The organism is Agromyces sp. NPDC055658 (genome assembly GCF_053618155.1).
This window is the reverse complement of record NZ_JBSHHD010000008.1, coordinates 57,672-112,441: the sequence shown is the minus strand read 5'-3', so window position 1 is coordinate 112,441 and position 54,770 is coordinate 57,672. Positions and strand designations below refer to the sequence as shown.

Here is a 54,770-nt window from a genome sequence, read left to right as displayed (position 1 = left end):
GACGACGGGCCCGTAGTCGTCGGTGTCGGCCTCGTTGAACATGGCGTTCTCGAGCGAGAAGAGCAGCTCGCTGTCCATCTCGAAGTCCTCGAGCCAGCCGCTCAGCGTCGGGAAGCTCGCCTCGAAGCTCTTGCCGCCGAACGCGTGGATGCCCTCGGCGTCGCCGAGCGCGCCCTCGGGGTCCTCGAGGTCCTTGAGCGGGAACGCGTCGTACGCCCAGTGCGGACGCCACAGGGTGACGGCGATGTTCTCGCCGGCCTTGGTCGCAGCCGTGAGCTCGGAGAGCATCGCAGGCGTCGAGCTCGTGAGGTACTCGACCTTCTCGAGGCCGTAGGTCGGGATGACCTCGTCCTCCGTCACCCGGTTGAGGCCCGACCCCGGCTCGATGCCGACGAGCCGGTTGCCGAACAGGTCGGCGTTCGCGGCGAGCTCGTCGAGCGAATCGATCGGCGCGTCCTCGTTCACCGCGATGGTGAGCTTCGCGTCCTCGTTCCAGGCCCCGAGATCGACGAGGTCGTCGCCGTACTGCTCGATGTAGTCGGCGTGCGTGATCGGCAGCCAGGTGTCGAGGGTGACGTCGTAGTCGTCCGACGTGAGGCCCGAGTAGACGGGAGCCGGGTCGGCGTACTCGAGCGTGACGTCGTAACCCTGCTCGGTGAGCACGGCCTTCCACAGCTCGCTCGCGGCGATGCCCTCGTCCCAGCCGTTGAACACGGCGATCGTGACGTCCTTGCGGTCGCCGTTCTCGAGGGTCTCGGCCGGTGCGCCGGCGGCGCAGCCGCTCAGGGCGAGCGTCGCGACGGCGCCGAGGGCGAGCGCCCCCGTGATGGTGCGGTGCTTCATGGTGCTTCCTTTCCTCCGCGAGCAGGGTCGCGGGTCGGGGTGAGGTCGATGGGAGCGCCGTCGGCCGGGCGGCGCTCGACGCAGGAGGACCTGTGTCGAGACGGCGGCCCGCCTCGATGCGACGCTTCGGTCGCGGCTCGAGCGAGGCCGGTCAGCCGGTCGGGGCGGATGCCTCGGCGCGGGCGCCCGCCGCGACGGGCTCGGGCTGCCCGGGGCCGCGGCCCGCGTCGCCCGACGCGTGCCTCGTCGGCGCCGAGGCATCCCCTCGCTGCCGGCGCGGGCGCCGGGTCCGTGGGGCTCCGAGCGCTCCGGTGATGCGATCGAGGATGATCGCGAGGACCACGACGGAGATGCCCGCCTCGAATCCGAGTCCGACGTCGATGCGCGTGAGCGACTGCACGACGTCGCCGCCGAGTCCGCCCGCGCCGACCATGCCGGCGATGACGACCATCGACAGCGACAGCATGATGACCTGGTTGACGCCGGCCATGATGCTCGGCATCGCGAGCGGGAGCTGGATCTGGCGGAGGATGCGCCACGGCGACGAGCCGAAGGCGTGCCCCGCCTCGACCACCTCGCGGTCGACACCGCGGATGCCGAGCTCGGTGAGGCGCACCCCGGGGGCCATGGCGAAGATGATCGTCGCGACGATGCCCGGCACGACGCCGACGCGGAACAGGATGAGCGCCGGGATCAGGTACACCATCGCGGGCATCGTCTGCATGAAGTCGAGGATCGGCCGGATGACGCGCGACGCCCCGTCGGAACGGGCGGCGAGCACGCCCACCGGGATCGCCACGACGACCGCGATCGCGCTCGCGACGAGCACGAGGGCGAGGGTCGCCATCGCGTTGTCCCACTGGTCGACGCCGACGATCACGACGAGGCCGACGGCGGTGCCGACCGCGAGCTTCCAGCCCTTCGCGAACCAGGCGATCGCCGCGATCGCGAGGATGACGACCCAGAACGGCGGCGTCTGCAGCACGAACTCGACGAGGTCGTAGAAGCCGGCGAAGACATCGCGGACGACGCGGAAGAACCCGCCGAGCACCTCGGTGATGAAATCGATGAACGCGGCGACCCACTCGCCGAGCGGAAGGCGGAACTCGGTCATGCCAGGCTCCCCTCCCCCGCGACCACGACGGGTGATGCGTCGGCCGGCACCGTCTCGACCGGCGGCGCGTCGGCGACCGCCGCCTCCGCACCCGCGGTGCGGTGCAGGGTCTCGGTGATGACGTCGACCGAGATCGTGGCCGGCGTGTCGATGATCACCTGCTCGGCGGTGTCCGTGCTGACGTTGCCGAGCGCGGCGAGCAGGGTCACCCTGGGCACGGCGCCGAGGAGGCGTCCCTCGCCGTCCACGACCGCGAGCGGGAGCTGGCTCTCGACGGCGCTGCCGAGCAGTTCGGCGAGGTGCTCGTCGACGCCCACGACCGGATGGTCGTCGCTGATCGCGAGGCCGAGGTCCCGCTCGCCTCGCTGCACGAGGCGCAGCACGTCGCGGTCGTGCGCGACGCCGAGCAGGCGCCGGCCGTTGCCGACGACGAACACCATGGAGGTCTGCAGGTCGCGCATCGTCCGCAGTGCGGCACGCGGACCGGCCGAGGCGGTCGCGACCGCGCGCGGCGCCTCCATCACGTTGCCCGCGGTGAGCACGCGCGCCCGGTCGACGTCCTGCACGAAGTGGGCGACGTAGTCGTCGGCCGGATCGGTGAGGATCTCCTCGGCGGTGCCGATCTGCACCACCCGGCCGTCGCGCATCATCGCGATGCGGTCGCCGAGGAACATCGCCTCGTTCAGGTCGTGCGTGATGAACACGATGGTCTTGCCGAGCTCCTGCTGGAGTTCGACGAGCTGCTCCTGCATCTCGCGCCGGATGAGCGGGTCGAGCGCCGAGAACGCCTCGTCCATGAGCAGGATGTCCGTGTCGGCGGCGAGGGCGCGGGCGAGGCCGACGCGCTGCTGCATCCCGCCCGAGAGCGCCGAGGGAAGCGTGTCGCTCCAGCCGCCGAGGCCGACGCGCTCGAGGATGCGTTCGGCGCGGGCCCGGCGCTCGGCCGGCGGCACGCCCTGGATCTCGAGGCCGTAGGCGGCGTTCTCGAGCACCGTGCGATGCGGCAGCAGGGCGAAGTGCTGGAAGACCATCGACACCCGGCGGCGGCGCACGGCGCGCAGTCGCTTCGAGGCCACGCCGCTGATCTGCTCCCCCATCACGGTGACGGTGCCGTCGGTCGGCTCGACCAGCCCGTTGAGCATGCGGATGAGCGTCGACTTGCCCGAGCCCGAGAGGCCCATCACGACGAAGATCTCACCTCGCCGCACGTCGAAGTCGGCGTCGATGACCGCGGCGGTGCCGAGCGGCGCGAGTTCGTCGCGCCCGGCGCCCTGCCGCAGTCGCTGCAGTGCTTCGCGTGGCTTCCGGCCGAAGAACTTGGTGAGGTGGCGCACTTCGAGTGCGGTCGTGTCTGACATGGTCTGGCTCCCCGAGGGCGCGCGCCGATCACCGCGAACGCCGGGCGTTTCGCGGTCGAGTCCGGGCGCGCCGAACTCCTGGGTCACGGCCGGGTTGACGGCGAGTCGGAAGCCCGGCACTCAAGCCGGGCGCATCATGGGGGCGCCGGGCGAAACAGGGCTTCGTCGCAGCCGGCCATCGGGGCCGGATGCCTCGCCGCCGAACCATACGTTCCGATGATTCCCGTTCGGGAATATCGAACCGCGGACTGGGCGGACGGTCTTGCAGGACCGCACCCCACCGTAACGAGGTTCGTGGCGGAACCCAAACCGAGCACGGTTTTAACGGGCTCCATCAGGGCTTTCCGTCGTCGCCGCGAGTCGCGTGCAGTCGGCGCAGAGCCCGAACACGTCGACGACGTGCGCGGCCTCGGTGAACCCGTGCTCGGCGGCGATGCCCTTCGCCCAGGCCTCGACCTCGGTGGCTTCGATCTCGACCGTGAGCCCGCAGTTGCGGCAGATGAGGTGGTGATGGTGGCCCGCGGTCGAGCAGGCGCGGTACAGCGCCTCGCCGTCGGGCGACTGCAGCGAGTCGGCCTCGCCGCTCGAGGCGAGGTCGCCGAGCGCGCGATAGACCGTCGCGAGCCCGATCGGCGAACCGCTCGCGTGCAGCGCCGAATGCAGCGCCTGCGCGCTGATGAACCCCTCGGTCGTGTCGAGGGCCTCGCGCACGGCCTCGCGCTGCCAGGTGTTGCGTTTCATCATGCGATCCGTGCGCCCTCCGCGGTCTCGACGGGGATGTCGGTCCGCTTCAACGGTAGCGCGCGGAGCTTGGAGATCCCCAGCGCGAGCAGGAAGAACGCGGTCGCCGCGAGCGCGATCGCCGGGCCGGCCGCGACCGCGAACATGCGGGAGGCGAGGACGCCGATGACGCCCGACGCCGCGCCGATCACGGGCGCCGCCAGGAGCACGCCGCGGAACGAACCGGCCACGAGCCGCGCGGCCGCCGCGGGTGCCGCGATGAGCGCGATCGCGAGGATCGCGCCGACGGCGGGGAGCGAGCTCACGACCGAGGCCGCGGTGAGGCCGAGCACGACGAGCTCGATCGGCCATTCGCGGTAGCCCATCGCGCGGAACCCCGCCGGATCGAAGGTCGAGAACGCGATCTCCTTGCCGATGAGCGCGACCACCGCGATCGCGACCGCTGCCACACATGCCGCGAGCAGAATGTCTCCGTCGCTCACCGTCAGGATCGAGCCGACGAGCAGGCTCTCGGCGCGCACCGGGAGGCCCGGGAGGAGGGCCTGCAGCAGGGCGCCGGCCGCGAAACCGCCGGTGAGCACGATGCCGGCGGCGACTTGGGCACCCTGCCGGCGGACACGGGCGATGCCGGCCATGACCGCCACGAGCACGATCGAGGCCACGGCCGCACCGGCGGGCACGCTCACCCCGAGGGCCGCCGCGGCGACTGCGCCGGGATAGGTGCCGTGGGTGAGGGCCTGCGCGAAGAAGGTGCGCTTGCGCAGCACGACGAGCGCCCCGACGAATCCTGCGCCCACGCCGATGACGATGGCGGCGAGCAGCGCCCGCTCGAAGTAGCCCATCAGCGCTCCTCCCCGGCTCGCCTCGCACGCTCGGCGTGCTCGAGCGGCGCCGCAGGACGGCGCGCCCCTGTCCGCGCTTGCCGAGGAGCATCCGACGCCGGAGGAAGCGGCTCGAAGCCCGACCGCCCGACCCCGCTCCCCCGCACCCGTCCGGCCACTTGCGCGACCGCCAGTACGAGCGCGTACCCGAGCACGAACACGGCGACGATCGTCGCCCCGGCCGGCACGTCGACGCCGGCACCGACCGACACGGCGAATCCGGCCGCCAGCCCGAGCCATGCCGCCACTGCGGCGAAGCCGGCAGCGACGGGGAACAGCCACCACAGTCGCATCGTCACGAGCCGCGCCACCGCCCCCGGCACGATGAGCAGGGCGAGTACGAGCAGCGTGCCGACCGTGCTGGCGGCGGCCACGACCACGAGTGCGATCGCCGCGTTGAGCACGAGGTCGAGCACGAGCGCCGAATCTCCCGCAGCGCGACTCCCCCGGGCGTCGAAGGCCCTGAAGAGCTGCTGCTTGAGCGTGACCACGACCGCGACGAGCGCGACGCCGCTCACCGCGACCAGCGGCAGCACCTGGTCGGGCGGAATCGTGAGCACCCGACCGAACAGCAGCGCCTCGAGCTCACCCGCGTAGTCGCTGCTCTTCGAGACGACGATCACGCCGATGCTGAAGGCGGCCGTCAGCACGATGGCGATCGCGGCGTCCGACGTGACGCCGGCGCGGTCGAGCCAGGTGAGGGCGAGCGCACCGGCGAGGGCGGCGATCGCCGCGCCGGGGATCAGCCCGCTCGCACCGCCGACGGCGAGGCCGATCGCGAGTCCGGGGAAGACGGCGTGAGTCAGTCCGTCGCTGATGAACTCGAGCCCGCGCAGGTTCACGAGCACCCCGACGACGCCCGCGACGACGGCGAGCACGAGCATCACGACGAGGGCGCGCCCCATGAACGGGATCGCGAAGGCCGAGAACAGGGCGTCGACGATGGTCATCGGGCGCCGCTCCCCCGCCGCGACGGCTTATATGCCGATGTCCGCATCAATGTCCTTCGTGCCCGGGCACGACGAGGGTGTGCTCGTCGATCTCGACCTCGACGCCCTCGAAGCACTCCTGCACGTTGCCGAGGGTGAGCACGTCGTCGACCGGGCCGTGCGCGAGCTGAGTGCCGTTGACGAGCACCACCGAGTCGCAGACGAGCCGGGCGAGTTCGAGGTCGTGGGTCGAGACGAGCACGGCGACGCCGTCGGCCTTGAGCTGCCTGAGCGTCTCGACCAGCGCGTCGCGATTGGCCTGGTCGAGCCCGTTGAACGGCTCGTCGAGGAGGAGCAGCGCGGGCTGCGAGGCGAGCGCCCGGGCGAGCAGGCCGCGCTGCCGCTGGCCGCCGGAGAGCTCGCCGAACGGGCGCTTGGCGAGTTGCGCAAGGCCCACCCGGTCGAGCGCCTGTGCGACCGCTGCGCGGTCGGCGCGCCCCGGCCAGCGGAGGAGCCCAAGGCCGCGATACCGCCCCTGCATGACGACCTGCTCGAGGCTGATCGGGAAGTCGGCGTCGAGCTCGGCCGACTGCGGCAGGAACGCGACCATTCCGTTTCGGGAATGCGACGGGCGTTCCGACGCGCGGGCGCCGCCGAGCTCGAGCGTGCCGGCCGTTCGCGGCACCAGCCCGAGGATGCCCTTGAGCAGCGTCGACTTGCCCGCGCCGTTCGGCCCGATGAGCGCCACGGCCTCGCCGCGGCCGATCTCGAGGTCGAGGCCGGCGACGCCGGCGCCGCCCGGATGGGTGAACGCCGCACCGCTCAGCCGCAGCACGGGGGAGTGGGTCATGCCGTCATCCTTGCAGTACCGCCGGCAGCGGGGAAGGCTCGACGCCCCACGACTCGAGGATGAGCCGCGCGTTGTGCACCTGGCTGCCGAGGTAGCTCTCGCCGTCGCTGCCGGCCGCGCCGAGCGAATCGCCGTAGAGCGCGTCGGGTCCGGAGTACACCGTCGCCCCCGACTCGGCCCCGATCGTCTCGGCCGCCTTCGGCGAGATCGACGCCTCCGAGAACACCGCCTTCACACCGGTGTCGCGGATCTTCGCGACGAGGTCGTCGATCTCGGCGGCGCTGGGCTCGGCGTTGTCGTCGAAGCTGGGGATGATGCTGCCGACGAAGGTGATGTCGTACGCGTCGACGAAGTAGGTGAACGCATCGTGGTTCGTCACGAGCAGCCGGTCGGCGACCGGAACCTGTTCGACGTTCTCGGCGATCCACTCGTCGAGCGCGTCGAGCTGCTCGAGATAGGCCGTCTCGTTCGCCTCGACCGCGTCGGCGTCGATGCCGGGCACCTCGGCGAGGCCGTGCGCGATGTTCTCGACCATGTGCTCGGCGAGCTCCGGGTCGGTCCAGATGTGCGGGTTGCCGTCGCTGTGATCGTGGCCGTCGTGATCGGCCGCCGGGTCCTCGGACTCATGCTCGGACGACGACTCGTCGTCGTGCTCGTGGTCGTGCCCCGAGTCATCCGTCTCGTGCTCGTGGTCGTGGTCGTCGGTGCCGTACAGCTCGATGCCCGTGCTGGCGTCGATGAGCACGCCGTCGAAGCCCGAGGCCTCGACCGCGTCGTCGAGCCAGCTCTCGAGGCCGGCGCCGTTGACGACGAGCGCATCGGCATCGCTCAGCGCGAGCAGCTGCGCGGCCGAGGGGTCGAACCCGTGGGCGCTCTGGCCGGGGGAGAGCAGCTGGGTGACCTCTGCCTCGTCGCCGGCGAGCTCGCGCGCGAAGTCGCCGACCTGGGTCGTGGTGGCCACGACCCGCGGCGCGTCGGCGCTCGCGCCGGCCGCCCCGGGCCCTGCGCAGCCCGCGAGCGCCAGTGCGCCGACGGCACCGAGCCCAACGGCGGTCGTGGCGGTGAGCATGCGGCGAGGTCGGGGGAGCGTCGTCATGCCTTCACTCTAGGTATTATTGATAATGATTGTCAAAACCATCTGGCGGCGCGAAGAGTCGAGTGGGAGCCCGGGTGATCTCGAAGCCCCGCGTCGGCCGCCGCGCTGTGGACAACCCTTGGCGTGTGTCGTCGGGTCGTGCAAGAGTGAAGTACGTGGATACGACGACGACACCCGCGCTCACGTTGCATCCGTTCACCGTCGCCGATGCCGAGCGCGTGCTCGCGGGCGAGGTCGATCCGCACGATGGCTGGGAGGGCGCCTACGCCTTCACCGACGAGCCCGAGCTCCTCGCCGAGTACGTGCAGGCGGTCCGTGAGAGCGGCGACCCCGCGCCGTTCGGACCGTACCTCGTGCATCGCGGCGAAGACGGACCGGCCATCGGGGGAGTGAACCTGTTCGGCCCGCCTGGCCCCGACGGGGCCGTCGACTTCGTGTTCGGGCTCGTCCCGGCGGTGCGCGGCCAGGGCCTGGCGCTGCACACGATCCACGCGGCCGTGGAGCTCGCCCGCTCGGCGGGCGCACGCATCGTGCGCGCCGAGGCCGAGGTCTCCAACCTGCCGGCCCGTCGCACGCTCGAGCGCGCCGGCTTCGCCGAGGCCGGCCGCACGCCCGACGCGATCACGTACGAGATCCGCCTGTAGCCGACCTGTTGCGCCCACGCTCCTCGGCCGGTCCGCGGCGCACGATAGCTGCGGCGACGCCGTGGAGCGGGGCGAGCGGCCCACTACTCGAGCAGCAGCGCCGGCTCCTCGATGATCGAGGCGACGTCGGCCACGAAGCGCGAGACGACGTCGCCGTCGACGACGCGGTGGTCGAACGAGCCGCCGATCGTCGTCACGAAGCGCGGGCGCACCTCGCCGTCGACGACCCACGGCTTCTGCTTGATCGTGCCGAGGGCGACGATGCCGACCTCGCCCGGGTTCAGGATCGGCGTGCCGGTGTCCATGCCGAAGACGCCGATGTTCGTGATCGTGATGGTGCCGCCCTGCATCTCGGCGGGCTGGGTCTTGCCCTCGCGGGCGGTGAGCGTCAGCTGCTCGAGGGCAGCCGCGAGCTCGACCATCGACATGTCCTGCGCGTTCTTGACGTTCGGCACGATGAGACCGCGCGGCGTCGCCGCCGCGATGCCGAGGTTCACGTAGTGCTTGACGATGATCTCGTCGTCGGTCCACTGCGCGTTCACGGTGGGATTGCGCCGCACCGCCCAGAGCATCGCCTTCGCCATGATGAGCAGCGGTGAGATCTTGATGCCGGCGTAGTCGGGGGAGGCCTTGAGCCGCTTCAGGTACTCCATGGTGCGCGTGGCGTCGACGTCGACGAAGACCGACACGTGGGGCGCCGAGTACGCGCTCTGCACCATCGCGTTCGCGATCGCCTTGCGCACGCCCTTCACGGGGATGCGGGTCTCGCGGTCGGCCGGCGCCTCGGGCGTCTGGATGTTGCGGAAGACGCTCGCCTGGCTCGCCTCGCGGATGACGTCGTCGCGCGTCACGTCGCCGATCGGCCCCGTCGGTGCGACGCGCGAGAGATCGACGCCGAGATCCTTCGCGAGCTTGCGGATCGGCGGCTTCGCGATCACCGGCACGTGCGGCTCGGGCTTCGCCTCGGCACGGGCTGCGGGGGCGGGATGCGTCGTGGCGGGCGCCGCCGGCGGAGTGGGGGCCGGCACCGCGGGAGCCGCCGGCGGGGCCGGCGCGGGGTGCGGAGCGAGGTTCACGTGGGCGCCGTTCGGCGCCGGGTGGCGGCGACGACGGGTCGCGGCCGGGCCCGACGAACCGTGCCCGACGAGCACGGCGCCGCTGCCCTCCGCCTCGGGCGCGGGCGCAGGTTCGGCGGGAGCCGAGGTCGCACCGGCTTCGGGCGCCCCGGCGGGCGCCGTGCCCGCGGCATCCGTCTGGATCACGAGGATGGGCGTGCCGACGTCGACCGTCGCGCCCTCGTCGACGAGCAGCTCGGAGACGACGCCCTCGAACGCGCTCGGCAGCTCGACGAGCGACTTCGCGGTCTCGATCTCGACGAAGACCTGGTCGAGCGAGATGCGATCGCCCGGCGCGACGCGCCACTGCACGATCTCGGCCTCGGTGAGGCCCTCGCCGACATCGGGAAGGGGGAATCGGATCTCGCTCATCAGTCTTACCCTCGCAGTCGAGTCATGCCGTCAGCGTCATACGAGCCGGGTCAGTACGCCAGGGCGCGATCCACGGCTTCGAGCACCCGGTCGGGGCTCGGGAGGTACTCGGTCTCGAGTGCGGCCGGCGGGAACGGCGTGTCGAAGCCCGACACGCGCAGCACGGGCGCCTCGAGCGAGTAGAACGCCCGCTCGGCGACGGTCGCCGCGATCTCGGAGCCGACCGACACGTTGCCGTAGGCCTCCTGCGCGACGACGAGGCGACCGGTGCGGTGCACCGAGTCGAGCAGCGGGCCGTAGTCGATGGGGGAGAGCGAGCGCAGGTCGACGACCTCGACGCTCGTGCCCTCTTCGGCCGCGATGTCGGCGGCCTGCAGCAGCGTCGAGACCATCGCGCCGTGGCCGACGACGGTGACGTCGGTGCCCTGGCGCATCACTCGGCTCGCGTGCAGCGGCAGTCCCGCGTGATCGAGGTCGACCGGGCCCTTGGGCCAGTACCGGCTCTTCGGCTCGAGGAAGAGCACCGGGTCGTTCGACTCGATCGCCTCGCGCACCATCCAGTAGGCGTCGTGCGGGTTCGACGGGCTCACCACGCGCAGGCCGGGAGTGTGCGCGAAGTACGCCTCGGGGCTCTCCTGGTGGTGCTCGATCGAGCCGATGTGGCCGCCGTACGGCACGCGGATGACGACGGGCATCGTGACGCGGCCCTCGTGTCGCAGCGTCTGCCGCGCGAGCTGCGTCGTGATCTGGTCGAACGCGGGGAAGATGAAGCCGTCGAACTGGATCTCGCACACCGGGCGGTAGCCGCGCATCGCGAGGCCGATCGCCGTGCCGACGATGCCCGACTCGGCGAGCGGCGTGTCGAGCACCCGCTTCTCGCCGAACTCGGCCGACAGCCCCTCGGTGACGCGGAACACGCCGCCGAGCGGTCCGATGTCCTCGCCCATGAGCAGCACCTTCTCGTCGGCGCGCATCGCGTCGGCGAGGCCGGCGTTGATGGCCTTCGCCATCGACATGGTGTGCACGCCGCGCACGGCGTCGGCCGGCGCGGCCGACTCCGTCGCGACATCCATGACGGATGCCTCGGCCGTCGAGTCGCTCGTCACGCGTACCTCCTCGTCGATGCCGCTCACGCCTCGCCTCCCTCGAACGAGGTCTCGAACGCGTCGAGCCAGGCGAGCTGCTCGGTCATGAGCGGGTGCGGCTCGCTGTAGACGTGGGAGAAGATCGTCTCCCGCGTCGGCGCCTCGAGCTCGAGCGTGCGCCGGCGCACGTCGGCCGAGAGGTCGGCGGCCTCCTGGTCGACCTCGTCGAAGAACGCGGCGGAGGCTCCGCGGCCCTCGAGCCACGTGCGGTAGCGGGTGATCGGGTCGCGCTCGGCCCAGTAGGCCACCTCGTCGTCGGTGCGGTACTTCGTCGGGTCGTCGGCCGTCGTGTGCGCACCCATGCGGTAGGTGAGCGCCTCGATGAAGCTCGGGCCCTCGCCGGCGCGCGCCTCCTCGAGCGACTGGCGGGTGACCGCGTAGCTCACGAGGACGTCGTTGCCGTCGATGCGCACGCTCGGCATGCCGAAGCCGGCGCCGCGCAGCGACAGCGGGCTGCGCGACTGCCGCGAGACGGGCACCGAGATCGCCCACTGGTTGTTCTGCACGAAGAACACCTGCGGCGTCTGGTAGCTCGCGGCGAAGACGAGCGCCTCGCTCGCGTCGCCCTGCGAGGTCGAGCCGTCGCCGTAGTAGACGAGCACGGCCGCGTCGGACTCGGGGTCGCCCGTCGCCGTCGCGCCGTCGAACTGCAGGCCCATCGCGTAGCCGGTGGCGTGCAGCGTCTGCGAGGCGAGCACGAGCGTGTAGAGGTGGAAGTTGCCGCTCTCGTCGGGGTTCCACCCGCCCTGGGTCACGCCGCGCAGCAGCGCGAGGATGCCCACCGGGTCGAGCCCGCGGATCATGCCGACGATGTGCTCGCGATACGAGGGGAAGAGGTGGTCCTGCGGGCGCGCGGCATGCGCGGAGCCGACCTGCGCGGCCTCCTGGCCGTGGCTCGGCACCCACAGTGCGAGCTGGCCCTGCCGCTGCAGGTTGGCTCCCGTGAGGTCGAGCCGGCGCGACACCGCCATGTCGCGGTAGAAGCGCTGCAGGGTCGTGTCGTCGAGCGCCTCGACGAGGGGCAGGTACGGCTCGGCCTCGGGGGTCGGTCGCAACTGGCCCTCAGGGGTCAGGAGCTGGACCGTCGGCGCGGTGAAGTCTCTCTCGCGGGCTGCCACCGTTCCACGCTACCCGCTATGCGGGACGCCCTTCTTGTGAGGCCGGTACAAGCTCACTGAGAATCGTGAGGAGGGTTTCGACAGACTCCGGCTCGCCGATCGAGATCCGGATGCCGTCGGGGGCGAACGCCCGCGTCACGAGGCCGGCGTCGAAGAGGCGCTCGGCGACCTCGGTCGTCGCCTCGCCGCTCGGCAGCCAGATGAAGTTGCCCTGCGCCTGCGGAATCGGCCAGCCCTGTGCGATGAGCGCAGCCCGCACCCCGTCGCGGCGCGCGGCGATCACGCCGACCCGGTCGAGCAGCTCGGCCTCGGCCGCAGGCTCGAGCGAGGCGATGGCCGCCGCCGACGAGGCCGCCGTGACGCTCAGGGGGATGACCGTCGCGCGCGCGGCGTCGAGGATCGGCACGGGCCCGATCGCATACCCGACGCGCAGGCCCGCGAGACCGTACGCCTTCGAGAAGGTGCGCAGGATGACGAGGTTCGGGTACCGGCCGAGCAGGGTGCGGCCGTCGACGGCCTCATCGACCGAACCGGGGCCCTCGCGGTCGACGAACTCGATGTACGCCTCGTCGAGCAGCACGAGCAGGTCGGACGGCACCTTCGCCATGAACGCCTCGAACTCGGCGGCCGTGACGACGACACCGGTCGGGTTGTTGGGGGAGCACACGATCGCCACGCGCGTGCGCTCGTTGATCGCGGCGGCCATGGCATCGAGGTCGTGGCCGTGGTCGGGGCGATTCGGCACCTGCACGCTCGTCGCGCCGGACACCGTGACGAGGCCCGGGTACGCCTCGAACGAGCGCCACGAGTAGACGACCTCGTCGCCGGGCGCGGCCGCGGCCTGGATGAAGGCGGCGAGCAGCGCGACCGACCCGGCGCCGACGAGCACCTCGTCGGCGGTCACGCCGAAGCGGGCACCGAGTCGTTCGCGCAGCGCCAGCGCCGTGGCATCGGGATAGCGGTTGACCGTCGCACCGGTCGACGCGACCGCCGAGGCGACCGAGGGCAGCGGATCGAACGGGTTCTCGTTGCTCGACAGCTTGTAGCCGTCGGCCGGGGCAGGGCGGCCCTGCCGGTACGGGGGAAGGGCGGCGATCTCGGGGCGCAGGCGAACGCCTGCGCGCGAAGGCTCCGGTGCGGTCACGCGTTCAACCGTACCGCCTCGCCCCGCGGAACTCCTCGCCCGGCGGGGCTCTTCGCCCGGCGGGCGCGGTCTGACAGAGTGGGGGCATGCGCTTCATCGTCAAGGTCATCGTCATCGCCTTCGCGCTCTGGCTGACGACGCTCATCGTCTCGGGCGTGAACGTGGTGCCGTACGACGACACCGACATGGCACGGGTGCTGACGTACCTGCTCGTCGCGCTCATCTTCGGCCTCGTCAACGCGATCGTCGGCACGTTCATCAGGGTCGTCGCGTTCCCGATCTACGTGATCACGCTCGGCCTCATCTCGTTCATCGTGAACGGGCTGCTCCTGCTCATCGTCGACTGGATCAGCGACCTCATGGGCTTCGGCCTCGTCGTCGACAGCTTCTGGTGGGGCGTGCTCGGCGCGCTCGTGCTCGGACTCATCAGCTGGCTGATCGGGCTCGTCGTGCGACCCTCGAAGGACTGACCGCACGCCTCACTGCCGCCGGGCGACCCACTCGCTCACCGCGCCCTCGCCGCCGCCCGTGAACGCCAGCAGCTCGCGGAACTCCGCGAGCCGCGGGTCGTCGGACTCGTCCATCAGCGCCGCGGTCTGCCGATAGCGCTCGAGCGAGTGCGCCGGCAGGATCTCGCCGTCGTACGACCGGCCGGGTTCGAGCGCGTCGCGTGCGACCACGATGCGCTCGGGCGACGGGTGACCCGCCCCGCCCAGCGCGGGTACGAGGTCTTCGGTGTGCTCGACGGCGACGTTCGGCACGCCCGGCCGCGTCGGCGCCGAGTCGTTCGGCCCGCCGAGGTCGAGCGCCCCGATGACGCCCAGGGACGGGTCGCCCGCGAGCCTCGCCCCGATGATGCCGCCGCCCGAGTGCCCGGCCACGAGCACCGGGTCGTCGGGCGCGATGCCCGCGGCCGACATCGCCTCGCGCACCGCGCGTTCGCCCGCGCCTGATGAGGCACCCGCGCGCCGCAACGCGTCGAGCGGCGAATCGTCGGCGATGCCGTGCAGGTTGTTCACCATGTCGAAGGGCTGCTCGCCCGCGACGACCCCGAGTTCGACGGTGCCGCTGACGTACACCACCCATCGCGGGTCGCCGGGCTCGCCGTAGCGCTCGATGCGGATCTGCGGCCCCTCACCGCCCGGAATGCGGCCTGCGAGGTCGCCGAAGCCGGCCGGCGCCCGCACCGTGCGTTCGGGGCCCTCGGACGGATGGCCGCCGGGCGCCTGGCCGTCGCCCGCCCGGTCGTCGCGATCCGTGCGGCGAACGCGGACGGGTCCGTCGACGAGCGCCGGCGCACGGAGCGCCGCGGCGAGCGCGAGCAGCACCGACGCGCTCTCGGGCGCCCCGACATGCGGCCCGATCAGGGCGGCGAGCTTCTCACCGCCCGGCACGTGCAGGGCGCCGAGCACGAACTCGTCGACCGAGTCGACGGCAGCGCGGACCGCGCGCACGAACAGCGGGTCGGACAGCACGCCCCGGTTGGCCGCGAGCCACTCGTCGAGCGCGGTCGCGCCCCACACCTGCCGGGCCGACGAGTTCGCCCCCGCGGCGAGCGCGACCCCGCCGGCGAGGGCGGCACCACCGGGTGAGACCAGGAACGAGCCGAGCAGATACCCGGCGACGCCGCCGCCGACCCGCCAGGCGCCGTCGACCAGCTGTTCGGTCAGGCCGTAGCGCTCGGCGCTCGCGATCAGCGCACTGCGCAGTTCGTCACCCTCGGCCCGGCGGTCGCGCAGCGCGCACTCGAGACGGTGGGTGGCCCCGGCGGGGTGCGGCCCGTTCCAGAGCGTCTGCCGGCCGGCGAAGCCACCGGCATCGCGGTCGGCGCCGAGCGCGTCGAGTTCGACCGCCAGTCCGGCGGCGTCGCCGGCGGCGGCTTCGAGCGCGGCGACGGCGGCGCCGAGGCGAGCTGCGTCGGCGAACAGGTCGTCGGTCGCGACGGCGGTCGTCCCCCCGCCCGAGATCGTGATGGCGTCGCTCATGCCGCACCCCGGCGCTCGTCGGCGACCCGCAGCATGCGTGCCTGCTCGGCGAGGTCGGCGGCGCGCCGGGCCTCTTCGGCGGCGCGCACGTCTCGCTCGGCCTGTTCGTACGCGGCGATCTCATCGCCCATGCGCCGGATGCGCTCGTCGAGCTCGACGACGGCCTGATCGAGCAGGCCGACCGCGGCGAGCGCACCCGACCTGAGCTCGTGCAGCCGTTCGGCGTAGCGGTCGGCCGCCTGCGAGCGCCACGATCCGCCGTCGGGCGGCAGCATCGCCGCGGCGTGCCCGATCGCGGTGCGCAGCGGCGCGAACCGCCCCCGCAGCATCGTCGCGCGATCGAGCTCGTCGCGGGTCGCGCAACCGCCGCCCGTGAGCGCGAGCAGCCATTCGTCCGAGGCATCCATGCCGGTCAGCCTGCCGGTGCGCCGCGGCCTCCACGATCGTGCGGGCCGCGCCTGTGCACCCGCGCACGCCGACGGCGAGTGTGGAGGACGGGTGGGCGGGCTCAGCCGACGAGCACCTGCGCGAGCGCGAAGCGCCCGAGGCGCCCGATCGGTCCCGATCCGTCGAGTTCGTCGACGACCGCGCTGCCCCAGACGAGCGCCCAGCCGCGGGCGCGCCGCCACGTCGCCGCGTCAACCTGCCGGCGCCGCTCGACCTCGCTCCGGAAGGCGGCCCGACCGGTGGCGCCGAACGTCAGCCAGGCCGTCGCGAGATCGGTGGCCGGGTCGCCCGCGGTCAGGTCGCCGAAGTCGATCACCGCGGCGAGATCACCGGATGCCTCGACCACGAGATTGCCGGGATGCAGGTCGCCGTGCAGCCAGGACGGCGGGCCGTGCCACGCGGGCGCCCCGAGCGCATCGCTCCAGAGGTCGCGCAGGGCCGCCACGTCGAGCCCGTCGAGATCACCGGTCGCCGCGCGCACCGCGAACCGGTCGAGCCGGGCGCGCACCGCCTCGTCGCGCACGCTGAGCGGTACGCCGCGATACGGGTTGCGGGGGGCGCCGTCGGGCGCCGGCACCGCCATCGCATCGACGAATCCGGCGAGCGCGGGCGCGAGGATCGCACGGCGTGCGGCCGACGCCTCGGCCGCCACGGTGCCCGTGAACCACGGCACGATGCTCCACGGCGCGTCGAACCCCAGGTCGGGGGCGGGGCGACCGATGCGAACCGGCGCGGGCACGGCGACCGGCAGCCGTGCGGCGAGCTCGGGCAGCCAGCGCTGCTCGTGCGCGATGAGCGGCACCGCCACCAGCCGCCGCGGCAGCCGCACCGCGAGCACGTCGCCCAGGCGGAGGATCGCGTTGTCCCACCCGTTCGCGACGAGTTCGAGTGGGCCCGCCAGGTCGGGATGCTGCCGCTGCACGAGCCGCGCCGCGAGCTCGGTGTCGACCTCGAAGTCCGGCACCGGGGCATCCATCGTCATCTCCACCCATTCCTGAAAGCCGCATTCTCCTCCACAATGGAACCCATGACGCGCGCGGAACCCGCGGGGGAGGCCGCGCAGCCCTTCCGGGTGTCCTTCGTGTGCACCGGCAACATCTGCCGCTCGCCGATGGCCGAGGTCGTGCTGCGCGCCCTCGCCGAACGTGCCGGACTGGCGTCGCGCATCGCGATCGAGTCGGCCGCCACGGGCGATTGGCACGTCGGCGAGCCGGCCGACCAGCGCACCGTCGACGCGCTCGCGCGCGCCGGCTACGACGGCACGCATCACCGTGCGCGGCAGTTCGACGCCGGCGACTTCCCCGACCTCGACCTCGTGGTCGCGTTCGATCGCGGGCAGGCGCGCATCCTGCGCAACTGGGCCGCCGGCCCCGTCGAGGAGCACAAGGTGCGCCTGCTGCTCGAGTTCGAGCCCTCGCTCAGCACGCTGCAGGACGTGCCCGACCCCTATTACTCCGACGATGCGATGTTCGATCGGGTACTTGAGATGATTGAACGGTCGACCACGGCGCTCTTCCGGCAACTCGCGCCGGCTCTCAGACAAGGAAACCGATGACTTCGCTGCCCCCCCAGCCGCTCAGCCCCCTCGACGGACGCTACCGCTCGGCGGTCGGCGAACTCGGCGAGCACCTCTCGGAGGCCGGCCTCAACCGGGCGCGCGTGCACGTCGAGATCGAGTGGCTCATCGCGCAGACCGACCGCGGCTTCTTCGGATCGTCGCCGCTCGGCGACCACCAGAAGGCGGCGCTGCGCCAGGTCGTCGCCGACTTCGGGCAGCCCGACATCGACGAGCTCGCGTCGCTCGAGGCGACGACGCGCCACGACGTGAAGGCCGTCGAGTACTACGTGCGCCGCCGGCTCTCCGACCTCGGGCTCGACGCGATCGCCGAGCTCACCCACTTCGCCTGCACCTCCGAGGACATCAACAACCTCTCCTACGCGATCACCGTGCGCGACGCGGTGCAGCAGGTCTGGCTGCCGAGGTACCGCGCGGTCATCGCCACCCTGCGGGCGCTGGCCGTCGAGCACCGGGATGCCTCGATGCTGAGCCGCACGCACGGCCAGCCGGCGACCCCCTCGACCATGGGCAAGGAGCTCGCGGTCTTCGTGCACCGCCTCTCGCGCATCGCCGCGCAGGTCGAGGCGACCGAGTACCTCGGCAAGTTCTCGGGTGCGACGGGCACGTTCTCGGCGCACGTCGTCGCCGCGCCGGATGTCTCGTGGCCGACCGTCTCGCAGGAGTTCGTCGAGTCGCTCGGGCTCAGCTGGAACCCGCTCACGACGCAGATCGAGTCGCACGACTGGCAGGCTGAGCTCTACGGTCGGGTCTCGCACGCGAACCGCGTGCTGCACAACCTCGCGACCGACATCTGGACGTACATCTCGCTCGGCTACTTCCGGCAGATCCCGGCGGCCGGCGCGACGGGCTCGTCGACGATGCCGCACAAGGTCAACCCGATCCGCTTCGAGAACGCCGAGGCGAACCTCGAGCTCAGCTCGGCCGTGCTCGACTCGCTCGCCGCGACGCTCGTGACCTCGCGCCTGCAGCGCGACCTCACCGACTCGTCGGCCCAGCGCAACATCGGCGTCGGCTTCGGGCACTCTATGCTCGCGCTCGACAACATCCAGCGCGGGCTCGGCGAGATCGACCTCGACCGGGCGCTGCTGCTCGCGGACCTCGACGGCAACTGGGAGGTGCTCGGCGAGGCGATCCAGACGGTGATCCGCGCCGAGGTCGTGGCCGGCCGGTCGACGATCAGCGACCCCTACGCGCTGCTCAAGGAGCTCACGCGCGGCAAGCGGGTCGGCGCCTCGGACCTGGCGACCTTCGTCGAGTCGCTCGAGATCGGCGACGAGGCGAAGCAGCGCCTGCTCGCCCTGACGCCCGCATCGTACGTCGGCATCGCCGACGACCTCGTCGACCGACTGCCGTAGGCGTTTCGCGACACCTCCCGCTCGGCGGGCGAGCCGATCGGGCTCATCGGACTATGCGACGTGTCCGACGCCGACGGAGCGCGGGATGGCACCCGCCTCCGTCTCGGCGGCGGCGAACTCGAGCTTCTGCGCGAGTGGTGGACACTCGGCGGGTGGTGGCTGGCGTGCTGGCGTGGTCGGCTGGCTCGACGCCATGGCCGCCTACCGGGCCATCGCCCTGGCGCCGTATTGGGTGATGGGAGCACGTCTCGCCGGATTCGACGGAGACGAACTCGTCCTCCTCGACGACGCGGGAGGCGAGCTCGGACGCCTCGTACGGGCCGACCCCTGACCGCTCGGCAGGTGCCTCCGGTACGCTGACCGGGTGGATGCCGCCCGTGAGTCGAGGGACCCCCTCCTCGACGATGTGGACCGCGAGATCATCGACCAGCTCCGGGTCGACGGCCGCCGGTCCTTCTCCGAGATCGGCCGTCGTATCGGCTTCTCGGAGCCGACGGTGCGCCAGCGGTACAACCGCCTCGTGTCGGTCGGGGTCATCTACGTCGCCGGCATGTACGACGAGACGAAGATCGGCGGCATCGCCGCCCACGTCGGCATCCGGGTGTCGGAGGTGCCGGTGGCGCGGGTCGCCGAGCAGCTCGCCGAGCACCCGCAGATCAAGTACGTCGCCTGCACCCTCGGCTACTACGACATCATCCTCGACGTGGTCGCCCCCGACGCGCAGGCCCTCGGCAAGATCGTGCTCCAGGACATCCGCCGCATCCGGGGCATCTCGGACCTCGAGACGCTCACCGTGCTCGAGGTCATGAAGGACACCTACCTCTGGCAGGGGTTCCGCGAACCGACGCCGCTGTCGCGCCTCGAGAACTGATCAGCGATTCGGGTCGCTGATGCTCTGCGCGGTGCCTCGCAGGCCGCCGCCGCTGTAATCCTTCGCGAGGGAGGTCACGATGATCGGCTGGATCGCGGCCACCCCTGGGTGGCGACGGATCTCATCGAGCAGTGCGATGAGCTGCGGCTGGTCACGACAGGTCGCCTCGAGATAGAGATCGTGCGAACCGGCGACGAGCGCGACGTGGTTGATCTGGTTGATGCCGACGAGCCCGTCGGCCACTGATCGCGGCGTCAGGTTGCGGACGCTGAGCAGCAGCCGGACCACCTGGTGCCCGAGCAGCAGAGCGTTGCACAGGGCGACGATCATGACGACGTCGTCCTCCTGGAGCTTCGCCACCCGAGCACGCACCGTCGACTGCGAGACGCCGAGCTCCTCGGCGAGCGAGGCGAACGGACGTCGCCCGTCTCGGGCGAGCAGCTCGATGAGCCTGCGATCCAGGTCGTCAATCATTCGGCAGCGGTCTCCTCGGTTCGAGGGTATCGCCTCGCGCCGCGACGACGCCGGGGTCAGCCCCGCTCGAGCGCGCGCACCGCGGCGACGAGCTCGGCATTGCCCGCCGGCAGGCTCCCGTCGGGCAGGTGCACCCCGTCCTCGAATCCGATGCGGGTCTCGCAACGGTCTGCGATGGCAGCCTCGACGACCGGCCAGACCGTCGCGTCGTAGCCGTGGTACAGGATCGGCGCGGCCACGCCGGCCGCCCGGATGACGGCCGCGATCCTCCGGCACTCGGCGACGGCGTCATCGGCGTCCTCCGTCTCGGGCTCGATCAGGATCCGGACGTTGCGGTGCAGTGTCGGCGAGGCGAGGAGGGCCGGCACGTCCTCGATCGACCAGACCGCCGACTCGAGGACCATGCCGCGTTCGAGGACGAGCTCGGCCGCCTCGGCGGCACCCTCCTCGCAGAACGCGACGGAGGCGAAGTCCGGCAGTGCATCGCCGGGCCAGCCGGCGAGGTGCCGCATCCGCTCGGCGTGCGACTCGACGGTCCAGAGGCCGGTCGTCGTCCCGATCACGATCGCCGGGTCCGCCGCTCGCATGGCGCGCACCCACGCTCCGACCGCCTCGGGCTCGATCGTCTGCGCACCGTCCTCGGTGATCACGTGGGCGTGAACGACGTCGGCGCCGGCGGCGATCACGGCGCGACTCGCCTCCACGATCTGCTCGATGGTGCGGGGGACGGCCGGGTGCTCGGAGGTCGGTCGGCCCCCGTTGATCGCGGCTTTGAGGAGCATGGATGTGCCTTTCATGGGTGGATCCGGGCGCGTTCGATCGCAGCCGGACGAGCAGTCCGCCGGCTGTCGGTGATCGAGGCGGGTGCTATTGCGGGGTGGCGCTCTCGAGGAGGGCCGCGACGGTGTCGCTGGCGCCGGTCAGGCTGCCGAGCGGCGCTCCGCCGCGGAGCTCGTCGATGAGCGCCGGCTCCTCCGCGTCGTCTTCGAGCGCGAGGTCGACGAGGGCTTCGAGGCCCTCGAGCGGTACGACGAGGACTCCGTTCGCGTCGGCGAGGACGACGTCGCCGGGGTGCACGACCGCGCCACCGCACGTGACGGGCACGTTGACGCCGCCCGCGTCGATGCCCTGGAGCTTCGTCGTCAGCATGCTGGTGCCACGCGCGTGCACGGTGAGCCCGAGCTCCGCGATCTCGTCGACATCGGTGACGACCCCGTCGACGACGGCGCCGGCCGCGCCCCTCGCGACGAGCTGGGCGGCGACGACCTCGCCGAGGGGTGCGTGGCGCCGGTCCCCGCCGGTGTCGAGCACGAGCACCTGGCCCGGCTCGATGATCCCCGCCGCGTGGTGCAGCGCGGTCGAGTCCGTGGCCGTCGTGCGAACGGTGAACGCCGTGCCGATCACCCGGCCGCCTGCCTCGACCACCCGCCGGATCTCGGGGTCGGCGAAGCCCTCCTCGAGGTAGTGGCCGAGGGTCGGGAAGCTGAGCCGTTCGAGCTTCGCGCGGAGACTCGTCGGCAGTTGGGATGGGGCGTCCCCGGTGCGGAAGAACATGATCCTCTTTCCTGCTAGTTCACGTGGTAGGCGAGTGCGATGCGGCGGTTCTCGAGCGCCGGCAGCATGCGTCGCGCCGTCGCGGTGCGCTCGGGGTCGAGCTCGGCGACGACGATGCCCTCGTCGTGGGCGTTCAGTCCGGCGACGACCACACCGAGGGGGTCGATGATCCGGCTCAGCCCGGCCGAGTCGGGCCCGACGGTCGCCGAGGCGAGGAACCAGCTCACGTTCTCGATCGCGCGCGCCTGCGTGAGCACCGACCAGTGCTCCTCCTTGCCCTTGCCCGAGACCCATGCCGCCGAGAGCGCGATCGCGTCGACGCCGCGGTCGGAGAGGCTTCGGAACAGCTCCGGGAACCGGACGTCGTAGCAGTTCGCGAGGCCGACCCTGAGGCCGTCGACGTCGATGATCGGCGGCAGTCGGTCGCCGCGCGTCACGTAGGCGGACTCCCGGTACGCGAAGGCGTCGTACGTGTGCATCTTGTGGTACCTCGCGAGCTCCTCCCCGTCGGGGCCGAACGCGAGGATCGTGTTGAAGGGGCTGCCGTCGGGGTTCGGCTCGTAGCCGGCCGCGATGACGGTGAGCTCATGCTGGCGAGCCAGCTCGCGGATCAGCGCGACGAAACCCGGCCAGACCGCGGGCAGCAGGTCGGGGAAGTCCGGCTTGATCTCGTCGTCGGCGAGGAGCATCGCCTCCTCGGGGAACACGACCAGACGCGCGCCCTGCTCGGCGGCCTCGGCGGCGAAACGGCGGATGGTGGCGAAGTTCGCCTCGGGGTCGATGCCCGGTGACGTCTGGACGACGGCTACTCGCATGCGGGGCTCCTGGTTCGGTTCTGGCGGTGGTTCGGTCAGCGGACGACGATCCTGGCGTCCTGCGGGCGCCACGAGAGGCGGAGGGTGTCGCCGGTGGCGAGGCCCGGCAGGTCGCGCTCCTTGACGAGGCTCGACAGGGAGGCCTTGATGAGTCGGCCGCCCACGCTCAGGTGGAGATGCCACTCCTCGCCGAGGAAGGTGAGGGTCTCCACCGTGCCCTCGATGCCATCGCCGTCGCGGTGCACCTCGATCCGCTCGGGGCGGAGCAGCAGGGTTCCCGTGCGCTCGTGGGTGACCGTCTCGCCGAGCACTCCGCGCACCGCGCCGATGCCGTCGAGCGGCACCGTGACCACGTCACCTTCGACCCCCTCGGGAACGGTGACGTCGAGCAGGTTGCAGCTGCCGATGAAGCCGGCGACGAATCTCGTCTCGGGCTTGTTGTAGATGTCCTCGGGCCCGGCGACCTGCTGGACGACGCCCTCCGACATGACCGCGATGCGGTCCGACATGGTGAGGGCCTCCTCCTGGTCGTGCGTCACGTAGATGAACGTGATGCCGACCTCGCGCTGCATGCGCTTGAGCTCGTACTGCATCTCCTTGCGGAGCTGCTGGTCGAGCGCGCCGAGCGGCTCGTCGAGCAGCACGACCTTCGGACCGGAGACGACGGCGCGCGCCAACGCCACCCGCTGGCGCTGGCCGCCCGAGAGCTGGTCGGGCTTCCGGTCGCCGAGGTGTCCGAGCTTCACGAGCTCGAGCGCCTCCCGGGTGCGGCGGTTCGCCTCGCTCTTGGCGACGCGCCGCACCCGGAGCTCGAAGGCCACGTTCTCGAACACGGTCAGGTGGGGGAACAGCGCATAGCTCTGGAAGAGCATGTTGAGATCACGGTTGCGGGTCGGCACACCGGTCACGTCCTCGCCGCCGAGCAGCACACGTCCGGCGGACGGCGTCTCGAAGCCGGTGATCATCCGCATGAGCGTGGTCTTGCCGCACCCGGAGGGACCGAGGATCGAGAAGAACTCGTTCTCCCGGATCTCCAGGTCGAGCGGGTGCACCGCGAGATGGCCGGCGAACTCCTTGGAGAGCCCCTGGATCTCGACCGCGGAGGCGGCGGTCGACGTGGTCTGCGTGTTCATGATCCCAATCGCTGTTCGCTGGTGGCCGGCCTAGGAGGCCTTCACCCGGGTCCAACCGTCCTGGTAGTACTTCATCGCCTCACCCGGGTCGACGATGAAGTCGGCGTTCGCGACCTCCTCATCGGTCGCGTACACGGCGGAGTTGCTCAGCACACCCTGGTCGGTGACGTGCTCCTGGGCGGCCGCGTTCGCACTCGCCAGCCCGCCGTCGTTCGTCGCCATCGCGGCGATCTCGGGGCGGAGCAGGAAGTTGATGAACTCGTACGCGGCATCCTGGTGGGGCGCGCCCTTCGCGATGGAGAGACCGTCGACCCAGAGGCTGCCGCCCTCCTCGGGCAGCACGTAGTGCACGTCGGGGTTCTGCTCGATGATCTTCGCGGTGCTCGTGCCGCCCCACGCCTCGGAGATGCAGACGTCGCCGCTCGCGACCAGGTCGCCGTAGTTCGTCGAGTTGTAGCCCGAGAGGATCGGCTTCTGCTCGATGAGCGACTCGGTCGCCGCGTTGATCTCGTCCTCGTCGGTGCTGTCGGCGTCGTACCCGTTGACCTGCAGGCCGGCGATGTAGGCGGCGAGCATGTTGTCGAGCATGTTCACCTTGCCCTTCCACTTCGGGTCGAAGAGCGACTCCCAGCTCGTGATCTCCTCGCCGCCCGTGCAGGCGGAGTTGTACAGGAGGCCGGTCGTGCCCCACACCCACGGCACGGAGTGCTCGAGCCCGGGGTCGTAGCTCGGGTCGGCGAACTTCGGTGCGAGGTTCTCGATGCCCTCGATCTTCGACTTGTCGAGGGTCTCGATCAGGTCCTGGCCGACGAGCTGCTGCACCGCGTACTGGCTGGGCTCGACGATGTCGTAGCCCGAGTTGCCCGCTGCGAGCTTCGAGATCATCGTCTCGTTGCTGTCGAAGTTGTCGACGTTGACCTTGATGCCGGTCTCCTCGGTGAAGGCGTCGAAGACCGACTGGGGGATCTCGTCGGCCCACGCGTAGACGTTGAGCTCCGTCGACGCGCCGTCGCCGGATCCGCCGGTGCTGCACGAAGTGAGTGCCAGTACGGCGACGATGCCGACGGCTGCTGTGGTCAGCTTCTTCATTGCGGGGTTCCTTTCGGTGGGGGGATGTTGCAGTTCGGGGGCTAGCCGCGCGACTCGACGAGGATGCGTCGCATCTGCGTGACGCCGACGAGGAGCACGATCACGAGCGTGAGCAGGATGAGCAGTGCTCCGAGGGCGTTGATCGTGGGGGTGAGTCCGGTCTTGAGGCTCGAGTAGATCTTGAGCGGGAGCGTCGTCGACCCGACGCCGCTGAGGAACGTGGACATCACGATGTTGCTGAACGACGTCGTGAAGCTCAGCAGCCATGCGGCGACCACGGCGGGGCGCAGCAGCGGGAAGTACACGCGGGTGAACGTCTGCCACGGAGTGCAGCCGAGGTCGGTCGCCGCTTCGGGGAGGCTCGGGTCGAGCATCACCGCCGAGCTCATGAGCACGAGCGTCGCGAGCGGGAGCGACACGATGAGGTGGCCGAGCACGAGCGTGCCTATGCCGAGGGGGATCTTCGTCGTGCTGAACACGCTCAGCAGCGCGACACCGAGCACGATCTCGGGCACGATCAGCGGGAGCGCGATGAGCGCGAGGAGACTGGCACGCCCGCGCCCGCGGTACCGGGCGATTCCGAGCGCGAACATGATGCCGATGATCGTGGCGACGGTCGCGGTGATGACCGCGACGATCGCGCTCGTCTGCAGGGTCTGCATGAGCGCGGCGTCCTGGAACAGCTCGACGTACCACTGCAGGGTGAGCCCCTCGAAGCGGGTGTTCGTGCCCGCCGCGTTGAACGAGTACACGATCACCGCGACGATCGGGAGGTAGAGGAAGACGAAGACGCCCCGGGCGATGCCGTTCACGACGCGATCCACGGTCACGCTCCCTTCTTGGCGGACGAGCGCTTCAGCCCGAGGCCGACGAGCACCATCGAGATGAGCATCAGCAGCAGGAGCACCATCGACGCCGCTGCGCCCATCGGCTGGTTGCGGAACTCCGTGTAGAGCGTGACGATGAGGTTGCCGACGAGCGGGTCCTTGCCGCCGCCGAGCAGCACCGGGATGACGAAGACGCCCATGGTCGGGATGAACGTGAGCAGTGCGGCGCCCAGGATGCCCGGGCCCGTGAGCGGCAGGATCACCCGGCGGTGCACCCCCCACCACCCGCAGCCCAGGTCGGTGGCGGCCTCCTTCAGCGACGGGTCGATCGACCGCATCGACGCGTAGATCGGGAAGATCGCTGTCGGGAGGAACGAGTAGAGCAGGCCGAGCACCACGGCGACGTTGCTCGGGATGAGCGAGAAGCCGGCGACGCCGAAGATCCCCAGCAGGCCGGCGATCGGGCCGCCCGATCCGAGGATCGTGATCCACGCGAACGTGCGCACCAGGAAGTCGGTCCAGAACGGGATGATGACGAGCAGCAGCAGGAACCCCTGCCGGTTCGGCGGTCGCGACACGATGTAGTACGACGTGATGTACCCGACGACGAGGCAGACGACGGTGTTCAGGACGCCGAGCCCGAGCGAGTAGAAGAGGGTCTTCGAGTAGACCGGGTCGAGCAGCTTCGCATAGTTGTCGAAGGTGAGCCCGTCGGTGATCCCGCCGTAGTTGTCGGCGACGGCGAAGCTGTTCCGCGCGACGATGAACAGGGGCAGGATGCCGAGCAGCACGACCGAGGCGATGCCCGGAACGAGCAGCAGGAGTGACCCGCGCTTCGGCCGCTCCTTGCGACCCAGCTGGATCGCCCGTGTCGTCGATGTCACTTCGCTCCTTCGCAGATCACCGCCCGGATGGGTGGAATCCCCATCCTGTTATGCGGGGCTGATGATCCGCCCGGGTTCGCGTCGCGGAATCCGTGGAAGTCGGCACCAATCCCGACGGAGTCCGCGTCGGCCGGCGATCGGGCGGTCTCACGAGCAGGCGGAATCGGGCGTGCGGCGGCCGTGAAACCGGTCGCGCGCTCCACCCGATCGGTGCGCGGAGTGCCGCTGTACTAGTGCGTCGGTCCGCCGTCGGCGGGGTCGTCGCCGCCGAGCTCTGCCTGCTCGTCGGCGTTCGGCTTGATCGCCATCTGCAGCAGCGCGAGCACGACGAGCACGACGATGAACGCGCCGCCCGCTCCGATGAGCGCGATGGTCCAGTCGCGGGTCGTGAGGAGGGCGATGACGCCGACGAAGATCGCGGCGATCGCGGCGCCGGCGACGTACTCGGCCGGGCGCAGGCGATCGCGCCGACTCGGTTCGAACTGCCCGGGCGTCTGGCTCACGACTGCGGCTCCGTTCCTGCCGCGGGTGCCCCGTCGGCGGTCTGGTTCGCGGCCCACTTCAACGAGAGGCCGCCGATCACGAGGAAGACGCCCACGATCACGAGGTAGCCGCCGAGCAGGCCCACCGCGGTGACGGCGTCGGGCGGAAGGAGCAGGAACACGAGCGCGAGCAGTGCCGTGAACGCTCCGACCGCGATCCAGTCGCGCGCGACCGCCGAGCGACCGCGCGAGCGCAGCCCCGCGTAGAGCTCGACGAAGCCGGTGACGGCCGCCCACACGCTCACGAGGTAGAGCAGGAAGGGCAGCCCGCCCGGCACCGCGAGCGCGAGCAGGCCGGCGGCGACGGTGACGACGGCGGTGATGGCGAACAGCGAGCGGATGCCTCGGCCGCCGAGCAGGCGCAGGCTCAGCGCCCCGACGACGAGACCGGAGACGACCGCCCACACCCCGAAGACGACGAGGCCGAGGTCGGCCGAGTGGTCCTGCGAGAAGGTGATGACGGCGGCGGGAACGATCGCGAGAAGTCCGCGCACGACCGGGACGACCCAGTAGTGGGGGCGCTCCGGAACTGCATCGCGGGCGGTGGCCACGGCGACCTCTTTCACATCGGAGGGGAGTACCGATCCATCCTACGTGGGCGCGGCTGAGCGCGTGCCCGGGGCGATCGCAGACACGGCCGCCCAATAGGCTTGACGCATGAGCCGGGTCCTCTTCATGTGCGGCCCGGCGGGCTCCGGCAAGTCCACGATCGCCCGGCGGTTCGAGTCCGAAGGCATGGTCCGACTCTCGTTCGACGTCGAGGCATGGCGACGAGGCATCCGCAGCATGCCGCTCGCGCCCGACGTGCACGCCGAGATCGAGTCCGAACTGCAGTCCCGACTTCAGCGCGCGATCGAGCAGGGACGTGACGTCGTGCTCGACTTCTCGTTCTGGTCGCGTCAGGACCGCGATCGGTACCGGGCGCTCGTGCGAAGCGAGGGAATCGAGCCGGAGACCGTGTACGTGGCGGCACCTCGCGACGTCGTCGTGCGACGCGTGCTGGCGCGCGGTGCAGAGCACGCCGACGATTTCCCGCTCGACGAGGCGCTGGCCGGCGCGTATTTCGACGCTTTCGAGCCGCCGACCGCCGATGAGGGACCGCTCACGGTCGTCAGCCCGGACGACGACCGGCGGTGAACCCGGCCTGAGACGAAGGATGCCCCGCGCCGACGTGCGGCACGGGGCATCCGTTCGCTCACGCCTACAGCGCCCGCAGGATGTCCTCCACGCGCTGCTTCGCGTCACCGAACAGCATCTGCGCGTTGTCGCGGTAGAACAGCGGGTTGGCGACGCCGGCGTAGCCGGCCGACATCGAGCGCTTGAACACGACGACGTTCTTCGCCTCCCACACCCGCAGCACCGGCATGCCCGCGATCGGGCTGCCCGGGTCTTCGGCGGCGGCAGGGTTGACCGTGTCGTTGGCGCCGATGACGAGCACGACATCGGTCGCCGCGAGGTCGTCGTTGATCTCGTCCATCTCCTCGACGATGTCGTACGGCACCTTCGCCTCGGCGAGCAGCACGTTCATGTGCCCGGGCAGGCGACCGGCGACCGGATGGATCCCGAACCGCACCTCGACGCCACGCTCGCGCAGCCGGCTCGTGAGCTCGGCCACGGGGTACTGCGCCTGGGCGACGGCCATGCCGTAGCCGGGGGTGATGATGACGGTCGAGGCGTCGCTCAGCAGTGCGGCGACGGCCTCGGCGTCGACCTCGTGCGTCTCGCCCTCGACCTCGCCGCTCGACGACGGCGCGGCGATCCCGAAGCCGCCCGCGATGACGGAGATGAACGACCGGTTCATCGCCTTGCACATGATGTACGAGAGGTAGGCACCCGACGAGCCGACGAGCGCACCGGTGACGATGAGCAGGTCGTTGTTGAGCAGGAAGCCCGCAGCGGCCGCCGCCCAGCCCGAGTAGCTGTTCAGCATCGAGATGACGACCGGCATGTCGCCGCCGCCGATCGAGGCGACGAGGTGCCAGCCGAGCGCGAGCGCGAGCAGCGTCACGACGACGAGCAGCCACAGCTCGGGCGTGACGACGTACCAGACGGTGAGCACGACGAAGGCGACGAGTGCGCCGAGGTTGAGCGCGTTCTTGCCGGGCAGCATGAGCGGCGCCGACTTCATGCGGGCCGAGAGCTTGAGGAACGCGACGATCGACCCGGTGAACGTGACGGCGCCGATGAAGACGCCGATGAAGACCTCGGCGTGGTGGATGTCGAGGAGCGCGCCGGTCATGCCGGTTTCATCGAGCGCCCCGTTCCAGCCGACGAGCACGGCTGCGAGGCCGACGAAGCTGTGCAGCAGGGCGATGAGCTCGGGCATGCCCGTCATCGCGACCACGCGGGCTCGCCACAGGCCGATCGCCGCGCCGACGATCACCGCGACGACGAGCAGGATGAGCCCGGTCGTCACCGCGGGTGTTCCCCGCGCTCCCGCGAACGTCACCCATACGGTCGCGACGAGCGCGATCGCCATGCCTGCGATGCCGTAGCCGACCCCGGCTCGGGAGGTCTCGTGCCGGCTGAGCCCCGCGAGGCTCATGATGAACAGCAGCGCCGCGACGATGTAGGCGGCTCCGGCGATCGACGCCGGGGTCAGCAGGGTCGTGGTCTCAGGCACGGTCGGCTCCAGTCTCGGCCTTGGCGGCGGCGCGGGCGGCGGCAGGGGCCGTCGGCGCGGCGGCGGGCGCGGCACCCTTCGCGAACATCGCCAGCATGCGTCGGGTCACGGCGAATCCGCCGAAGATGTTGATGCTCGCGAGCAGCACGGCGACCGCCGCGAGGATCTGCACGACCGGCTGGTCGCTCGTGATCTGCACCATCGCGCCGACGACGATGATGCCCGAGATGGCGTTCGTCACGCTCATGAGCGGCGTGTGCAGCGCGTGCGCCACCTTGCCGATGACGTAGAAGCCGACGACGATCGCGAGCACGAGCACCGTGAAGTGCTGCGGCAGCGGCGGGGGAGCGACCGCGTTGACGAGGAACAGCGCGGCGACGCCGACCGCGATGAGCGCGACCTTCCTGCCGGCCGACATGGGCTGCTTCTGCGTCGCGGATGCCTCGGCCGAGGCATCCGGCTTCGGCGATGCCGCGGCGGGCGCGGCCGAGACCTGCACGGGCGGCGGCGGCCAGGTGACCGCGCCGTCCTTCGCGACCGTCACCGAGCGCTGCACGATGTCGTCGAAGTCGAGCGACGGCTCGCCGTCCTTGCCCGGGGTGATGAGCTTCATCAGGTTGACGACGTTGGTGCCGTAGAGCTGCGAGGCCTGCGTGGGCAGGCGCGACGCGAGGTCGGTGTAGCCGAGGATGACGACGCCGTTCGGCGTGACGATGCGCTCGCCCGCCACCGAGCCCTCGACGTTGCCGCCCATGCCGGCTGCCATGTCGACGATGACGCTGCCCGACTTCATGCTCGCGACGTCGGCCGCGGTGATGAGCCGCGGGGCCGCGCGTCCGGGGATGAGCGCCGTCGTGATGACGATGTCGACATCGGCCGCCTGCTCGGAGTAGATCTCCGCGGCGCGGCGGTCGTAGGCCTCGCTCGTCGCCTTGGCGTAGCCGTCGGTCGACTGCTCGACCTCGACCTCGACCTTGAGGTACTCGCCGCCGATCGACCTGACCTGGTCGGCGACCTCGGGGCGCGGGTCGGTCGCGCGCACGATGGCGCCGAGGCTGGAGGCGGCCCCGATCGCCGCGAGCCCCGCGACGCCGGCACCCGCGACGAGCACCTTCGCCGGCGGGACCTTGCCGGCGGCGGTGACCTGGCCCGTGAAGAATCGGCCGAACTCGTGCGCGGCCTCGACGACGGCGCGATAGCCGGCGATGTTCGCCATCGAGCTCAGCACGTCCATCGACTGGGCGCGCGAGATGCGCGGCACCGCGTCCATGGCGAGCGCGGTGACGCCGCGTCCGGCCAGCGCCTCGAGCAGTTCGGGCTTGAACGCCGGGGCCAGCAGGCCGACGACCGTCGCACCGGGCTGCAGGCTGGCGATCTCGGCCTCCGTCGGCGCGTTGACCTTGAGCACGACGCCGGCGGCGAGCGCCTCGGCGGTGCCGACGATCGTCGCACCGGCGTCGACGTAGGCCTCGTCGGGGAACGCGGAGGCGGCGCCCGCACCGGCCTCGACGATCACCTCGTAGCCGAGCGAGATCAACTGCTTCACGGTCGCCGGCGTCGCGGCGACCCTGGTCTCGGGCGGTTGCTCGGTGACGACCCCGATGCGCGTCATGCGGTGCTCCTTCTCGTCTGCCTCGTCGAGACGGTCGCCGGGTGCGACCGCCTCAGCGTGCGTCACCGTCGACGCGGGACGGGAGGACCCCGCTGCGGCGACGGTGCTGCATGCCGAGCACCCACTGTATGGTCACAGAACTTCCTTAATGTGAAAGTTACGTTCCGTTATGCGGAATCGTTGCGTGCCTGTGACCGTCGCAGCGAGGCTCGGCATCAGCGTAGACGCGCGAACGGCGGTGACGAAGGTTTTCCGCCCGATTCGCCTCGAAGGATCTGCACTTCTTTCACCGGACGGAAGTTCGACCCCGCTACTCGACCGCGTCGTCGGCGCGCTCGCGCACGGGACTCGTCGCGGGGAGTGCACCTCGGCCGAACATGGGGAGGTTCTCCCGATGCCCCGCAACGCCCGACGACCGGACCATTGTTTCGTCCGGCAGCCGCCGGACGCACTCGAAGGAACGGAACCATGAAGACATTCATCATCGAACGCGAAGTGCCCGGCGCGGCTCGCCTGAGCCACGCCGAACTCGCAGAGATCTCGACGGTCTCGAACGCCGCCGTCGACTCGCTCGGCGTCGAGTACGACTGGGTCACCACCTACGTCGCCGGCGACAAGCTGTACTGCGTGCACCGCACTGACGACGCCGAGACGGTGCGGGAGCACGCCCGGCGGGGCGGGTTCCCCGCGAACCTCGTCTCGGAGGTCGTCGCCGAGTTCGGCCCGCACACGGCCGCCGAGATGGCGTGATGGCCATGGACACCGCAACGACCGTGGTGTTCGCGTCGAGCGCCGCGGCGGCCGAGCACGTCGACGCGTTGAGGGGCCGCTTGACGGCGCACGTCGCACATGCGTTCGCCGTCGTCGGCGCGTTCGCCCGGCGACGCCGACGACGCGACCCGCTCAGCCATGAGACGGTTGCGCTCGCCCTCGAGAACCGACGGATCGCCGCCCGGCTTCGCGCGGACTCGCAGCGCGGCGCCGTCGGCGGCCGGCTGCTCTGAGCGAGTCGGCTCCCCAGCCGCCGGCATGCTCGAAACCGCCCACCCGAACCGGCCCCATGACACGTACGCTGCTGTCATGGGGCTGTTCGAGCGCGAGCCCGAGCTCGCGACGCTCCGCGACGGGGCGCGACGCATCGAAGAGGGCGGCCGCGTCGTCACGGTGACCGGTGATGCCGGCGCCGGCAAGACGAGCCTCATCCGCGCCGCGTTCGGCAGTGCACCGGCCTCGGGGCCGCGCCTGCTCCGCGGCCTCTGCGATCCGCTGACCACGCCCCGGCCGCTCGGCCCCATCGCCGACGCGCTGGGCGAACTCGATGCGATTTCGCGGCCCGGCGGCTCGAATGTCGCACCGGGCGGTGGCGCGACATCCCCGCTCGACGGCGAAGGCGCGTTCGTCGCGGCGGTCGCCGACCGCGCGACGGTACTCGTCATCGAGGACGCGCAGTGGATCGACGCCGCCTCGGTCGAGATGCTGCGCTACCTCGTGCGCCGCATCGACGCGCTGCCGGTGCTGCTCATCGTGAGCTACCGCGACACCGTCATCGGTGTCGGGCATCCGCTGCTCCCGCTCCTCGGCGACGTCGCTCGACTCGAGACGGCGTCGTCGATCACGATGCAGCCGCTGTCGGTCGCGTCGGTCGCAGCCGTGCTCGCCGGTACCGGGGTCGACCCGGGCCGCGCGCACGAGCTCACGGGCGGCAATCCCTTCTACGTCGGCGAGATCGCGCGACATCCCGACCAGCGGCTGCCGTCGACGATCCGCGACGCGGTGCTCGCGAGTACCACCGCGCTCGACGGTGACGACCTGGAGACCCTGCAGCTCATCGCCTCGGCACCCGACGCGCTCGACGACCGCCTGTTGCCCGGACTCGGCATCGATCTGCCGCAGTTGCGTCGCCTCGAGGCGACCGGGCTCATCGTGCGAGCCCGGCGCGGCATCGCGTTCCGCCACGAACTCGCCCGGCTCGCAGTGCTCGACTCGGCCGGACCGGGCGGCGCGAGCCTGCTGCACCGACGGCTGCTCACGGCCCTCGAGGCGCTCGGCTCGAACGACTACGCGGTGCTGACGCACCACGCGGAGGCGGCCGGCGACGACGCCCGCACCCGGCGATACGCGGCCCTCGCCGCCGACGTCGCGACGCGCACCGGGTCGCACTCGGAGGCGGTCGCCTTCCTCGAGCTCGCACTCGCACACCTGGGCGACGAGCGCACTCACCGCCGCGAGCGCGCCGAGATGCTCGAGCTCCTCAGCACGGAGCAGTACATGGTGTCCCGATTGCCCGAGTCGATCGCGTCGATCGATGCGGCGCTGCGGCTCCGCGAGCAGCTCGGCGACCGCGAGGGCGCGGCAGCCGCGCACGACCGGCGCGCCGTGGTCGAGTACTACTCGGCGCGGCGTGCCGCCGCCGAGCACCATGCCGAGCTCGCGGTCGCGGCGAGCGACGGCACGCCGAACGGGCCGTCGGCGCGTGCCACGCTCGCCTATCTCGCCTACCGGCGCCACGACCTCGCCGCTGCCCGCGCCATCCTGCTCGAGGCCGAGCACGATGATGACGCGCCGGCCGGCCCGCACGACGACCCCGCCGCGATCCGCTTCGCCATCACCGAGGCGGCCGCCGCTCTCGTCGAGGGCGAGCCGTCCGGCCGTCCCCGGCTGCTGCTGCGTGCCGCGCAGGCACTCGACCGCTCGCTCGACGAGGTCGGCACGACGGCGTTCTCGAATCTGGCTGCGATCGACATCGAGTCGCGCCGCTTCCGCGAGGCCGAGGCCGTGCTCGCCCGTTCGATCCCGCTGACCGTCGAACGCGACATCCCGATCTGCTACCAGTGGCAGACGGGCATGCGGGCACGGCTCCACTTGCTTCGCGGACACTGGGCCGCGTCCGCCGAGGATGCCTCGAACATCCTCGACGAAGGCAGTGCGCCGCTCGCCTCGGTGTGGCCGAACCTCGTGCTCGGGCTCGTCGAGCTGCGAACGAGCGGTGACGACGCGACGGTCTCCGAGCACCTCGACACCGCATGGGAACTGGCGCTCGAGCTGGGGGAGTCGCTCATGATCCTCGGCGCCCTCGCCGCGATCGCCGAACGCCGGTGGATGAGCGGCGGCGCCGATGCGCGGCTCGACGAGGCGCCGGCCCACCTCGGCGCCGCCGCCTCATTGCCGGGCATGCAGTGGGCGATCGGAGAGCTCATGGTCTGGCTCGCCCGCGTCGGCCGGGCCGTCGATGCCGATGCGAGCGGGCTCGCCCGCATCGCCGAGCCGCACCGGCTCGAACTCGCCGGTCGCCACGCGGAGTCGGCCGCGGCCTGGTTCGCACTCGGTTCGCCGTTCGAGGCGTCGCTCGCCGAGCTGCACGGCACCGACCGGGAGGCGGCCATCGGCGCCCTGATCCGGCTCGAGGAGATGGGGCTGGATGCCTCGGCGGCACGCGCCCGCACCCTGCTCGCCGATCGAGGCATCCAGGGGCTGCCCGCGCAGCGCAGGGCGAGCACCCGGTCGAACCCCTCGGGCCTCACGAACCGCCAGCTCGACGTCGCCCGCCTCGTCGCGAAGGGGCTGACGAACGCCGAGCTCGCGACGAGCCTCTACATCTCGCCGAAGACGGCCGACCATCATGTCTCGGCGATCCTCGCGAAGCTCGGACTCTCGAGCCGGCGCGAGATCGCCCGACGGGCCGCCGAGTTCGGCATCGACTGAGCGACCGGCTCGTTCACCGCTCCACGTCGGGTCGGCGGCCCTTCCGGGCCGCCCGCCGGGCCGCGACGCGCCCGAGCGAGAGCGTCTCGGCCTTGCGCATCATCTCGGGCTCGAGCTTGACGTACCCGGCGCTCTGGACGCCGATGGCGACGGCCCCGCTGACGAGGATGACCACGCCCGCGATCCAGCTGATCTGCCAGAACGCCGCCACCGTGCCGACGCACGCGGCCGCCATCGCGACCCCCCGGGCGAAGCCGACGCTGCGCGCGCGGCTCACGCGGTGGCGGTACGCCTCCTGGCTGCCGAGCAGCATGAGCATCGCGAGCAGCGGAATGGCCAACGCGAACGAGATGACCGTCACGAGCCCGAGCGGGGGAAGGTCGTCGCTCCCGATGTACGGCTGGACGATCACGACGCCGAGGCCGATCAACCCGCCGTACATGAGCGTGTTCTGCCGGATCAATTCGTCGGCGAGGCCCGGCTCCTCGAGGAGTTCGCCCGTGATCGCCTCGTCGTCGCTCATGCCGAGCGGGTCGCCGGCCGCCGGCTGCCCGCTCGACGGGGACTCGTCACCGTGTTCGGTCATCGACGTCAGTCTCGCACCCGAGGGGTCGACGGCGCCATCGTCCGATGATCGAGCAGGTCGTTCTAGTATCGGACGCATGGCGGCAGACATGAAGGCGGCGCAGGCGGGGTCGCAGACCCTCAGCCGTGGCATCCGGATCCTCGAGATCCTGGCCGATGCCGACCGCGCGCTCTCGATCGACGAGGTGGCCGCCGAACTGGGCGTGCACCGCTCGGTCGCCTACCGCCTGCTGCGTACGCTCGAGCACCACGGGCTCGCCTCGCGCGACGCCGGGGGGCGCATCGTGCTCGGGGCCGGGCTCGCCGCACTGGCCGCCGGGGTGCAGCGCGACCTGCAGCAGCTCGCCCTGCCCGAGCTCGCGGAAGTCGCCGAAGGACTCGGCATGACGTGCCTGCTCGCCGTGCTGCTCGACGGCGACGAGGCCGTGACGCTCGTGAGCGCGTCGCCGCGCCGGACGGCCGCCGTGTCGTACCGGCCGGGGCACCGGCACCCGATCACGCGCGGAGGCCCCGGCAAGGCGATCCTCATGGGCTTGCCGGAGTCGCGCTGGCCCGACGACGTGCCCGAGGCCCTGCGCGCCGAGATCGCCGAGAGCCGTGCCCGCGGGTACACCGTGAGCCACGACGAGGTGGTGCCGTCGCTGCGATCGGTCGCCGTGCCGCTCAACCTGCCCGGGCAGCCGCCGGCGGCGATCGCCGTCATCCACGTGTCGTTCCCCCGGCCCGAGGCCGAGCTCGCCCAGCGGCTGCTCGTCGCCTCGGCGAACCTGCGGCGCGCCTCGGGCGCCTGACGACTCGGCCTCTGCGCCCCGAGAGTGCACTCGTCGCCCGATTTCCGGGCCACGAGTGCACCTTCGACGGGCCCGGGTTCAGCGCTCGAGCATCTGCCCCGCGAAGAACTCGCCCAGCTCGGCCGTCGCCGTGAGCGGCAGCACGTGCGCGACGTACCCGTCGGGGCGCACGACGACGACCGCACCGTCGCGCGAGATGCCGCGCTCCTCGAAGATGTCGGTCGGGCACCAGACGCTCGGGCCGGCGGCGAAGACCTTCTCCCAGTCCATCAGCGCGAGCGGACCGGTCTTCGGCCGGAACGCCTCGGGCGCCCGGGTGATGTCGAGCTCGTCGTGCCGCTGCTGGTAGATCGCCTTGACGTCGAACACCGCGTCGACGTCGGCACCCGCCGGCGTGAACCGCGACACCGGTGACTCTGGTGCGGTCGCCATCCACTCGGCCCAGTCGGTGAGGGCGGATGCCTCGCCCGCGGCCGGCGCGTCGGCGAAGGCGTAGACGCGCCAGCGGCCGTCAGCCTTGGCGTGGTGGCCGAGGTGCACGACGTTGCCGTCGCACACGAACGACACCTGCGACGACTTGAACCGCTTGCCGATCGGGAACCCGGTCGCGAGCTCCTGGTGCGCGGCGTCGCCCGTGATCATCGAGGGCCCGTACTGCGTCATGAACCCCGACGGGAACTCGGCCGTGCCGAGGTAGAAGGTCGCGAGCTCCTGCGGGTCGGAGATCTCCTCGGGCTTGCGCGCCATGAGCGACGACCACTCGCGGTCGAAGTCGATGAGCTGCTGCGCGACGGGCTGCCGTTCGGCCGAGTAGGTCGAGAGCAGCGACGCCGGCGCGAGCCCCGAGACGACCGAACCGAGCTTCCAGCCCAGGTTGAAGCCGTCCTGCATCGAGACGTTCATGCCCTGGCCGGCCTTCGCGCTGTGGGTGTGGCAGGCGTCTCCGGTGAGGAACACCCGCGGCGAGGCATCCTCGTCGTCGTTCGCCCGGTCGTCGAAGTGGTCGGTCACCCGGTGGCCGACCTCGTAGACGCTGAACCACGCGACCTGGCGCACGTCGAGCGTGTACGGGTGCAGGATGTCGTTGGCCTTCGCGATGATGGCCTCGATCGGCGTCTTGCGCACCTCGTGGTCGTCATCCTCGGCCACGGCCCCCAGGTCGATGTACATGCGGCTGAGGTACCCGCCCTCGCGAGGGATGTGCAGGATGTTGCCCGCCTCCGAGTTGATCGCGCACTTCGTGCGCCAGTCCGGGAAGTCGGTGTTCACGACGACGTCCATGACGCCCCACGCGTGCGACGCCATGGCGCCGATGTGCTTGCGGCCGATCGCCTCGCGCACGCCGCTGCGCGCGCCGTCGCAGCCCGCGACGTACTTCGCGCGCACGGTGCGCTCCTCGCCGGCGCGCTCGCCCGCGGTGTAGCGCACGCGCACCTCGACGGGGTAGCCCGACGCCGCGCCTTCGCTGCCTTCCTCGTGCACGGTGAGGCCCGTGAACTCGATGCCGTAGTCGGGCACGATGCGGCCGGGCCCGTGGGCGGCGGCCTCGGCGAAGTAGTCGAGCACGCGCGCCTGGTTCACGATGAGGTGCGGGAACTCGCTGATCTTGTAGCCGTAGTCCTCGGTGCGCGAGGTGCGGATGATGTTCTGCGGGTCGGCGGGGTCGGGGCCCCAGAAGTTCATGTAGCCGATGTTGTACGCCTCGGCGATGATGCGCTCGGCGAAGCCGAACGCCTGGAACGTCTCGACGCTGCGCGGCTGGATGCCGTCGGCCTGGCCCAGCACGAGCCGGCCATCTCGGCGCTCGATGATGCGCGTGACGACGTCGGGGTACTGCGAGAGCTGCGCCGACAGCAGCATGCCCGCTGGCCCCGAGCCGACGATGAGCACGTCGATCTCGTCGGGCAGCTCCTCGGGGCGGTCGATGCCGACCCCTGCGGCCGGGAGCACCCGGGGGTCGCCGGACACGTAGCCGTGGTGGTGGAACTGCACGGTGGGCTCCTCACGTCGTCGTGACGAGGCACCCGGCGGTTTCGAGAGATGGATGCCTCGCGTTGTTCGATATTCGAACGTGCTATTCGTTTATCGCGCGAGGCAATGGTAGATCGCGACGCGACGCAGCACAAGCCGGGTGGCGATCAGCGCCGGGCGACCGATGCGGTCGGGCTCGGCGACGTTCGTCACCTCGGTGGAGGAACCGGGTCGCGGCGGGTGGTCGGGCTTCCGTTCGGGCTTGCGGTCAGCGGGAGCGGGCGAACCGGCTCGCGCCGATGATCATCGCCAGGGCGGCGCCGACCGCCGACACGAGCGGCACCGCGACCACCGCGAGGGCGATCGTGTTGGGGCGGAATCGCAGTCCATCCGGTCCGCCGATGTACGCCCCGATCGGCACGGCGTAGCCACCGCCACCGCCACCGCTGCCCTCACCCCGACCGGCCGGGGTCTTCTCGGTCTCCGGCATGTCGCCGGAGCCCTCACCCCCGCCGAACCCGAAGGCCACGAGCGCGACCGGAACGAACTCGCGCCCGTCGATCGTCGACTTCTCGCCGTACGCCACCTTCGCGCCCCACCTGGGCACCGAATCCGCCAGGTTCTCGATGAGCTTCGTCATGCGCTCGACGGTACGCGCGTTGCCCGCGCGCGGCTAGACCCACCGCGAGGTCCGGAACGCGATTGCGCTGGTCAGCGGGTCTCGACGTTCGACGCGAGGTCGGGATCCTGATCGTCCTCGGCGGGCCGATGGACCGGCACCGATCCGGTCACGACGGCGTCGACGGTCATCGACCCGTCCACGGGCCCGATGACCGCGACCGGCGTGGTCGGAGTGGCCGCGAGCGGCTCGACCGGCAGCCGACCCAGACGGCGATGCTCGCGGACGTAGGCGGGAATGAGCAGCGCGACCGAGCCCAGCCACGCGAGCGGGTTGCTCAGCACGACGCCGACGAAGCCGAATATCGACCCCAGCACGACCGCGGCCGCGACGCGCATCACGAGCTCGATCACCCCGGTCACCGTCGGCACGACGGTGTAGCCGAGCCCCTGCAGCACTCCTCGCAGGATGAACAGCACGCCGAGCAGCGAGTAGGTGAAGCCGTCGATGGAGAGCATGAGCGCGGCGGCGTCCACCACGTCGTTCGACCCCTCGCCGACGAAGAACCGCACGAGTTGCTCGCCGAACATGATCAGCAGGGCCCCGATCGCCACGGCTGCCCCGATCGACATCCAGGTCGCCTGCACGACGCCGCGACGAACGCGGTCGGGGCGCTTGCCGCCGAGGTTCTGCGCGGCGAACATCGAAGCTGCGAGGCCCAACGACGAGAGCAGCGCGACCGCGATCGACTCGACCCGCGATCCCAGCGTGAACGCGGCGACCGCGTCGGCGCCGAGCTCGTTGAGCGCCACCTGCACGGTGAGCGTGCCGATCGCGATGATCGAGGTCTGCACGCCCATGGCCATGCCGATGCGCAGGTGCTCGCGCAGCTCGCCGCGCGACACCCTCCAGTCGGAGCGGCGCAGGTGCAGCACGGGCAGGCGGCGGCGCACGTAGAGGAGGCAGAGGGCGACCGAGACGGCCTGCGCGACGACCGTCGCCCACGCCGCTCCCGCCACGCCCCAGCCGAGCGGGCCGACCATGACGACGACGAGGCCCACGTTCAGCACGCACGCGATCGTGAGGAACACGAGCGGCGTGCGCGAGTCGCCGAGCGCCCGGATCACAGCGGAGAGGTAGTTGAAGAACATGACCGCGGCAGCCCCGAGGAAGCTGACCTGCGTGAACACGGTCGCCTCGGCGAGCAGCTCCTCGGGGGTCTGCAGCAGGCGCAGCGTCGGTTCGGCGAGGAACGGGGCGGCGATCGTGAGGCACGCGCTCATCGCGGCGGTGAGCATCGTGCCCGTCGCCACCGAGCTGCGCACCGCGGCGGAGTCACCGGCGCCGAAGGCCTGCGCCGTCGGGATGGCGAATCCCGAGGTCAACCCCCAGGCGAATCCGAGCAGCAGGAAGAGCAGCGACCCCGTCGCACCGACCGCGGCCAACGAGTCGATGCCGAGGTAGCGCCCGACGACGATCGCGTCGGCGACCTGGTAGAGCTGCTGCACGACGTTGCCGATGAGCAACGGCGTCGCGAAGACGAGGATGACGCGCCAGGGGGCGCCGGTGGTGAGGGAGGTGGTCATGGGGCTCTCGGCGGGTCTCTGCGGGGGCTTCAGATGTTTGCGTTGCCAAGGCAGCCTATCGAACCGATTCGATGCGGGTGGCCCGGGTCGGGAGATCACGACACGCGAATCGCACGGCCAGGTGCGCGGGTCACAGCCTCCCGGGAACGAGCGGATCGAACTCGGTGCGGTCGACGTCAGGTGCGGGAGACTTCGAGTGGCGTCGCCGAGAACCGCGGCACCCAGCACCGCACCGCCGCGCGGTACCGGCGGAACTCATCGCCGATTCTCGCTTCCATCTCGGCCTCCTCGAGCGGGCGCACGACGAAGTTCCAGAACAGCCCGCCCGCGACCGCGTAGGCGACGACCAGCCACGCGCCGAGCATGAGACCGACCGCGACCCCCTGCGTGATGCCCGCCAATGCCATCGGGTTGCGCACGAGGCGATACGGCCCGGTGATCACGAGCCGGTTCGCGGTCGCCGCGGGCAGCGGAGTGCCGGCGCCGCGGGTCGCCATCGCGACCGCCGACCAGATGCCGAGGCCGCTCGCGAGCGCGAACACGAGGGCACCGAACGGCAGCAGCCAGCCGGGCGCGGGCACGGCCAGCCCCCACCGCACTTCGAGCCAGGCGATCACCGCCGGCACGACTCCGAGCAGCAGCCCCCAGAAGACCACGATCTGCACGGCGGTCGCCGCGAGGTGTGCGACCGTCTTCGCCGACTCGTCCGCCCGGCGGAATCGGAACGGCCCGACGAGCATCCACTCGGTCGGCACGCGTCCCAGCACCATCAGGCAGAGAGCCACCACGGATGCCACGGACGCCGCGCCCATGAGCAGCACACCCCAGCCCGCCTCGGTGCTGAGCGTCGCGTACACCGTGAGACCCGCGGTGACGATCAATGTCCACCCTGTCGCGACGAACGCCGCCGCGCGCACGCCGCACGCAGCGACCGCCGAGGCCCCGACGAACAGCGGGAGGTCGAGCACGGCGACGACCATGGGGTCGAGCCCGCCGAGCGTGGCGCCCCGCACGACGGGCACCGTGAACACCGCGAGCCACCACGCCAGTCCTGCGACCGCCTGCACCCCGAAGTACGCCCGGCCGAGCCGTTCACTCATCGAAGACGTTCCAGCAGATCGCGCTGCGGCGCCGCTGATCGTCGAGCACGAGATCGCGGATGGCCGGCGGCAGCCGGTCGCGCTGCCAGTCGCGCTCGGCGAGCCGCGCCCGCTCCGAGGCATCCCCGTCATCAACGGGTGCCGCGGCCGTGGCCGCACGGATCGCATACGCCGCCGCCCCGAGCTCGTGCTCGGCGACGTGCGCCACCGCGACCGCCTGCCCGACCGACAGCGCAGCGAACTTCACGGGATCGGGTCGGCCTCGGCCCGCGGCGTTCGCGTGGAACGCCGCATGATGCGCCTCGCGCATCGGCACCTCGCCGCGCACCCACCCGCGTGCGACCTCGAGCACCTCGCGCGGCCGCGGGTCGTCGGGCTGCGCGTCCTCGAAGAGGGGCAGCACGTGCTCGGCGCACGCGATCGCCCACTCCGCGAGCAGGTGGTGGTCGTCGTCGCTCAGGGTTCCGCCACGACGGATCGTGATGAGCCGCGGATCACGTTCTTTCGGCAGGATCGGCACCTGCCATTCCTACCATCGCGTCGGCGCGGCCGGCGGCGCACCGTCGCGGGCGCCGCGCCCCGCAACGCTCAGCTGAGACGGCGGGTGAGGTGGACGGTGACCGAGTCGCCGTCGGTCTTGCCGATGCGCTTGCGGACGGCCGCGGAGACCGGCAGCTTGTGGGTGCCGTCGCCGAGCGCCATGAACGCGCCGCGGAACGGCTCGCCGTCGATCGTGCCCTCGACCTTGACGAGGCCGCGGGTGTCGAAGATCGTCGCCGAGTCGGGCAGCTGGGCACAGGTCCAGGTGTCACCCTCGCGCACCTTGCCGAGGGTCGAGGTGAAGGTGATGTCGAGCGGTCCGCTCGTGTCGGTCATGTCGTTGCTCCGATCAGGTGAAGGCGCCGACGAGGGCGCCGATGATGACGAGCTTGAGCAGCCAGTCGGTGAGGTGGACGAGCGCGACGGGGATCGGCGTGTTCTCGTGCACGACCGACCCCAGCAGGAGGACCGCCGGCAGTGAGGCCAACGCCAGTCCGAGCACCGCGCCGGCCGCCGCTCCGTGCCAACCGCCGGCGACCATCAGGCCGAGCACGAGCAGGGACATGACGAGGCTGCGGAGGACGACGAGCAGCATCTGGACGACGACCGGGATGCCTGGGCGAGGGGTGCTCCGCGCGCCGATGAGCCGGGAGACCGGCGGAATCGCGTAGAGCACCGCGCTTGCGATGAACGAGACGACCGTGGCGAGGGCGACGCCGAGGAGTGCCATGCGGTGCCCCTTTCAGTACTGGTGAGTACTCAGTACGGTACGCGTCTCGTTTTAGTCCTGTCAAGTACTAAACTGGAACCATGTCGGTTCCCACTTCTGCTCGCGGGCGTCCGCCCGGGCTCACCGGCTCGGCACTGCTCGCCGAGGCGCGGGCCGTCTTCCTCGAGCGCGGCTACTCCGCCGCGACGATGGACGAGGTGGCCGCGCGTGCGCGAATCTCGAAGAGCTCGTTGTATCGGGAGCATCCATCGAAGTCGGCGCTCTACCGCGCGGTGGTCTCCGACTGGGCGGCCTCGGGTCGCGGCGCGATGCGGCCGGCGCTCGACCGGCTCGCGCAGGCGCCCGATGTCGAGCACGGGCTCGTCGAGCTCGGTGAAACGCTCCTGCGCGCCATCCTCTCGCCCGACGTCGTCGCCATGCGACGACTGGTCATCAACGAGGCGAAGACGCAGCCCGAGGTCGCGGCCATCTACTTCGAGGAGAGCTGGCAGCGCAACGTCTCCGATCTCGCGGACACCTTCGACGACTTGCGCCGAGCGGGCGCGCTGAAGGCCGACGCCCCCCGGGCGGCTGCCGAGGAGTTCACGTGGCTCGTCGTCGGCGCCCCGCTGAACGCCGCTCTGCTCGGCGTCGAGGCCGAGCCGGCGGCGGATGCCTCGGCGAGAGCCGTCGCGCTCTTCCTGGCGCGCTACGGCGAGCCGGGCCGCCACGTGCCGTGAGCATCGAGCGCCCGGTTGCCGTCGGTGTCGCCGTCGACCGCCGGCCGCGGTGACCGCGTCGGTGCGTGGAGCCCTCATACACACGCGGGGCGGGCGGACGGGTCAGTCGGTCGCGGAATCGCGCAGCTGCGCGAGGAGCTTCTCGACGCGGCGCGACCGGGTGTCGGCCCCCTTCGCCTGGCCGATCACCCGCGCCTGCTGACGACGCCGGCTCACGGTGAGAGCGTCGAACGCGGCTCGAGCGGTCGGGTCGGCATCGAGCGCCGCGGTGAGCTCCGGCGGCTCGTCGACGGTGATCGGCTCGTCGTCGAGCGCGAGGCCGATGGTGACCTCGTCGCCGACCTCGGCCCCGGTCGCCGCCCGGTTCGCGTTGCTGAAGCCGATGAGGTTGCGTCCGAGCATGATCGCGAGACGGGTTCGCCACGTGTGACCGTTGATCGTGACCACGACACGCGGTCGCTTGCCGCCTCCGAGCCCGTCGACCACCTCTGGCGGCACCTCGAGCCCGCGCATCTTCTCGTGCGGTTCGACGATCGAGGTGAACTGGAGTGCCATGCGGCCATCCTGCCGCAGGGCCTCGTTCAACGACAGGGATGTCTCCGCGACATCCCTGTCGCCGTCGTAGGCTCGTTGGAGTGAGCGATGAAGTGCGCAACCTCAGGGCGGCCCTCGCCGCCGTGCCCGAGCCGTGGCAGCCGCACCGGCTGACGAGCGTCAACGACTACGACGTGAAGGTCGTGAAGCTCCTCGGCGAGTTCGTGTGGCACAGCCACCCCGAGACCGATGAGCTCTTCATGGTGCTGAGCGGTGAGCTCACGATCCAATTGCGCGACCGCGACGTCGTGCTCGGCCCCGACGACGTGTTCGTCGTGCCGAAGGGGGTCGAACACTGCCCGCGCGCCGACGCCGAGGTGCACGCCGTGCTCTTCGAGCCGCACGGCACGGTCAACACCGGCGATGCCGGCGGAGCGCTGACGTCACCGCTGCGCGAGCTCGACTGAGGCCATCGCCTCGGACCTCGACCGCGACCGCGCGCCGAGGTCCGCTGTGCTCTCGGATCGGGGTCGTCACGCCGTGACTCGCGCGGGCCGGTATCGCATGGCGACCACGCCCGACCGGAACTCGTGGCGATCGACGAGCTCGAGCCGGATGCGTTCGCGCAGGCCGGCGAGCAACGTCGGCCCGTGCCCGGCGAGGACCGGCTGCACGACGAACACGTACTCGTCGATCAAGCCGAGGTCCGCCAGCGCCAGGGGGAGCGTCACGCCACCCACGAACAGGCCCTCGCCCGGCTCCTGCTTGAGCCGCTGAACCGCTCGCCCCACGTCGCCTCGCACGAGTTCAGCGTTCCAGTCGACGCCGCTCAGCGTGCTCGACACGACGTGCTTCTTCGCCCGGTCGATGGTCTCGGCGAACGGGATCTCCCACTCGTCCATCCAGTCGGGCCACGTGCCCGCGGCGGGCCGCCGCCACGCCGCCTCCATCATCTCGTAGGTCACCCGTCCGAAGAGCAGGGCGTCGGCCCGTTCCATCTCCTCGGTCCAGTAGCGCATCGACTCCTCGTCGGGAGGGAGCCCTGCCTCGTGATGGCAGCAGCCGTCGAGAGTCACGTTGATCGAGTATCGAAGGGGTCTCATCTCGTCGCTCTCCCTGATGCGTGCATCGCGCCGTCGCCGGACCGTGCTGAGACCATTGTCGGCGGTATTCCCCATCGGCGCCCGATCCCCTCCTCCTTCCGTATGTCCGGCGCTGCGTTTCGGGCGCTTCCTGCACGGCTTCGTGCGCTGTCGGGCGATCGGGCGAGCTCGATCAGGATTCGAGAAGCGCCGCGGTGCTCGATTCCGTACCGTGAAGGCAGATCGTATTTGACCGGAAGACATCGAGAAGGAGCAACCCATGGCTACGACGAAGACCGACGGACTCTCCGCCGACGAACGTGCCGCCGTCAAGCAGCGCGCGGCAGAGCTGCGGGCCGAGGCGAAGGCCGGCAAGACGCGGGAGGCGGGCGAGAAGGCGATCCGCGAAGCGATCGCCGCGCTGCCCGATGACGACCGCGCGATCGCCGAGGGCATCGACCGCATCGTGAAGGATGTCGCGCCGCAGCTGTTCCCCAAGACCTGGTACGGGTTCCCGTCCTACGCCGACGCGAACGGCAAGATCGTGGTCTTCTTCAAGCCCGCGTCCAAGTTCGAGTCGCGCTACGCGACGCTCGGTTTCGAGGAGGCCGCCCAGCTCGACGACGGCGACATCTGGGTGACCTCGTTCGCGCTGCTCGCGCTCACCCCCGAGACGGAACGGCGCATCACCGAGCACATCCGCAAGGCCGCCGGCTGAGCCCGCCACTCGGCGAACCGACCGGGCGAGCCCGGCGTCAGCCGTGGGCCGGTGCGACCGTCTTGCGCATGACGGTCTTGCTCTTGCCGATGTGCCGCTCGAACGTGAATCCCGCCTTCTCGAACATGGCCCTCGTGCCGTTGTGGAGGAACGACGACGACGTCCGCTTGCCGGGGGCGAGCTCGTTGGGGAACGAGACCACCTCGCCCCCGCCGGCCTGGGCGATCAGCTCGAGCGCGCCGTCGAGCGCTTCTCGTGCCACTCCCGACCGTCGATGGTCGCGGTCGACGAAGAAGCAGGTGATGCGCCACGGCGCCGGCGTGGTCTCGCCGGCGTCGTACTGCTTGCGGTGGTAGATGTTCGGCAGTTCGACCGGACTGCCGTACTCGCACCAGGCGATCGCGTCGTCGCCGTCGAAGACGAGCGCGGCGTGCGCGACGCCCTCCGCCACGAGTCGCTGCTTGAACGTCGGCCGGTCGTAATCGTCCTTGACGGTGCGCTCCGTGTCGCCGTGGAAATACGAGCAGTAGCACCCGCCCCAGACCCCGTTGTGCTTCTGCGCGAGCGCCAACCACGCCGGGAAGGTCTCGGGAGTGAGCGGCTTGATCACGTGCGACGTCGTCACTCCCGTCTCACCCGCCACACGTCTCGGCCCGTGCGGCGGCCCGCCGATCCGAGACTCGCCATCGCTCGCGGAAGATGGCTGGCGTGCCTCCGCTCGGGACGTCCTGATCGGCCATGGCAGACTCCTCGCGTCGTGGTGCCAGTCTGCCGACGACTGCGATGTTCGACAAGGTCGGCCGGCACGCCGATCTGCGGGCGTGCGAGTCGGATCGGGCTGCCATTGTCGATGCGGCCGGCAACGCCGCGACGACAGGTTGCGCGAGAACCGGCGAAACGGCTGTTGGGCTACTCCCTAGATTGTCCCCCAGAAGGCCGTCCTGGGCCTTCCCGCCAACAGTTTGTCTCGCAACTCCGCCAACTAGATTGTCCACTCGCGTCAGAGATCCCAGAGCTCGCCCAGAGCCGCGATTCCGGATCTGAACTCTGGGGCACCCCCGTTGGCAGGGTGCCGGAGGGCAACTACGCGACTGCTGGCGGATGCGTCTCCGACCCCAGGCACCTCGAGACCAAGGAGTCTCTCGATACTCGTTCGCGCAGGGTTGCCGACGCAGATGACTCGCCGGCCGGCTACTGCCAGCAGGAGCGAATCCATACCGGCGGCCAGTTCGGAATCTGTCGGAGTCCGGTTCGTCCGCGGCGAGCCGGCTCGGTGGGGATGGAGTGGGAAGGCGTTCCACAGCAAGGCACGGTCGGCGATTCCCAGAGCGGCGAGCATGCCGTGCATGATGGTCGCGCTTGCCTCGCTGGAGCCCTGGAGTCCGACAGTCTTGGCTGAGGTGAACGGCACTCCCGACTGACGCGCACCTTTCCAACCCGGTGCTTCACCGACGATGACGATGTCTCCGTCGCTCACGCGGTCGAGGTGAGCGAGAAGACGATCACACCGTTCAACGGCGGTCGTACGAAAGTCGCCTTCTACGTCGCTGTCGGGAAGATAGAAGTTCATCGCCATCGTCGTTGACGGGATCGCCAACACCGAGTCCAGCAAGCGGCCTGCTGCCACACGCGACTCCTTCCTCGAAAATCCCAACATCGCTGGCTCAGCGTATCGAGGCCAACCGACGCCTCGAAGCGCGAATTCTCGGCTCAGTGAGCCGAGAACTCGGACCAGATCCGGTTAGCCGCGACAAGTGAATTCTTGGCACGGTGAGCCGAGAATTCGGCCGCCCCGTCGGGTTACTCGTGGAGGGCCCCCTTCAGGACACCGTCGCAAGCTCAAACTCAAAGGTCGTGAGGTAGAACCCAGGGAAGCGCGGCTGCTCCTGGGCTTCCTGGGCGCACACAATCCCAAGGCGCAGTCCGTCGGAGATGTGCTTCGCCGCGGCGAGCCCGATCCCTTGTCCTGCGCTCTCTGCTCGTCGTGCCGCCTTTGCCCGCACCTTCATGACGAAGATGTTCTTCAGCTCGTCCTCCTCGATCAGGGGGCCCAGGGAACGAAACTGTACGGTAACCGATTGTGCGTGCTCGACGAAGGCGATGCTCGCCTCGGAACGAGGCGGCGCGTACTTCACCATGTTGTCAAGGAGCGCCTGGATCAGAGTCCCGATTGCATCCCCGTTGTAGCGCGCCTGTCTGAAGGTCTGACCAAGATGAATCTTGAGATTCTTCATGTTCGCATCCCAGTCGTAGATGCGCTTGTACTTCAGGATGAGCGGGTGGATGCCGAACGTGCTCTCGCGCCCCATTGCCCTGTTTACTTCGTTGATGTACTGCAGAGAGTTCATCTTGAAGACCATGAGCTGCGTCGCGAAGAAGATCGCTCCTTCGTTGTGTAGTTGCTCGGCCGCTTCTTCCGGAGCCAAGTCGGGGAAGCGCTCCGCAAGCAACGCCTCTGCGTAACTCTTGACGCGCTTCACCATCTGCATGAAATCGTGGCTCTGGTTCAGGTCGTTCTCGGCATCACGCCGCAACTGCGCTGCAACCGCTCGCTGCATATCCGGATCGGACTTCAACGACGCGACTGCGACCTCGCGGTTCGCTTCAAAACTGTCGACAACGCCGGGGCCGAGCTCGCGTACTGCGTCGACAGAATGCTTGAGCCTCGCCGACGGAACATGCCGCTGGCGCTCCAGTCGGATGCGCTTTTTCGCTCTCGATGTCGGGCTGGGAATGTCCGGCGCCACGAGGCCAGCGGTCACGCGATCCTTGTCGATGCGGGCGTAGGTGAGGCCATATCGGCACAGCTTGGGAACGCCGTACTCCTTGGTGTCATCATCGACGCACTCACGCGTGGGGCACCGCGCACAGTCGCGGTGGACGTCGAACAGCGAACCGTCCGATATCGAACTATCCGTCATGGTCGGAAACGGGTACAGCTTCCAGACGTCGCTCACGCGATCGTGTCCTTCAGCACCTTGATTCCCACGCTGATGACGAATGCCGCGACCTCGCGGACGTGTTCGTTTCCAAGGGTCTTCGAAAGGTAGGAGTCGAGCGGTCCGAGGTTTCCCGTCCTCAACGCCTTCAGAGCGAGCGGCACTGCCTTCGGAGCCTTTGCCGCGTCAGCGCCGAGGCCCAGATTCATCGATGCGATGAAGTGATCGGGGGTGGCACGTCGCATGAGCAGCGTGTCGATCTGTTCGCGAAACTCGAAGTACGAGCTCGCCTTATCCATGACCGCATCCGCCTTGGCGAGAGTCATGGCGTCCTTTACGCCCTGCGGGTTGGCGGAGTACACAATCACCACTTGCGCAGGGTTCGACTTCTTGATGTGGTCGAGGATGCCGATTCCCTGGCGTTCGGGCGAGTGACGCAAGCCGACCCCATTGATGTCAAGCAGAACCAGCGCGTAGCTACCGTCCGTAAGACTGTCGGTATCTTCCACATCGAACCATCGAGTGACATGGAAATGATCGACCTCGAGCTGTCGCTGGTGCGGCCACTCCTGGTCATCGATGATCAGAATCTGGGCCCGCTTCCGCACGTCCCCCAGCGACGGCGCCACGAATTCCTTTCGACGGTTGAACATGCGGCGACTCCCGGGTCCTAACTGCTCGTCCCCACAGCGTGGACGTTGCGCACCCCAGCTCATGGCTGGTCACAGCGCCAGCCGGCGACGGCGCACGATCGTGCCAGGTTGTGTTGCCGAAGGGTGGGATCCCAACGGCCGCGTCGGTTTGGTGCACGACTCCGGGCCCCCGATTCATCGAGATGATCCGGTATCCAGATCGATCGGGCCGCAATCGCGGTCAGGCAAGGCCAGACCGACGGCGCCCATTGCTCTCTGACGGCGGGGTGTTGGCCGAGCGGCGCTGCAAGTGGTCAACACACTGGTGTCTGCCCGCGTGAGAACGAACGCCAGCGCGCGTCGCTTCCCGTCGCAGACCCGGTGGTTCTTCGTCGTCAACCCGCCGCGGGAGCGGCCAATGTCGCCTCCTGGGATGCGCGGGAGGGCGCCATTCGCCGGGCCGAACCGATCCCACCGCGCCGTTGATGGGCCGCCGACAAGTCCTGCACGGTGCAGTTAGTCGCACCAAGGCACGTCGATGGCCCCCGCTTCGAGCCTGGTGTTACCGCCCGCCCGGCGTTCGCGCGCAAGCTCGCCGGCCAGCGTGTAGGGCGCCCCAGCCGACGGGGAGCGCTCTGCGTGCGTTACAGCCGCGTCGACGATCGACCGCACGGCATTGAGCCTGGGGAACTGCTCGTGAACTGCGGCCGCCCGTTCCACCGAGATCATGGGGTGGCGACCCAGATCAGCGAGAACGCCTGCGCGCGTCAGCCGTGCGAGGGGTCCACGGCGCTCCGCGATGCCACCTGACGTGTGAAGGGCGATCGCTTCCCAGACCTCGTCCGCATACTGTTCGCCGAGCCCGTGCGCGATCAGTCGGGACACCGCGAGGTCTGCACCCTCCACCTCGAACCGTTGCTGCCCCTCGGCGTCCGGGCCCAGGCCGAGGTCATGCATCGCGGTCGCGGCGAACAGCAGTTGCCGGTCGTAACCGGCCGGCTCCGCGTCTTGCGCGATCAACTCGGCAAATAGGAAGGTCCGGAGGCTGTGGTTCCGCAGCGACTCAGGCAGCGGTTCGATTGCGCTGAACACGACGTCTGCGAGGGGCCCGGTGGGGAGGATCGAGTTGGTCACGGAGGGATGCTACAGCCATCCGAGCAGCGATCTGCAAGAACTTTCATGCGACGCAAATGATTGCTATCGTTTCCCCGACCATCCGTGCGGCGTCCTGCCGCCGTACCCCGAGCGCGCTTTCGGGCGCATGAATGAAGGCAGGCGTATGCGCTGGCACGATCTTCCCCACCACGATGGCTCCGAGCTCTACTCGCCCGCCCCCGCCGACGCGGCGACGGATGTGCGGCGGCCCCGCGTCCGAGTCCCCCGCACCTTCGGGACGGTGTCGAGCGTATGGCTCCGCGTGGTGGTCGATGGGGAGCCGCAGTTCCTGCCAATGCGCCGGGTCGAGGTCCCCATCGCAGGTGACGACGCGCAGTGGTGGGAGGGCGCCTTCACGGTCGCGAATCCCGTGACGTCCTACCGGTTCCTGCTGAACGCGGCCGAAGGGCGCGCATTCTGGCTCAACGGCGAAGGCATTGACGAAGTCGAACCGCTCGACGCGCTCGACTACCGCGCGACGACCTTCCCGGCGCCACCCAAATGGGCGACCGAGCAGACGATGTACCAGATCTTCCCTGATCGCTTCGCGCGCTCCGCGGCCGCCTTGACCCGCCCCGCCCCCGCCTGGGCGATCACCGCATCGTGGAACGACGACGTGGTGCACCGCGGCCACGACACCCCTCGCCAGTTCTTCGGGGGCGATCTGGACGGTGTTGCCGAGAGGCTCGATCACCTCGCGACACTGGGAGTGACGCTCATCTACCTGACCCCGTTCTTCCCTGCACAGTCGAACCACCGGTATGACGCGAGCACCTTCGATCGGGTCGACCCGATGCTCGGCGGCGACGAGGCGCTCATCCGCATGGTGGAAGCGGCACACGCGCGAGGCATCCGAGTGATCGGAGATCTCACCACGAACCACACCGGCGATGCGCACGAGTGGTTCCGCGCCGCCCGCGGCAACCCGTCGGCCGCCGAGTCCGACTTCTACTACTGGAACGACGAAGCTCACACGGACTACGTCGCCTGGTACGGCGTACCGAGCCTGCCGAAGCTGAATTGGAACTCGCACGAACTGCGCCGGCGGTTCATCGAGGGGCCGGACAGTGTCGTGGCGAAGTGGCTGCTTCCTCCTTATGGTCTTGATGGTTGGCGCATCGATGTCGCCAACATGACCGGGCGGCAGGGCGAGGACGACCTGAACACGCTTGTGCAGCGGACGGTGCGTCGCACGATGGACGAAGTCGCGCCCGGCAGCGTGCTGTTCGCGGAGTCGACGAACGACTCCAGCCGCGACTTCGACGGTTCCGGGTGGCATGCACCCATGAGCTATTCGGCGTTCACCCGTCCCCTGTGGCACTGGCTGCGCGAACCGGAGACGGCACCTGTGCACCACTACGGGATCCCGTACGAGCAGACACCGGCCGCGTCGGCGGAGTCGTTCGCCCGGGCGTTCCGTCGTTTCAGCGCCCCGATGCCGTGGGCGGTGCGATCCCTCGCGATGAACGCGATCGACACGCACGACACCCCGCGGTTCGCGGAACGGGCCGACACCGCAGCGCAGTTGGTCGCGGCAGGTCTGTCGTTTGCCCTGCCGGGCACGCCGGTCATCTTCGCGGGTGACGAATTCGGTCTGCGTGGCAGTGACGGCGAAGCTTCACGAACCCCGCTCCCCTGGACTTCGGATGCCGCTCTCGCGCCGGAGTATGCGCGTCTCGCGGCCGCTCGCGCCGCGTCACCGGCGCTTCGCGCGGGCGGCCTGCGCTGGCTGCACGCGGGAGCTGACGCCGTCGCATTCGTGCGGGAGCTTGAGGACTCGGCCGAGATCGTCGTCGCGTCCCGATCCGCCGCCGAGATCTCGCTTCCCACTGCATCGCTCGGCGGCCGTGCGGTCGACGAGTTCGCGCCGCCTGCGGTGACCTTTGGCGAACTGACCCTCGATCGAGCCGCAGACCGGCTCCGGTGGCGCACGAGCGGACCCTCGTTTGGCATCTGGTCAGTTCGCGCGACTGGAGCCGTCTCGGCCGCCGCAACGACGGAGGCCGGAGCTGCGCGCCGAGAGGCGTTCGAGTCCGCACATGCGTGACCTGCACCGTTTCGACGAGCTCACCGGGCGTCTCACGACCGGGTTCGCCCGTGTCCCTGGTGCGCACGGCCTTGTCGTGGTCGGTTCGACCGCCGCCGCAACGCGACGCGACCGGTGGTCCGACCACGACTTCCTGGCGCTCGTCGACGACGAGACGGCTGCTTCCGCGAGGGCGTCACTCGACTGGCTGCCCGAACCGGAGCGCATCGTGCTGCTCGCCCGCGAAGGCGCGCTGGGGTTCTCAGTGCTCTACGACGACGCCCACCTGCTGGAGTTCGCCGTCGCCTCCGTCGACGAGCTCGCCGGTGTCGCGATCGACGAGGCACGCCTCACCTTCGGCGACGAACGTGCACGCGCGTTCGTCGCCGAAGGGCGCGAGCGACTGAGCAACGTCGCGCCGGGCGACGCCGTCGGCGAGGCAGGCCTGACGTTCGTGAAGCTGCTCGTCGGCTACGGGCGTGCCCGCCGCGGCGAACGGGTCGTCGCCGGTCAGTTCGTCCGCACCTGGGCGGTGGGGCACCTCATCCGCGCGATCCGCGCACGCATCGAACCCGCCGCAGGCGTACGAGAAGACGCGCTCGAACCGGCCCGGCGATTCGACGCCGCCTACCCCGGGATCGCCGACCGCCTGGACGCCGTGCTCTGCCAGCCTGTTGAGGACGCGGCACGCGGTGTCGCCGCGCTCGCACGTGACGTCCTCGAGCCCGCCTGGCCCGAGTTCCCTAGCCGTGCAGCGGACGTCGTGGAGACAGTTCTTACGGAAGATTGAGATCCGGCGATCAGTTCTCGCCCGGCGCCGGCCCGGTGGACTCCCGCACGACGAGTTCGGGCTGGAAGATGTACTCGGTGCGGTAGGCCAGGATCCCGTTCATTTCGCCGACGAAGGCGTCCGCGATTGCAATCCCCATCGTGGGAACCGGCTGGCGAATAGTGGTAAGAGGCGGCCAGCAGCTGCGCGCCAGGATCGAGTCATCGAATCCGACGACCGAGAGATGACCCGGGACTGAGAGCCCCTGCCTGCGGGCTTCGGCCAGCACTCCCACTGCCATGAGGTCGCTCGCGCATATCACGGCGGTGCATCCTTCTGCGATGAGTTCTCGGGCGCCGCTCGCGCCGCCATCGTCGGACAGCAGCCCATGCACCACTGGTGCAACAGCGGTCGGGCCGAGGGCTTCGTGCATCGCCGACCGGAATCCCTGGGTGGCCCGGCGGGTAGGCACCCAGGACTCCGGTCCGCTGGCGAATCCGATTCGGCGGTGGCCCATCGCGACCAGGTGGCGGACCGCGATCGACATCGATGCGACGTCGTCGATGGAGAAGAACGGAGCGTCGACGCCCTCGCGGTATCCGTTCACGAACCCCAGCGGCAGCCCGAGCTCACGCAACGCCTGGTAGCGGTCGGTCGATTCTGCCGTGTCAGCGTGCTGCCCTGCCACGAAGAGGATCCCCGATACACCTGCCTCGACGAACATGTCGATGATCTCGTCCTCGTGAAGGCCGCCCTCGCTCTGCGTGCCGATGAGCGGGGTGAAGCCGCGGCGAGCGAAGTTCGGTGCGAGCGCTTGCGCGAAGGCAGGAAAGATCGGGTTCACCAGCTCGGGCAGCAGCACGCCTACGGGGCGCGCTGTACGGCTCCGCAGCCGCGAAGGCCGTTCATACCCGAGCACATCGAGGGCCGTAAGGACCGCCCGTCGCTTCGCAGGCGCGACGCCAGGCTTGTCGTTGAGAACACGGCTGACGGTCGCCTCACTGACGGCGGCATGCGCTGCGATGTCAGCGAGAGTGGCACCCATGGCCGCAAGGCTAGCACCGCGCGATCTCGCGGCTATTTCACCGCTCCGGCCGTCAGGCCGCCCACGATGTACTTCTGCAGAAGGAAGAACAGGAACACGACCGGCAGCGCTGCAAGGACCGCTCCGGCGGCGAACACCGGCCAGTTCGCGGAGGTCTCCTGAGACACGAATTGGTACAGCCCGACGGCCAGCGTCTGCTTCGACGGATCGGTGAGCAGCACGCTCGCCACCACGAACTCGCTCGCCGTGCCGATGAACGACAGCAGCCCGACGACGGCGAGGATCGGCGCCGAGAGCCGCAGGATGATCGTGAAGAAGATGCGGGCGTGCCCCGCCCCGTCGAGCTTGGCCGCCTCGTCGATCGACGCGGGCACCGTGTTGAAGAAG

60 protein-coding genes (2 of these 60 cut by a window edge) are annotated in these 54,770 nt (G+C 70.4%); 16 read left to right on the top strand and 44 right to left on the bottom strand.

What is annotated here, in order from left to right:
• The 8 genes from ACWGPE_RS05995 to ACWGPE_RS05960 all read right to left on the bottom strand — a co-directional run.
• Positions 1-843: the 5' portion of a glycine betaine ABC transporter substrate-binding protein gene (locus ACWGPE_RS05995; RefSeq protein WP_452048340.1), read on the bottom strand. Its footprint begins 51 nt before the window's first position; only the first 843 of its 894 coding nucleotides appear in the window; its start codon is at positions 841-843; its stop codon lies off the left edge, out of view.
• A 151-nt stretch (positions 844-994) separates the two neighbouring features.
• Positions 995-1,957 (bottom strand): ABC transporter permease, encoded by a 963-nt coding sequence (locus ACWGPE_RS05990; RefSeq protein ID WP_452048339.1) that lies wholly within the window; start codon positions 1,955-1,957, stop codon positions 995-997.
• Positions 1,954-3,315, bottom strand: coding sequence for a quaternary amine ABC transporter ATP-binding protein (locus tag ACWGPE_RS05985; RefSeq protein WP_452048338.1), 1,362 nt, complete (start codon positions 3,313-3,315; stop codon positions 1,954-1,956). Before ACWGPE_RS05985 ends, ACWGPE_RS05990 begins: the two co-directional genes overlap by 4 nt.
• 321 nt (positions 3,316-3,636) lie before the next feature.
• Positions 3,637-4,059, bottom strand: coding sequence for a Fur family transcriptional regulator (locus tag ACWGPE_RS05980; RefSeq protein ID WP_452048337.1), 423 nt, complete (start codon positions 4,057-4,059; stop codon positions 3,637-3,639).
• On the bottom strand, positions 4,056-4,898 hold the full coding sequence (locus tag ACWGPE_RS05975) for a metal ABC transporter permease (protein ID WP_231429319.1): 843 nt from the start codon (positions 4,896-4,898) through the stop codon (positions 4,056-4,058). Before ACWGPE_RS05975 ends, ACWGPE_RS05980 begins: the two co-directional genes overlap by 4 nt.
• Complete coding sequence (locus ACWGPE_RS05970) at positions 4,898-5,887, bottom strand: metal ABC transporter permease (RefSeq protein ID WP_452048336.1); 990 nt, start codon at positions 5,885-5,887, stop codon at positions 4,898-4,900. The genes ACWGPE_RS05975 and ACWGPE_RS05970 overlap by 1 nt, the downstream gene beginning before the upstream one ends.
• Positions 5,888-5,933: 46 nt before the next feature.
• Positions 5,934-6,716 carry a metal ABC transporter ATP-binding protein gene (locus ACWGPE_RS05965; RefSeq protein ID WP_452048335.1) on the bottom strand — a complete coding sequence of 261 codons (783 nt, stop codon included), beginning with the start codon at positions 6,714-6,716 and terminating at the stop codon, positions 5,934-5,936.
• A gap of 4 nt (positions 6,717-6,720) precedes the next feature.
• Positions 6,721-7,812, bottom strand: coding sequence for a metal ABC transporter substrate-binding protein (locus ACWGPE_RS05960; protein ID WP_452048334.1), 1,092 nt, complete (start codon positions 7,810-7,812; stop codon positions 6,721-6,723).
• Between the two features lie 155 nt (positions 7,813-7,967).
• Here ACWGPE_RS05960 and ACWGPE_RS05955 point away from each other — a divergent pair, with 155 nt between their 5' ends.
• On the top strand, positions 7,968-8,456 hold the full coding sequence (locus ACWGPE_RS05955) for a GNAT family N-acetyltransferase (protein ID WP_231429315.1): 489 nt from the start codon (positions 7,968-7,970) through the stop codon (positions 8,454-8,456).
• A gap of 83 nt (positions 8,457-8,539) precedes the next feature.
• On the opposite strand, the gene ACWGPE_RS05950 is transcribed toward ACWGPE_RS05955, so the two are convergent.
• From ACWGPE_RS05950 to ACWGPE_RS05935, 4 genes are read right to left on the bottom strand one after another with little or no spacing between them, the layout of a single operon-like run.
• Positions 8,540-9,943: a dihydrolipoamide acetyltransferase family protein gene (locus ACWGPE_RS05950; RefSeq protein ID WP_231429314.1), complete on the bottom strand. Its 1,404-nt coding sequence runs from the start codon at positions 9,941-9,943 to the stop codon at positions 8,540-8,542.
• Between the two features lie 50 nt (positions 9,944-9,993).
• Positions 9,994-11,016, bottom strand: coding sequence for an alpha-ketoacid dehydrogenase subunit beta (locus ACWGPE_RS05945; RefSeq protein ID WP_231432223.1), 1,023 nt, complete (start codon positions 11,014-11,016; stop codon positions 9,994-9,996).
• Positions 11,017-11,072: 56 nt separating this feature from the next.
• A complete protein-coding gene (locus ACWGPE_RS05940; protein ID WP_452048333.1) occupies positions 11,073-12,206 on the bottom strand; it encodes a thiamine pyrophosphate-dependent dehydrogenase E1 component subunit alpha in 1,134 nt (377 codons plus the stop codon).
• Positions 12,207-12,222: 16 nt separating this feature from the next.
• Positions 12,223-13,350, bottom strand: a complete 1,128-nt coding sequence (locus tag ACWGPE_RS05935) for a histidinol-phosphate transaminase (protein ID WP_231429312.1) — start codon at positions 13,348-13,350, stop codon at positions 12,223-12,225.
• Positions 13,351-13,436: 86 nt separating this feature from the next.
• Here ACWGPE_RS05935 and ACWGPE_RS05930 point away from each other — a divergent pair, with 86 nt between their 5' ends.
• On the top strand, positions 13,437-13,820 hold the full coding sequence (locus tag ACWGPE_RS05930) for a phage holin family protein (protein ID WP_231429311.1): 384 nt from the start codon (positions 13,437-13,439) through the stop codon (positions 13,818-13,820).
• Positions 13,821-13,829: 9 nt separating this feature from the next.
• Here ACWGPE_RS05930 and ACWGPE_RS05925 read toward each other — a convergent pair whose 3' ends face one another.
• From ACWGPE_RS05925 to ACWGPE_RS05915, 3 genes are all read right to left on the bottom strand, one after another.
• Entirely contained in the window at positions 13,830-15,335 is a 1,506-nt protein-coding gene (locus ACWGPE_RS05925) for a hypothetical protein (protein ID WP_231429310.1), read from the bottom strand.
• Positions 15,332-15,742 carry a hypothetical protein gene (locus ACWGPE_RS05920; RefSeq protein WP_231429309.1) on the bottom strand — a complete coding sequence of 137 codons (411 nt, stop codon included), beginning with the start codon at positions 15,740-15,742 and terminating at the stop codon, positions 15,332-15,334. The genes ACWGPE_RS05925 and ACWGPE_RS05920 overlap by 4 nt, the downstream gene beginning before the upstream one ends.
• Before the next feature lie 101 nt (positions 15,743-15,843).
• Positions 15,844-16,746 carry an aminoglycoside phosphotransferase family protein gene (locus ACWGPE_RS05915; protein ID WP_452048332.1) on the bottom strand — a complete coding sequence of 301 codons (903 nt, stop codon included), beginning with the start codon at positions 16,744-16,746 and terminating at the stop codon, positions 15,844-15,846.
• A gap of 63 nt (positions 16,747-16,809) precedes the next feature.
• Between ACWGPE_RS05915 and ACWGPE_RS05910 the strand changes: the two genes are divergently transcribed.
• From ACWGPE_RS05910 to ACWGPE_RS05895, 4 genes are all read left to right on the top strand, one after another.
• Positions 16,810-17,337, top strand: coding sequence for a low molecular weight protein-tyrosine-phosphatase (locus ACWGPE_RS05910; RefSeq protein ID WP_231429307.1), 528 nt, complete (start codon positions 16,810-16,812; stop codon positions 17,335-17,337).
• A complete protein-coding gene (gene purB, locus ACWGPE_RS05905; protein WP_452048331.1) occupies positions 17,334-18,716 on the top strand; it encodes an adenylosuccinate lyase in 1,383 nt (460 codons plus the stop codon). The genes ACWGPE_RS05910 and purB overlap by 4 nt, the downstream gene beginning before the upstream one ends.
• An 85-nt stretch (positions 18,717-18,801) precedes the next feature.
• Positions 18,802-19,047, top strand: coding sequence for a hypothetical protein (locus ACWGPE_RS05900; RefSeq protein WP_452048330.1), 246 nt, complete (start codon positions 18,802-18,804; stop codon positions 19,045-19,047).
• Positions 19,048-19,080: 33 nt separating this feature from the next.
• Positions 19,081-19,587, top strand: a complete 507-nt coding sequence (locus tag ACWGPE_RS05895) for an Lrp/AsnC family transcriptional regulator (RefSeq protein WP_231429305.1) — start codon at positions 19,081-19,083, stop codon at positions 19,585-19,587.
• On the opposite strand, the gene ACWGPE_RS05890 is transcribed toward ACWGPE_RS05895, so the two are convergent.
• From ACWGPE_RS05890 to ACWGPE_RS05845, 10 genes are all read right to left on the bottom strand, one after another.
• Entirely contained in the window at positions 19,588-20,061 is a 474-nt protein-coding gene (locus ACWGPE_RS05890; protein WP_231429304.1) for an Lrp/AsnC family transcriptional regulator, read from the bottom strand.
• A 56-nt stretch (positions 20,062-20,117) separates the two neighbouring features.
• Positions 20,118-20,843: a 3-keto-5-aminohexanoate cleavage protein gene (locus ACWGPE_RS05885; RefSeq protein WP_231429303.1), complete on the bottom strand. Its 726-nt coding sequence runs from the start codon at positions 20,841-20,843 to the stop codon at positions 20,118-20,120.
• Positions 20,844-20,928: 85 nt separating this feature from the next.
• A complete protein-coding gene (locus tag ACWGPE_RS05880) occupies positions 20,929-21,615 on the bottom strand; it encodes an RraA family protein (RefSeq protein WP_275507007.1) in 687 nt (228 codons plus the stop codon).
• A 14-nt stretch (positions 21,616-21,629) separates the two neighbouring features.
• The gene (locus ACWGPE_RS05875; protein WP_231429301.1) at positions 21,630-22,430 is read right to left on the bottom strand and encodes a carbon-nitrogen hydrolase family protein; all 801 of its coding nucleotides are present in this window, start codon (positions 22,428-22,430) and stop codon (positions 21,630-21,632) included.
• Positions 22,431-22,465: 35 nt separating this feature from the next.
• On the bottom strand, positions 22,466-23,563 hold the full coding sequence (locus ACWGPE_RS05870; RefSeq protein ID WP_231429300.1) for an ABC transporter ATP-binding protein: 1,098 nt from the start codon (positions 23,561-23,563) through the stop codon (positions 22,466-22,468).
• A gap of 30 nt (positions 23,564-23,593) precedes the next feature.
• Positions 23,594-24,652, bottom strand: a complete 1,059-nt coding sequence (locus ACWGPE_RS05865) for an ABC transporter substrate-binding protein (protein ID WP_231429299.1) — start codon at positions 24,650-24,652, stop codon at positions 23,594-23,596.
• Positions 24,653-24,693: 41 nt separating this feature from the next.
• A complete protein-coding gene (locus ACWGPE_RS05860) occupies positions 24,694-25,482 on the bottom strand; it encodes an ABC transporter permease (protein WP_275507006.1) in 789 nt (262 codons plus the stop codon).
• On the bottom strand, positions 25,479-26,363 hold the full coding sequence (locus ACWGPE_RS05855) for an ABC transporter permease (RefSeq protein WP_275507005.1): 885 nt from the start codon (positions 26,361-26,363) through the stop codon (positions 25,479-25,481). Before ACWGPE_RS05855 ends, ACWGPE_RS05860 begins: the two co-directional genes overlap by 4 nt.
• Positions 26,364-26,593: 230 nt before the next feature.
• Positions 26,594-26,866 (bottom strand): hypothetical protein, encoded by a 273-nt coding sequence (locus tag ACWGPE_RS05850; RefSeq protein WP_452048329.1) that lies wholly within the window; start codon positions 26,864-26,866, stop codon positions 26,594-26,596.
• Complete coding sequence (locus ACWGPE_RS05845) at positions 26,863-27,456, bottom strand: hypothetical protein (protein ID WP_231429295.1); 594 nt, start codon at positions 27,454-27,456, stop codon at positions 26,863-26,865. The genes ACWGPE_RS05850 and ACWGPE_RS05845 overlap by 4 nt, the downstream gene beginning before the upstream one ends.
• 106 nt (positions 27,457-27,562) lie before the next feature.
• Between ACWGPE_RS05845 and ACWGPE_RS05840 the strand changes: the two genes are divergently transcribed.
• A complete protein-coding gene (locus ACWGPE_RS05840; protein ID WP_231429294.1) occupies positions 27,563-28,042 on the top strand; it encodes an AAA family ATPase in 480 nt (159 codons plus the stop codon).
• Between the two features lie 64 nt (positions 28,043-28,106).
• On the opposite strand, the gene pntB is transcribed toward ACWGPE_RS05840, so the two are convergent.
• Together pntB and ACWGPE_RS05830 are read right to left on the bottom strand one after the other, a co-directional pair.
• Positions 28,107-29,528 carry a Re/Si-specific NAD(P)(+) transhydrogenase subunit beta gene (pntB, locus tag ACWGPE_RS05835; protein WP_452048328.1) on the bottom strand — a complete coding sequence of 474 codons (1,422 nt, stop codon included), beginning with the start codon at positions 29,526-29,528 and terminating at the stop codon, positions 28,107-28,109.
• Complete coding sequence (locus ACWGPE_RS05830; protein ID WP_452048327.1) at positions 29,521-31,140, bottom strand: Re/Si-specific NAD(P)(+) transhydrogenase subunit alpha; 1,620 nt, start codon at positions 31,138-31,140, stop codon at positions 29,521-29,523. The genes pntB and ACWGPE_RS05830 overlap by 8 nt, the downstream gene beginning before the upstream one ends.
• Positions 31,141-31,608: 468 nt before the next feature.
• Between ACWGPE_RS05830 and ACWGPE_RS05825 the strand changes: the two genes are divergently transcribed.
• The 3 genes from ACWGPE_RS05825 (at position 31,609) to ACWGPE_RS05815 (ending at position 34,842) form a co-directional block, all read left to right on the top strand.
• Entirely contained in the window at positions 31,609-31,890 is a 282-nt protein-coding gene (locus ACWGPE_RS05825) for a DUF4242 domain-containing protein (protein ID WP_231429292.1), read from the top strand.
• A 5-nt stretch (positions 31,891-31,895) separates the two neighbouring features.
• Complete coding sequence (locus ACWGPE_RS05820) at positions 31,896-32,144, top strand: hypothetical protein (RefSeq protein WP_376930020.1); 249 nt, start codon at positions 31,896-31,898, stop codon at positions 32,142-32,144.
• A 76-nt stretch (positions 32,145-32,220) separates the two neighbouring features.
• Positions 32,221-34,842 (top strand): ATP-binding protein, encoded by a 2,622-nt coding sequence (locus ACWGPE_RS05815; protein ID WP_452048326.1) that lies wholly within the window; start codon positions 32,221-32,223, stop codon positions 34,840-34,842.
• 13 nt (positions 34,843-34,855) lie between these two features.
• Here the strand turns inward: ACWGPE_RS05815 and ACWGPE_RS05810 are convergent, their stop codons facing one another.
• Complete coding sequence (locus ACWGPE_RS05810; RefSeq protein ID WP_452048325.1) at positions 34,856-35,428, bottom strand: hypothetical protein; 573 nt, start codon at positions 35,426-35,428, stop codon at positions 34,856-34,858.
• A gap of 76 nt (positions 35,429-35,504) precedes the next feature.
• On the opposite strand from ACWGPE_RS05810, the gene ACWGPE_RS05805 reads away from it, so the two are divergent.
• A complete protein-coding gene (locus ACWGPE_RS05805; RefSeq protein WP_452048324.1) occupies positions 35,505-36,218 on the top strand; it encodes an IclR family transcriptional regulator in 714 nt (237 codons plus the stop codon).
• A 78-nt stretch (positions 36,219-36,296) separates the two neighbouring features.
• Here the strand turns inward: ACWGPE_RS05805 and ACWGPE_RS05800 are convergent, their stop codons facing one another.
• The 7 genes from ACWGPE_RS05800 to ACWGPE_RS05770 form a co-directional block, all read right to left on the bottom strand.
• The gene (locus ACWGPE_RS05800; RefSeq protein WP_231429287.1) at positions 36,297-38,210 is read right to left on the bottom strand and encodes an FAD-binding monooxygenase; all 1,914 of its coding nucleotides are present in this window, start codon (positions 38,208-38,210) and stop codon (positions 36,297-36,299) included.
• Positions 38,211-38,457: 247 nt separating this feature from the next.
• The gene (locus tag ACWGPE_RS05795) at positions 38,458-38,829 is read right to left on the bottom strand and encodes a hypothetical protein (protein WP_231429286.1); all 372 of its coding nucleotides are present in this window, start codon (positions 38,827-38,829) and stop codon (positions 38,458-38,460) included.
• A gap of 71 nt (positions 38,830-38,900) precedes the next feature.
• Positions 38,901-40,394, bottom strand: coding sequence for an MATE family efflux transporter (locus tag ACWGPE_RS05790; protein ID WP_452048323.1), 1,494 nt, complete (start codon positions 40,392-40,394; stop codon positions 38,901-38,903).
• A 176-nt stretch (positions 40,395-40,570) separates the two neighbouring features.
• A complete protein-coding gene (locus ACWGPE_RS05785; RefSeq protein ID WP_452048322.1) occupies positions 40,571-41,494 on the bottom strand; it encodes a methyltransferase family protein in 924 nt (307 codons plus the stop codon).
• Positions 41,487-42,014, bottom strand: a complete 528-nt coding sequence (locus tag ACWGPE_RS05780) for a putative immunity protein (protein ID WP_231429283.1) — start codon at positions 42,012-42,014, stop codon at positions 41,487-41,489. The genes ACWGPE_RS05785 and ACWGPE_RS05780 overlap by 8 nt, the downstream gene beginning before the upstream one ends.
• Positions 42,015-42,082: 68 nt before the next feature.
• Positions 42,083-42,370: a DUF1905 domain-containing protein gene (locus ACWGPE_RS05775; protein WP_231429282.1), complete on the bottom strand. Its 288-nt coding sequence runs from the start codon at positions 42,368-42,370 to the stop codon at positions 42,083-42,085.
• Between the two features lie 13 nt (positions 42,371-42,383).
• A complete protein-coding gene (locus tag ACWGPE_RS05770) occupies positions 42,384-42,764 on the bottom strand; it encodes a DUF1761 family protein (RefSeq protein ID WP_452048321.1) in 381 nt (126 codons plus the stop codon).
• Between the two features lie 80 nt (positions 42,765-42,844).
• Between ACWGPE_RS05770 and ACWGPE_RS05765 the strand changes: the two genes are divergently transcribed.
• Positions 42,845-43,483 (top strand): TetR/AcrR family transcriptional regulator, encoded by a 639-nt coding sequence (locus ACWGPE_RS05765; protein WP_275506997.1) that lies wholly within the window; start codon positions 42,845-42,847, stop codon positions 43,481-43,483.
• Positions 43,484-43,585: 102 nt separating this feature from the next.
• Here ACWGPE_RS05765 and ACWGPE_RS05760 read toward each other — a convergent pair whose 3' ends face one another.
• Positions 43,586-44,038 carry a YdeI/OmpD-associated family protein gene (locus ACWGPE_RS05760; protein ID WP_275506996.1) on the bottom strand — a complete coding sequence of 151 codons (453 nt, stop codon included), beginning with the start codon at positions 44,036-44,038 and terminating at the stop codon, positions 43,586-43,588.
• 80 nt (positions 44,039-44,118) lie between these two features.
• Here ACWGPE_RS05760 and ACWGPE_RS05755 point away from each other — a divergent pair, with 80 nt between their 5' ends.
• Entirely contained in the window at positions 44,119-44,484 is a 366-nt protein-coding gene (locus ACWGPE_RS05755; RefSeq protein ID WP_275506995.1) for a cupin domain-containing protein, read from the top strand.
• A 66-nt stretch (positions 44,485-44,550) separates the two neighbouring features.
• Here the strand turns inward: ACWGPE_RS05755 and ACWGPE_RS05750 are convergent, their stop codons facing one another.
• The gene (locus ACWGPE_RS05750) at positions 44,551-45,120 is read right to left on the bottom strand and encodes a dihydrofolate reductase family protein (protein WP_452048320.1); all 570 of its coding nucleotides are present in this window, start codon (positions 45,118-45,120) and stop codon (positions 44,551-44,553) included.
• A 259-nt stretch (positions 45,121-45,379) separates the two neighbouring features.
• Here ACWGPE_RS05750 and ACWGPE_RS05745 point away from each other — a divergent pair, with 259 nt between their 5' ends.
• On the top strand, positions 45,380-45,817 hold the full coding sequence (locus ACWGPE_RS05745; protein WP_231429276.1) for a hypothetical protein: 438 nt from the start codon (positions 45,380-45,382) through the stop codon (positions 45,815-45,817).
• A 37-nt stretch (positions 45,818-45,854) separates the two neighbouring features.
• Here ACWGPE_RS05745 and ACWGPE_RS05740 read toward each other — a convergent pair whose 3' ends face one another.
• The 5 genes from ACWGPE_RS05740 to ACWGPE_RS05720 form a co-directional block, all read right to left on the bottom strand.
• Positions 45,855-46,442, bottom strand: coding sequence for a GNAT family N-acetyltransferase (locus tag ACWGPE_RS05740; protein WP_231429275.1), 588 nt, complete (start codon positions 46,440-46,442; stop codon positions 45,855-45,857).
• Between the two features lie 375 nt (positions 46,443-46,817).
• On the bottom strand, positions 46,818-47,444 hold the full coding sequence (locus tag ACWGPE_RS05735) for a uracil-DNA glycosylase (protein WP_452048319.1): 627 nt from the start codon (positions 47,442-47,444) through the stop codon (positions 46,818-46,820).
• Positions 47,445-47,637: 193 nt separating this feature from the next.
• A complete protein-coding gene (locus ACWGPE_RS05730) occupies positions 47,638-48,774 on the bottom strand; it encodes an ATP-binding protein (protein WP_452048318.1) in 1,137 nt (378 codons plus the stop codon).
• On the bottom strand, positions 48,771-49,409 hold the full coding sequence (locus tag ACWGPE_RS05725; protein ID WP_452048317.1) for a hypothetical protein: 639 nt from the start codon (positions 49,407-49,409) through the stop codon (positions 48,771-48,773). Before ACWGPE_RS05725 ends, ACWGPE_RS05730 begins: the two co-directional genes overlap by 4 nt.
• Positions 49,410-49,904: 495 nt before the next feature.
• A complete protein-coding gene (locus ACWGPE_RS05720; protein ID WP_452048316.1) occupies positions 49,905-50,522 on the bottom strand; it encodes an HD domain-containing protein in 618 nt (205 codons plus the stop codon).
• Positions 50,523-50,667: 145 nt separating this feature from the next.
• Here ACWGPE_RS05720 and ACWGPE_RS05715 point away from each other — a divergent pair, with 145 nt between their 5' ends.
• Together ACWGPE_RS05715 and ACWGPE_RS05710 are read left to right on the top strand one after the other, a co-directional pair.
• Positions 50,668-52,590, top strand: coding sequence for an alpha-amylase family glycosyl hydrolase (locus ACWGPE_RS05715; RefSeq protein WP_452048315.1), 1,923 nt, complete (start codon positions 50,668-50,670; stop codon positions 52,588-52,590).
• Complete coding sequence (locus ACWGPE_RS05710) at positions 52,583-53,359, top strand: hypothetical protein (protein ID WP_452048314.1); 777 nt, start codon at positions 52,583-52,585, stop codon at positions 53,357-53,359. Before ACWGPE_RS05715 ends, ACWGPE_RS05710 begins: the two co-directional genes overlap by 8 nt.
• Before the next feature lie 10 nt (positions 53,360-53,369).
• On the opposite strand, the gene ACWGPE_RS05705 is transcribed toward ACWGPE_RS05710, so the two are convergent.
• The gene (locus ACWGPE_RS05705) at positions 53,370-54,383 is read right to left on the bottom strand and encodes a LacI family DNA-binding transcriptional regulator (RefSeq protein ID WP_452048313.1); all 1,014 of its coding nucleotides are present in this window, start codon (positions 54,381-54,383) and stop codon (positions 53,370-53,372) included.
• A gap of 32 nt (positions 54,384-54,415) precedes the next feature.
• On the bottom strand, positions 54,416-54,770 hold the 3' end of the coding sequence (locus tag ACWGPE_RS05700; RefSeq protein ID WP_452048312.1) for a sugar ABC transporter permease. 596 nt of this gene lie beyond the right edge of the window; only the last 355 of its 951 coding nucleotides appear in the window; its start codon lies off the right edge, out of view; it ends in the stop codon at positions 54,416-54,418.

Excerpts from the sequence above, each read along its gene's own strand:
- ACWGPE_RS05990 (WP_452048339.1), bottom strand. The coding sequence starts at position 1,957 with ATGACCGAGTTCCGCCTTCCGCTCGGCGAGTGGGTCGCCGCGTTCATC.
- ACWGPE_RS05985 (WP_452048338.1), bottom strand. The coding sequence starts at position 3,315 with ATGTCAGACACGACCGCACTCGAAGTGCGCCACCTCACCAAGTTCTTC.
- ACWGPE_RS05980 (WP_452048337.1), bottom strand. The coding sequence starts at position 4,059 with ATGATGAAACGCAACACCTGGCAGCGCGAGGCCGTGCGCGAGGCCCTC.
- ACWGPE_RS05975 (WP_231429319.1), bottom strand. The coding sequence starts at position 4,898 with ATGGGCTACTTCGAGCGGGCGCTGCTCGCCGCCATCGTCATCGGCGTG.
- ACWGPE_RS05970 (WP_452048336.1), bottom strand. The coding sequence starts at position 5,887 with ATGACCATCGTCGACGCCCTGTTCTCGGCCTTCGCGATCCCGTTCATG.
- ACWGPE_RS05965 (WP_452048335.1), bottom strand. The coding sequence starts at position 6,716 with ATGACCCACTCCCCCGTGCTGCGGCTGAGCGGTGCGGCGTTCACCCAT.
- ACWGPE_RS05960 (WP_452048334.1), bottom strand. The coding sequence starts at position 7,812 with ATGACGACGCTCCCCCGACCTCGCCGCATGCTCACCGCCACGACCGCC.
- ACWGPE_RS05950 (WP_231429314.1), bottom strand. The coding sequence starts at position 9,943 with ATGAGCGAGATCCGATTCCCCCTTCCCGATGTCGGCGAGGGCCTCACC.
- ACWGPE_RS05945 (WP_231432223.1), bottom strand. The coding sequence starts at position 11,016 with ATGGATGTCGCGACGGAGTCGGCCGCGCCGGCCGACGCCGTGCGCGGC.
- ACWGPE_RS05930 (WP_231429311.1), top strand. The coding sequence starts at position 13,437 with ATGCGCTTCATCGTCAAGGTCATCGTCATCGCCTTCGCGCTCTGGCTG.
- ACWGPE_RS05925 (WP_231429310.1), bottom strand. The coding sequence starts at position 15,335 with ATGAGCGACGCCATCACGATCTCGGGCGGGGGGACGACCGCCGTCGCG.
- ACWGPE_RS05920 (WP_231429309.1), bottom strand. The coding sequence starts at position 15,742 with ATGGATGCCTCGGACGAATGGCTGCTCGCGCTCACGGGCGGCGGTTGC.
- ACWGPE_RS05910 (WP_231429307.1), top strand. The coding sequence starts at position 16,810 with ATGACGCGCGCGGAACCCGCGGGGGAGGCCGCGCAGCCCTTCCGGGTG.
- purB (WP_452048331.1), top strand. The coding sequence starts at position 17,334 with ATGACTTCGCTGCCCCCCCAGCCGCTCAGCCCCCTCGACGGACGCTAC.
- ACWGPE_RS05900 (WP_452048330.1), top strand. The coding sequence starts at position 18,802 with ATGGCACCCGCCTCCGTCTCGGCGGCGGCGAACTCGAGCTTCTGCGCG.
- ACWGPE_RS05890 (WP_231429304.1), bottom strand. The coding sequence starts at position 20,061 with ATGATTGACGACCTGGATCGCAGGCTCATCGAGCTGCTCGCCCGAGAC.
- ACWGPE_RS05885 (WP_231429303.1), bottom strand. The coding sequence starts at position 20,843 with ATGCTCCTCAAAGCCGCGATCAACGGGGGCCGACCGACCTCCGAGCAC.
- ACWGPE_RS05880 (WP_275507007.1), bottom strand. The coding sequence starts at position 21,615 with ATGTTCTTCCGCACCGGGGACGCCCCATCCCAACTGCCGACGAGTCTC.
- ACWGPE_RS05875 (WP_231429301.1), bottom strand. The coding sequence starts at position 22,430 with ATGCGAGTAGCCGTCGTCCAGACGTCACCGGGCATCGACCCCGAGGCG.
- ACWGPE_RS05870 (WP_231429300.1), bottom strand. The coding sequence starts at position 23,563 with ATGAACACGCAGACCACGTCGACCGCCGCCTCCGCGGTCGAGATCCAG.
- ACWGPE_RS05865 (WP_231429299.1), bottom strand. The coding sequence starts at position 24,652 with ATGAAGAAGCTGACCACAGCAGCCGTCGGCATCGTCGCCGTACTGGCA.
- ACWGPE_RS05840 (WP_231429294.1), top strand. The coding sequence starts at position 27,563 with ATGAGCCGGGTCCTCTTCATGTGCGGCCCGGCGGGCTCCGGCAAGTCC.
- ACWGPE_RS05830 (WP_452048327.1), bottom strand. The coding sequence starts at position 31,140 with ATGACGCGCATCGGGGTCGTCACCGAGCAACCGCCCGAGACCAGGGTC.
- ACWGPE_RS05825 (WP_231429292.1), top strand. The coding sequence starts at position 31,609 with ATGAAGACATTCATCATCGAACGCGAAGTGCCCGGCGCGGCTCGCCTG.
- ACWGPE_RS05820 (WP_376930020.1), top strand. The coding sequence starts at position 31,896 with ATGGACACCGCAACGACCGTGGTGTTCGCGTCGAGCGCCGCGGCGGCC.
- ACWGPE_RS05815 (WP_452048326.1), top strand. The coding sequence starts at position 32,221 with ATGGGGCTGTTCGAGCGCGAGCCCGAGCTCGCGACGCTCCGCGACGGG.
- ACWGPE_RS05810 (WP_452048325.1), bottom strand. The coding sequence starts at position 35,428 with ATGACCGAACACGGTGACGAGTCCCCGTCGAGCGGGCAGCCGGCGGCC.
- ACWGPE_RS05805 (WP_452048324.1), top strand. The coding sequence starts at position 35,505 with ATGGCGGCAGACATGAAGGCGGCGCAGGCGGGGTCGCAGACCCTCAGC.
- ACWGPE_RS05795 (WP_231429286.1), bottom strand. The coding sequence starts at position 38,829 with ATGACGAAGCTCATCGAGAACCTGGCGGATTCGGTGCCCAGGTGGGGC.
- ACWGPE_RS05790 (WP_452048323.1), bottom strand. The coding sequence starts at position 40,394 with ATGACCACCTCCCTCACCACCGGCGCCCCCTGGCGCGTCATCCTCGTC.
- ACWGPE_RS05785 (WP_452048322.1), bottom strand. The coding sequence starts at position 41,494 with ATGAGTGAACGGCTCGGCCGGGCGTACTTCGGGGTGCAGGCGGTCGCA.
- ACWGPE_RS05775 (WP_231429282.1), bottom strand. The coding sequence starts at position 42,370 with ATGACCGACACGAGCGGACCGCTCGACATCACCTTCACCTCGACCCTC.
- ACWGPE_RS05770 (WP_452048321.1), bottom strand. The coding sequence starts at position 42,764 with ATGGCACTCCTCGGCGTCGCCCTCGCCACGGTCGTCTCGTTCATCGCA.
- ACWGPE_RS05765 (WP_275506997.1), top strand. The coding sequence starts at position 42,845 with ATGTCGGTTCCCACTTCTGCTCGCGGGCGTCCGCCCGGGCTCACCGGC.
- ACWGPE_RS05760 (WP_275506996.1), bottom strand. The coding sequence starts at position 44,038 with ATGGCACTCCAGTTCACCTCGATCGTCGAACCGCACGAGAAGATGCGC.
- ACWGPE_RS05750 (WP_452048320.1), bottom strand. The coding sequence starts at position 45,120 with ATGAGACCCCTTCGATACTCGATCAACGTGACTCTCGACGGCTGCTGC.
- ACWGPE_RS05745 (WP_231429276.1), top strand. The coding sequence starts at position 45,380 with ATGGCTACGACGAAGACCGACGGACTCTCCGCCGACGAACGTGCCGCC.
- ACWGPE_RS05725 (WP_452048317.1), bottom strand. The coding sequence starts at position 49,409 with ATGTTCAACCGTCGAAAGGAATTCGTGGCGCCGTCGCTGGGGGACGTG.
- ACWGPE_RS05715 (WP_452048315.1), top strand. The coding sequence starts at position 50,668 with ATGCGCTGGCACGATCTTCCCCACCACGATGGCTCCGAGCTCTACTCG.
- ACWGPE_RS05710 (WP_452048314.1), top strand. The coding sequence starts at position 52,583 with ATGCGTGACCTGCACCGTTTCGACGAGCTCACCGGGCGTCTCACGACC.
- ACWGPE_RS05705 (WP_452048313.1), bottom strand. The coding sequence starts at position 54,383 with ATGGGTGCCACTCTCGCTGACATCGCAGCGCATGCCGCCGTCAGTGAG.